48 protein-coding genes and 3 tRNA genes (1 of these 51 running past the window's edge) are annotated in these 57,446 nt (G+C 72.2%); 31 read left to right on the top strand and 20 right to left on the bottom strand.

Annotation, left to right across the window (positions count from 1 at the left end; all coding sequences use genetic code 11):
• From dnaA to ACIQIB_RS26200, 13 genes are all read left to right on the top strand, one after another.
• Window positions 1-522: the end of a chromosomal replication initiator protein DnaA gene (gene dnaA, locus ACIQIB_RS26260; protein WP_400761040.1), read on the top strand. Its footprint begins 1,362 nt before the window's first position; 522 of the gene's 1,884 nt are visible here — the last part of the coding sequence; its start codon lies off the left edge, out of view; its stop codon occupies window positions 520-522.
• A gap of 929 nt (window positions 523-1,451) precedes the next feature.
• Window positions 1,452-2,582, top strand: coding sequence for a DNA polymerase III subunit beta (gene dnaN / locus ACIQIB_RS26255; protein ID WP_363613057.1), 1,131 nt, complete (start codon window positions 1,452-1,454; stop codon window positions 2,580-2,582).
• 166 nt (window positions 2,583-2,748) lie between these two features.
• Complete coding sequence (gene gnd / locus ACIQIB_RS26250) at window positions 2,749-3,624, top strand: phosphogluconate dehydrogenase (NAD(+)-dependent, decarboxylating) (protein ID WP_363613059.1); 876 nt, start codon at window positions 2,749-2,751, stop codon at window positions 3,622-3,624.
• A gap of 41 nt (window positions 3,625-3,665) precedes the next feature.
• The gene (gene recF, locus ACIQIB_RS26245) at window positions 3,666-4,799 is read left to right on the top strand and encodes a DNA replication/repair protein RecF (protein ID WP_363613061.1); all 1,134 of its coding nucleotides are present in this window, start codon (window positions 3,666-3,668) and stop codon (window positions 4,797-4,799) included.
• Window positions 4,800-4,923: 124 nt separating this feature from the next.
• Window positions 4,924-5,436, top strand: coding sequence for a DciA family protein (locus tag ACIQIB_RS26240; protein WP_363613086.1), 513 nt, complete (start codon window positions 4,924-4,926; stop codon window positions 5,434-5,436).
• A 257-nt stretch (window positions 5,437-5,693) separates the two neighbouring features.
• The gene (gyrB, locus tag ACIQIB_RS26235; RefSeq protein WP_363613063.1) at window positions 5,694-7,718 is read left to right on the top strand and encodes a DNA topoisomerase (ATP-hydrolyzing) subunit B; all 2,025 of its coding nucleotides are present in this window, start codon (window positions 5,694-5,696) and stop codon (window positions 7,716-7,718) included.
• Window positions 7,719-7,774: 56 nt separating this feature from the next.
• A complete protein-coding gene (gene gyrA / locus ACIQIB_RS26230; RefSeq protein WP_400654097.1) occupies window positions 7,775-10,399 on the top strand; it encodes a DNA gyrase subunit A in 2,625 nt (874 codons plus the stop codon).
• A gap of 424 nt (window positions 10,400-10,823) precedes the next feature.
• Window positions 10,824-11,291 carry a DUF3566 domain-containing protein gene (locus ACIQIB_RS26225; protein WP_363613065.1) on the top strand — a complete coding sequence of 156 codons (468 nt, stop codon included), beginning with the start codon at window positions 10,824-10,826 and terminating at the stop codon, window positions 11,289-11,291.
• A gap of 267 nt (window positions 11,292-11,558) precedes the next feature.
• Entirely contained in the window at window positions 11,559-12,965 is a 1,407-nt protein-coding gene (locus ACIQIB_RS26220; RefSeq protein ID WP_400761036.1) for a class I SAM-dependent methyltransferase, read from the top strand.
• Window positions 12,966-12,981: 16 nt separating this feature from the next.
• Window positions 12,982-13,055 (top strand) — tRNA-Ile (locus ACIQIB_RS26215).
• 123 nt (window positions 13,056-13,178) lie between these two features.
• Entirely contained in the window at window positions 13,179-13,493 is a 315-nt protein-coding gene (locus ACIQIB_RS26210) for a DUF6191 domain-containing protein (protein ID WP_363613069.1), read from the top strand.
• A gap of 264 nt (window positions 13,494-13,757) precedes the next feature.
• Entirely contained in the window at window positions 13,758-13,886 is a 129-nt protein-coding gene (locus ACIQIB_RS26205; protein WP_014137031.1) for a DLW-39 family protein, read from the top strand.
• 191 nt (window positions 13,887-14,077) lie between these two features.
• Window positions 14,078-14,150 (top strand) — tRNA-Ala (locus tag ACIQIB_RS26200).
• Window positions 14,151-14,237: 87 nt separating this feature from the next.
• Here ACIQIB_RS26200 and ACIQIB_RS26195 read toward each other — a convergent pair.
• Entirely contained in the window at window positions 14,238-15,080 is an 843-nt protein-coding gene (locus tag ACIQIB_RS26195) for a DUF5324 family protein (RefSeq protein WP_363613071.1), read from the bottom strand.
• A 289-nt stretch (window positions 15,081-15,369) separates the two neighbouring features.
• On the opposite strand from ACIQIB_RS26195, the gene ACIQIB_RS26190 reads away from it, so the two are divergent.
• Window positions 15,370-16,275 carry a rhomboid family intramembrane serine protease gene (locus ACIQIB_RS26190; protein ID WP_400761034.1) on the top strand — a complete coding sequence of 302 codons (906 nt, stop codon included), beginning with the start codon at window positions 15,370-15,372 and terminating at the stop codon, window positions 16,273-16,275.
• Window positions 16,276-16,663: 388 nt separating this feature from the next.
• Here ACIQIB_RS26190 and crgA read toward each other — a convergent pair whose 3' ends face one another.
• A complete protein-coding gene (crgA, locus tag ACIQIB_RS26185) occupies window positions 16,664-16,912 on the bottom strand; it encodes a cell division protein CrgA (RefSeq protein WP_350560558.1) in 249 nt (82 codons plus the stop codon).
• A gap of 180 nt (window positions 16,913-17,092) precedes the next feature.
• Here crgA and ACIQIB_RS26180 point away from each other — a divergent pair, with 180 nt between their 5' ends.
• From ACIQIB_RS26180 to ACIQIB_RS26160, 5 genes are all read left to right on the top strand, one after another.
• A complete protein-coding gene (locus tag ACIQIB_RS26180; protein WP_363613090.1) occupies window positions 17,093-17,848 on the top strand; it encodes a DUF881 domain-containing protein in 756 nt (251 codons plus the stop codon).
• Window positions 17,849-17,971: 123 nt separating this feature from the next.
• A complete protein-coding gene (locus ACIQIB_RS26175; RefSeq protein WP_363613076.1) occupies window positions 17,972-18,148 on the top strand; it encodes a hypothetical protein in 177 nt (58 codons plus the stop codon).
• Between the two features lie 55 nt (window positions 18,149-18,203).
• Entirely contained in the window at window positions 18,204-18,866 is a 663-nt protein-coding gene (locus tag ACIQIB_RS26170) for an aminodeoxychorismate/anthranilate synthase component II (RefSeq protein WP_363613078.1), read from the top strand.
• Window positions 18,867-18,871: 5 nt separating this feature from the next.
• Window positions 18,872-20,092: a class E sortase gene (locus tag ACIQIB_RS26165; protein WP_400761031.1), complete on the top strand. Its 1,221-nt coding sequence runs from the start codon at window positions 18,872-18,874 to the stop codon at window positions 20,090-20,092.
• A 51-nt stretch (window positions 20,093-20,143) separates the two neighbouring features.
• Window positions 20,144-20,953, top strand: a complete 810-nt coding sequence (locus ACIQIB_RS26160; RefSeq protein ID WP_363613082.1) for a class E sortase — start codon at window positions 20,144-20,146, stop codon at window positions 20,951-20,953.
• A 179-nt stretch (window positions 20,954-21,132) separates the two neighbouring features.
• Here ACIQIB_RS26160 and pknB read toward each other — a convergent pair whose 3' ends face one another.
• The 6 genes from pknB to ACIQIB_RS26130 all read right to left on the bottom strand — a co-directional run bounded on the left by pknB (window position 21,133) and on the right by ACIQIB_RS26130 (window position 29,596).
• A complete protein-coding gene (gene pknB / locus ACIQIB_RS26155; protein ID WP_363613697.1) occupies window positions 21,133-23,259 on the bottom strand; it encodes a Stk1 family PASTA domain-containing Ser/Thr kinase in 2,127 nt (708 codons plus the stop codon).
• A 263-nt stretch (window positions 23,260-23,522) separates the two neighbouring features.
• Window positions 23,523-24,980, bottom strand: a complete 1,458-nt coding sequence (locus ACIQIB_RS26150; RefSeq protein ID WP_363613699.1) for a penicillin-binding protein 2 — start codon at window positions 24,978-24,980, stop codon at window positions 23,523-23,525.
• Complete coding sequence (locus tag ACIQIB_RS26145; protein WP_363613745.1) at window positions 24,977-26,353, bottom strand: FtsW/RodA/SpoVE family cell cycle protein; 1,377 nt, start codon at window positions 26,351-26,353, stop codon at window positions 24,977-24,979. The genes ACIQIB_RS26150 and ACIQIB_RS26145 overlap by 4 nt, the downstream gene beginning before the upstream one ends.
• A 172-nt stretch (window positions 26,354-26,525) precedes the next feature.
• A complete protein-coding gene (locus ACIQIB_RS26140) occupies window positions 26,526-28,121 on the bottom strand; it encodes a protein phosphatase 2C domain-containing protein (RefSeq protein ID WP_363613701.1) in 1,596 nt (531 codons plus the stop codon).
• 53 nt (window positions 28,122-28,174) lie between these two features.
• Window positions 28,175-28,711, bottom strand: coding sequence for an FHA domain-containing protein (locus tag ACIQIB_RS26135; protein WP_363613703.1), 537 nt, complete (start codon window positions 28,709-28,711; stop codon window positions 28,175-28,177).
• A gap of 12 nt (window positions 28,712-28,723) precedes the next feature.
• Complete coding sequence (locus ACIQIB_RS26130) at window positions 28,724-29,596, bottom strand: DUF3662 and FHA domain-containing protein (protein WP_363613705.1); 873 nt, start codon at window positions 29,594-29,596, stop codon at window positions 28,724-28,726.
• 415 nt (window positions 29,597-30,011) lie between these two features.
• Here ACIQIB_RS26130 and ACIQIB_RS26125 point away from each other — a divergent pair.
• A tRNA-Leu gene (locus ACIQIB_RS26125) sits at window positions 30,012-30,095 on the top strand.
• 89 nt (window positions 30,096-30,184) lie between these two features.
• Here ACIQIB_RS26125 and ACIQIB_RS26120 read toward each other — a convergent pair.
• Window positions 30,185-31,330 (bottom strand): sensor histidine kinase, encoded by a 1,146-nt coding sequence (locus ACIQIB_RS26120; RefSeq protein WP_400761029.1) that lies wholly within the window; start codon window positions 31,328-31,330, stop codon window positions 30,185-30,187.
• Window positions 31,327-31,977 carry a response regulator transcription factor gene (locus ACIQIB_RS26115; RefSeq protein WP_363613747.1) on the bottom strand — a complete coding sequence of 217 codons (651 nt, stop codon included), beginning with the start codon at window positions 31,975-31,977 and terminating at the stop codon, window positions 31,327-31,329. The genes ACIQIB_RS26120 and ACIQIB_RS26115 overlap by 4 nt, the downstream gene beginning before the upstream one ends.
• A 327-nt stretch (window positions 31,978-32,304) precedes the next feature.
• On the opposite strand from ACIQIB_RS26115, the gene ACIQIB_RS26110 reads away from it, so the two are divergent.
• Together ACIQIB_RS26110 and ACIQIB_RS26105 are read left to right on the top strand one after the other, a co-directional pair.
• A complete protein-coding gene (locus tag ACIQIB_RS26110; RefSeq protein WP_400654113.1) occupies window positions 32,305-34,134 on the top strand; it encodes a phosphatidylglycerol lysyltransferase domain-containing protein in 1,830 nt (609 codons plus the stop codon).
• A gap of 223 nt (window positions 34,135-34,357) precedes the next feature.
• Entirely contained in the window at window positions 34,358-35,119 is a 762-nt protein-coding gene (locus tag ACIQIB_RS26105; RefSeq protein ID WP_363613709.1) for a hypothetical protein, read from the top strand.
• A 59-nt stretch (window positions 35,120-35,178) separates the two neighbouring features.
• On the opposite strand, the gene ACIQIB_RS26100 is transcribed toward ACIQIB_RS26105, so the two are convergent.
• Window positions 35,179-37,977, bottom strand: coding sequence for a SpoIIE family protein phosphatase (locus ACIQIB_RS26100; RefSeq protein ID WP_363613711.1), 2,799 nt, complete (start codon window positions 37,975-37,977; stop codon window positions 35,179-35,181).
• Window positions 37,978-38,253: 276 nt separating this feature from the next.
• Between ACIQIB_RS26100 and ACIQIB_RS26095 the strand changes: the two genes are divergently transcribed.
• The 4 genes from ACIQIB_RS26095 to ACIQIB_RS26080 all read left to right on the top strand — a co-directional run bounded on the left by ACIQIB_RS26095 (window position 38,254) and on the right by ACIQIB_RS26080 (window position 43,645).
• Window positions 38,254-39,456, top strand: a complete 1,203-nt coding sequence (locus ACIQIB_RS26095) for a rhodanese-like domain-containing protein (RefSeq protein WP_363613713.1) — start codon at window positions 38,254-38,256, stop codon at window positions 39,454-39,456.
• 136 nt (window positions 39,457-39,592) lie between these two features.
• Window positions 39,593-40,252 carry a DUF5819 family protein gene (locus ACIQIB_RS26090; RefSeq protein WP_400761026.1) on the top strand — a complete coding sequence of 220 codons (660 nt, stop codon included), beginning with the start codon at window positions 39,593-39,595 and terminating at the stop codon, window positions 40,250-40,252.
• Window positions 40,249-41,508: an HTTM domain-containing protein gene (locus ACIQIB_RS26085; protein ID WP_400761024.1), complete on the top strand. Its 1,260-nt coding sequence runs from the start codon at window positions 40,249-40,251 to the stop codon at window positions 41,506-41,508. Before ACIQIB_RS26090 ends, ACIQIB_RS26085 begins: the two co-directional genes overlap by 4 nt.
• A 10-nt stretch (window positions 41,509-41,518) precedes the next feature.
• Entirely contained in the window at window positions 41,519-43,645 is a 2,127-nt protein-coding gene (locus tag ACIQIB_RS26080) for an FUSC family protein (RefSeq protein WP_400761021.1), read from the top strand.
• 21 nt (window positions 43,646-43,666) lie between these two features.
• Here the strand turns inward: ACIQIB_RS26080 and ACIQIB_RS26075 are convergent, their stop codons facing one another.
• Window positions 43,667-44,353 (bottom strand): hypothetical protein, encoded by a 687-nt coding sequence (locus ACIQIB_RS26075; RefSeq protein WP_400761019.1) that lies wholly within the window; start codon window positions 44,351-44,353, stop codon window positions 43,667-43,669.
• Between the two features lie 100 nt (window positions 44,354-44,453).
• Here ACIQIB_RS26075 and ACIQIB_RS26070 point away from each other — a divergent pair, with 100 nt between their 5' ends.
• Entirely contained in the window at window positions 44,454-45,101 is a 648-nt protein-coding gene (locus ACIQIB_RS26070) for a TetR family transcriptional regulator (protein WP_400761018.1), read from the top strand.
• Between the two features lie 5 nt (window positions 45,102-45,106).
• Window positions 45,107-45,859 carry a TrmH family RNA methyltransferase gene (locus ACIQIB_RS26065; protein WP_400654122.1) on the top strand — a complete coding sequence of 251 codons (753 nt, stop codon included), beginning with the start codon at window positions 45,107-45,109 and terminating at the stop codon, window positions 45,857-45,859.
• Window positions 45,860-45,967: 108 nt separating this feature from the next.
• Here ACIQIB_RS26065 and ACIQIB_RS26060 read toward each other — a convergent pair whose 3' ends face one another.
• From ACIQIB_RS26060 to ACIQIB_RS26035, 6 genes are all read right to left on the bottom strand, one after another.
• The gene (locus tag ACIQIB_RS26060) at window positions 45,968-47,317 is read right to left on the bottom strand and encodes a peptidoglycan-binding protein (protein ID WP_400761016.1); all 1,350 of its coding nucleotides are present in this window, start codon (window positions 47,315-47,317) and stop codon (window positions 45,968-45,970) included.
• 232 nt (window positions 47,318-47,549) lie between these two features.
• Window positions 47,550-48,299 (bottom strand): type II CAAX prenyl endopeptidase Rce1 family protein, encoded by a 750-nt coding sequence (locus tag ACIQIB_RS26055; protein WP_400761013.1) that lies wholly within the window; start codon window positions 48,297-48,299, stop codon window positions 47,550-47,552.
• Window positions 48,296-50,839, bottom strand: coding sequence for an MMPL family transporter (locus tag ACIQIB_RS26050; RefSeq protein WP_400761010.1), 2,544 nt, complete (start codon window positions 50,837-50,839; stop codon window positions 48,296-48,298). The genes ACIQIB_RS26055 and ACIQIB_RS26050 overlap by 4 nt, the downstream gene beginning before the upstream one ends.
• On the bottom strand, window positions 50,836-51,774 hold the full coding sequence (locus ACIQIB_RS26045; RefSeq protein ID WP_400761008.1) for a class I SAM-dependent methyltransferase: 939 nt from the start codon (window positions 51,772-51,774) through the stop codon (window positions 50,836-50,838). The genes ACIQIB_RS26050 and ACIQIB_RS26045 overlap by 4 nt, the downstream gene beginning before the upstream one ends.
• The gene (locus ACIQIB_RS26040; RefSeq protein WP_400761006.1) at window positions 51,771-52,310 is read right to left on the bottom strand and encodes a hypothetical protein; all 540 of its coding nucleotides are present in this window, start codon (window positions 52,308-52,310) and stop codon (window positions 51,771-51,773) included. The genes ACIQIB_RS26045 and ACIQIB_RS26040 overlap by 4 nt, the downstream gene beginning before the upstream one ends.
• Window positions 52,307-53,545, bottom strand: a complete 1,239-nt coding sequence (locus ACIQIB_RS26035; protein WP_400761004.1) for an aminotransferase class I/II-fold pyridoxal phosphate-dependent enzyme — start codon at window positions 53,543-53,545, stop codon at window positions 52,307-52,309. Before ACIQIB_RS26035 ends, ACIQIB_RS26040 begins: the two co-directional genes overlap by 4 nt.
• 604 nt (window positions 53,546-54,149) lie before the next feature.
• Here ACIQIB_RS26035 and ACIQIB_RS26030 point away from each other — a divergent pair.
• Genes ACIQIB_RS26030 through ACIQIB_RS26020 form a run of 3 tightly spaced genes read left to right on the top strand, consistent with a single transcriptional unit; the run spans window position 54,150 to window position 55,232 of the window.
• Window positions 54,150-54,680, top strand: coding sequence for a TetR/AcrR family transcriptional regulator (locus ACIQIB_RS26030; RefSeq protein WP_400761002.1), 531 nt, complete (start codon window positions 54,150-54,152; stop codon window positions 54,678-54,680).
• A gap of 30 nt (window positions 54,681-54,710) precedes the next feature.
• Complete coding sequence (locus tag ACIQIB_RS26025) at window positions 54,711-55,043, top strand: DMT family transporter (RefSeq protein ID WP_400760999.1); 333 nt, start codon at window positions 54,711-54,713, stop codon at window positions 55,041-55,043.
• 21 nt (window positions 55,044-55,064) lie between these two features.
• Window positions 55,065-55,232 carry a DUF5360 family protein gene (locus ACIQIB_RS26020; protein ID WP_400760997.1) on the top strand — a complete coding sequence of 56 codons (168 nt, stop codon included), beginning with the start codon at window positions 55,065-55,067 and terminating at the stop codon, window positions 55,230-55,232.
• A 393-nt stretch (window positions 55,233-55,625) separates the two neighbouring features.
• Here the strand turns inward: ACIQIB_RS26020 and ACIQIB_RS26015 are convergent, their stop codons facing one another.
• Together ACIQIB_RS26015 and ACIQIB_RS26010 are read right to left on the bottom strand one after the other, a co-directional pair.
• Entirely contained in the window at window positions 55,626-55,832 is a 207-nt protein-coding gene (locus ACIQIB_RS26015; RefSeq protein ID WP_400760995.1) for a DUF397 domain-containing protein, read from the bottom strand.
• Window positions 55,822-56,661, bottom strand: a complete 840-nt coding sequence (locus ACIQIB_RS26010) for a helix-turn-helix domain-containing protein (RefSeq protein ID WP_400760993.1) — start codon at window positions 56,659-56,661, stop codon at window positions 55,822-55,824. The genes ACIQIB_RS26015 and ACIQIB_RS26010 overlap by 11 nt, the downstream gene beginning before the upstream one ends.
• Between the last annotated feature and the right edge of the window lie 785 nt (window positions 56,662-57,446).

Below are 57,446 nucleotides of genomic sequence, written 5' to 3'. Positions count from 1 at the left end.
CTGGAGACCCGGATCGCGATCCTGCGCAAGAAGGCGATCCAGGAGCAACTGAACGCCCCGGCGGATGTGTTGGAGTTCATCGCGTCCCGAATCACCCGCAACATCCGGGAGTTGGAGGGCGCCCTGATCCGGGTCACCGCCTTCGCCAACCTCAACCGGGCGCCGGTGGACCTGGAGTTGGCCGGCATCGTCCTCAAGGACCTGATTCCGGGCGGGGACGAGGATGCCGGACCGGAGATCACCGCGCAGGTCATCATGCAGCAGACCGCGGCCTACTTCGGGCTGGGCGTGGACGACCTCTGCGGATCCTCGCGCAGCCGGGTGCTGGTGACGGCTCGCCAGATCGCCATGTACCTCTGCCGGGAGCTGACCGACCTCTCACTGCCGAAGATCGGCGCCCAGTTCGGCGGACGCGACCACACCACGGTGATGCACGCGGACCGCAAGATCCGCTCGCTGATGGCCGAGCGTCGCTCGATCTACAACCAGGTCACCGAACTGACCAACCGCATCAAGAGCTAGGCCGTCCACGGCCGTTGGAGGGCGTCAGGAGCGGTCCTGACGCCCTTTTCGCGTATCCACAGGTGTGTACCGCCGTCCGGCTGGGCAGGGATGCCTGCGACGGACGCTCCGCCAGCCCGCAGGCCGCGCCGAACATCTGACCGGGGATTCGAACCGCCCCGGCGCGCAGGGCCGAAATCCACAGGCTGGACCGGTTCCCCGCCGTCCACAGGGCGGGGAACCGGAAGTTATCCAGAATTCCTCCACAGGCCGAGCGCCGCTACGCTCTTCCGCGCAGGTCAGGTGCCTGTGGACTTGTGCACAACCGTTATCCACAGGGTGTGGACAGTTGGCGGCCCGTCAGTGGGCCGTCCGGGTTATCCACCGGTTGTCCCCAGGGAGGGCGGGGTTATCCCCAGGTTGTCCACAGGCGCGTCCACAGTTCGACAAGCGTGTACCCACGTTCATGCCCTGGTGTGAAAGGCGTCACGAAATGTTGACCGGCGCCCGTGGATAACCGGGGCCGGATCTGGGGACAGCGCTGGGGATAACCTGTGGATACCCAGCGTGCCCTGTGGGTAACGCTCCGCCGTCCACAGCGGGCCGTGTTCGTCCACAGCCGCCGTCCACACATCCTGTGGACAAAAAACCCGGCCTGACCTGCGCGAACGGGGTTATCCACGGTTTCCACAGGCCCTACTACTACTGCTACACCTATAGACCCATCGACTCGTTCAAAAGCGGGTGGGGCCAAAATCTGTGGACAACGGATCCCCGACATCTGTTCGGGTTGCTTCCGCCCGTCTGCCCCGTCTGTCGGTGGAGTACGTCAGACTGTCCTCGGCGACTGGAAGCGGAGCGGCAGAGCTCGGCGGCCAGCCGAACCGACGATCAAGACCAGACGAACCAGACTTGCGAGCGGGAGCGCTCGATCCAGGAGGCGGTTACCGGTGAAGTTCCGGGTGGAGCGTGACGTCCTCGCGGAGGCGGTGGCCTGGGCTGCCCGCAGCCTCCCGGCACGGCCGCCGGTGCCGGTGCTGGCCGGCCTGCTGCTGACGGCGCAGGAGGGCAGCCTGGCGCTGTCCGGCTTCGACTACGAGGTCTCGGCCCGGGTCGAGCTGGAGGCCGACATCGAGGAGGCCGGCACCGTCCTGGTCTCCGGCCGGCTGCTCAACGACATCTCGCGCAACCTTCCCAACAGGCCTGTGGAGATCTCCACCGACGGCCAGCGGGTCAGCGTGGTCTGCGGCAGCTCGCGGTTCACCCTCCCCACCCTCCCGGTGGACGAGTACCCGGCCCTGCCCCAGATGCCGACCGCGACCGGCACCGTCTCCGGAGACGTCTTCGCCTCCGCGGTCAGCCAGGCCGCGGTGGCCGCCGGCCGTGACGACACCCTGCCGGTGCTCACCGGTGTGCGGGTCGAGATCGAGGGCGACCGGATCACCCTGGCCGCCACCGACCGCTACCGCTTCGCCGTCCGCGAGCTGCTCTGGAAGCCCGAGCAGCCGGACATCTCCGCGGTCGCCCTGGTGCCCGCCAAGACCCTGCAGGACATCGCCAAGTCGCTGGGCAGCGGCGACAACGTCTCGATCGCGCTCTCCTCGGGCGGCGCGGGCGAGGGCCTGGTCGGCTTCGAGGGCGCGGGCCGCCGGACCACCACCCGGCTGCTGGAGGGCGAGTTCCCGAAGTTCCGCAGCCTCTTCCCGACCGAGTTCAACGCCATCGCGGCGATCCAGACCCAGCCCTTCCTGGAGGCGCTCAAGCGCGTCTCGCTGGTCGCGGAGCGCAACACCCCGGTCCGGCTGAACTTCGAGGAGGGCGTCCTCACCCTGGAGGCCGGTTCGGGCGACGACGCCCAGGCCACCGAGCGGATCGACGCCTCCCTGGAGGGCGACTCCATCTCGATCGCCTTCAACCCGGGCTACCTGGAGGAGGGCCTCAAGGCCATCGACTCCGCCTACGCCCAGCTGAGCTTCACCACGCCGACCAAGCCGGCCCTGCTCAGCGGCAAGGCCTCGGTGGACGCCGAGGCGGACGAGGCGTACCAGTACCTGATCATGCCGGTCCGCCTCTCCGGCTGATCCCCGCCGGCGCCGCACGCGTTACCCACAGGCTGTGCACAGCCTGTGGAAGGCCTCCCCCGGTCGGCCCGACCGCGGGGAGGCCCTGTCGCTTCAGCGCGTAGGCTCAGGACAGCGCGGCAAGGGCGCCGCCGGCAGGCACGTCACCACAGGTAAGGACTTGGTCATGGAGCTCGGCCTCATCGGTCTCGGCAAGATGGGCGGCAACATGCGCGAGCGGATCCGCCGCGCCGGCCACACCGTCATCGGCTACGACCGCAACCCGGACATCTCCGACGTCGAGAGCCTCCAGGAGCTCGTCACCAAGCTTCAGGGCCCGCGTGTGGTCTGGGTCATGGTCCCGGCCGGGGCCGCCACCCAGGCGACCGTCGACGAGCTCGCCGAGCTGCTCTCCCCCGGCGACGTGGTGGTCGACGGCGGCAACTCCCGCTGGACCGACGACATCAAGCACGCCGAGGCGCTGGCCGCCAAGGGCATCGGCTTCGTGGACTGCGGCGTCTCCGGCGGCGTCTGGGGCCTGGAGAACGGCTACGCGCTGATGTACGGCGGCGACGCCGAGCACGTCGCCAAGGTCCAGCCGGTCTTCGACGCGCTCAAGCCCGAGGGCGACTTCGGCTCCGTCCACGCGGGCGCGGTCGGTGCCGGCCACTTCGCGAAGATGGTCCACAACGGCATCGAGTACGCGATGATGCAGGCCTTCGCCGAGGGCTGGGAGCTGCTGGAGGCCGCCCCCGAGGTGACCGACGTGCGCGAGGTCTTCCGCAGCTGGCAGGAGGGCACCGTGATCCGCTCCTGGCTGCTCGACCTGGCCGTCCGCGCCCTGGACGACGACGAGCACCTGGCCAAGCTCAAGGGCTGGGCCGCCGACTCCGGCGAGGGCCGCTGGACCGTCGAGGCCGCGATCGACCACGCCGTGCCGCTGCCGGCGATCACCGCCTCGCTGTTCGCCCGGTTCGCCTCCCGCCAGGACGACTCGCCGCAGATGAAGATGATCGCCGCGCTGCGCAACCAGTTCGGCGGCCACGCGGTCGAGTCCAAGTAGTCCCACCGGTTTTCCACAGAAGGCGAGCGCAGTCCACAGCCATGCACGTCGCGCATCTGTCGCTCGCCGACTTCCGTTCCTACGCCCGGGCCGAGGTACCCCTCGACCCGGGCGTGACGGCCTTCGTCGGCCCCAACGGCCAGGGCAAGACCAACCTGGTGGAGGCGATCGGCTACATCGCCACCCTGGGCAGCCACCGGGTGGCCACCGACGCCCCGTTGATCCGGCTCGGCGCGGAGCGGGCGGTGATCCGCGCCTCGGTGCTGGCCGGCGCCCGCAGCACCCTGGTCGAGCTGGAGATCACCCCCGGCAAGGCCAACCGGGCCCGGATCAACCGCTCCGACAACGTCCGCCCGCGCGACGTGCTGGGCCTGCTGCGCACCGTGCTGTTCGCCCCCGAGGACCTCAGCCTGGTCAAGGGGGACCCGGGCGAGCGCCGGCGCTTCCTGGACGAGCTGCTGACCGCCCGGGCCCCCCGGCTGGCCGGGGTCCGGCAGGACTACGAGCGGGTGCTCAAGCAGCGCAACGCCCTGCTGAAGACCGCCGCGATGGCCCGCCGGGCCGGTGGCGGCAAGGGTGCCGACCTCTCCACCCTGGAGGTCTGGGACGGCCATCTGGCGCGCGCCGGAGCGGAGTTGACCGCCTTCCGGATCCAGCTGGTGGCTGCCCTGCAGCCGCTGGTGGCGGCCGCGTACGGGCAGCTCGCGCCGGCCGGCGGCGAGATCGGGCTGGAGTACCGGAGCTCCTTCGAGGGCGAGCTGCCGGGCAGCCGGGAGCAGGCCGAGGAACAGCTGCTGCGGGCCCTCCAGGCCGCCCGTAAGCAGGAGGTCGAGCGCGGGCTGACGCTGGTCGGGCCGCACCGCGACGAACTGGTGCTCAAGCTCGGCCCGCTGCCGGCCAAGGGCTACGCGAGCCACGGCGAGTCCTGGTCGTTCGCGCTGGCGTTGCGGCTGGCCTCGTACGAGCTGCTGCGCGCCGACGGCGGGGAGCCGGTGCTGATCCTGGACGACGTCTTCGCCGAGCTGGACGCCTCCCGCCGGGACCGGCTGGCCGAGCTGGTCGCCGGCGGCGAGCAGGTGCTGGTCACCGCGGCCGTCGCCGAGGACGTGCCGAAGGCGCTGGCCGGGGCCCGTTACACGGTGGCGGACGGCGCGGTGCGCCGGGTCGACGCCTGAGGTCCGGCCGCTCCCGTACGCTGGACGGCTCACCGGCGCGCGACCGCGACGGTTGTCCACAGGCTGGGGAAAGGAGATCGCCGTGAGCGAGCCGGCGGAGCACTTCCCGAAGCCCTCCGGCCCGGTGCCGGCCGGCGCCCGGCTGACCGGTGCCGACCTGGCCCGCTCGGCGCTGCGGGCGGCCCGGGCACAGGCCCGGGAGCGCGGCGAGCAGGTCCGGGAGAAGCGCGAGGCGAAGCGGCACGGGCTGCGCAGCGGAGCGCGCTCGGACGGCCGCGACCCGGTGCCGCTGGGCGCCGCGCTGAACCGGCTGCTGACCGAGCGCGGCTGGGAGTCCTCGGCGGCGGTCGGCGGGGTGATGGGCCGGTGGAGCCAGATCGTCGGCCCGGACATCGCGGCGCACTGTGAGCCCACCTCCTACGACGACGCGGCAGCGGTGCTCACCGTGCAGTGCGACTCCACCGCATGGGCAACTCAACTGCGCTGGCTGGCCAGGCAGTTGGTGGCCCGCCTGAACCACGAGCTGGGCCATGGCACGGTCAAGGTGATCAAGGTGCTGGGCCCCGCCGCCCCGGTACGCGGTTACGGACGGCTGCGCGCGCCGGGGAGCAAGGGGCCGGGCGACACCTGGGGCTGAGTCCGGCCGGCCGGGTCGCGAGCGGACCGGGATCCTCCGGAACCCCTGACGGCCCTTCCAGGCGGTCTGGGCCCCCGGGGCGAGTATCGGGACACGTGCAGAGGGGATTCAGGGCGGCGTATCTGCCCTCAGAGGCTGCCAAACGCCCATCTATGTCAGTCGTACCGGTAGACTGAAGGCCAAACACTGTTGCTAGTGGCAACCGAGTCGAAACGCCGTGGTCGCACGCCCGCCCACACGGGGTGGGGATGCGGCCCGTGCTGTGCCAGAGAGGGCGCTTCGTGGCCGATTCCGGCAACCCCAGCCAGACCCCAGACCAGACCGACCAGGCGACCGAGAGCACCTACACCGGTAGCAACATCCAGGTGCTGGAAGGCCTCGACGCCGTCCGCAAGCGCCCCGGCATGTACATCGGTTCGACCGGTGAGCGCGGGCTGCACCACCTGGTGCAGGAGGTCGTGGACAACTCCGTCGACGAGGCGATGGCCGGGTACGCCGACACCATCGACGTCACGCTCCTCGCCGACGGCGCGGTCCGGGTGGTCGACAACGGCCGCGGCATCCCGGTGGACATCGTCCCAGGTCAGGACAAGCCGGCCGTCGAGGTCGTGCTCACCGTCCTGCACGCCGGCGGCAAGTTCGGCGGCGGCGGCTACGCCGTCTCCGGCGGTCTGCACGGTGTCGGCGTCTCCGTGGTGAACGCGCTGTCCACCAGGCTCTCCGTGGAGATCCACAAGGACGGCAGCATCTGGACCCAGGACTACAAGATGGGTGCCCCGACCGGTCCGCTGGTCAAGGGCGAGCCGACCGACCGGACCGGCACCACGGTCACGTTCTGGGCCGACGGGGACATCTTCGAGACCACCGTCTACTCCTTCGAGACGCTCTCCCGGCGCTTCCAGGAGATGGCCTTCCTCAACAAGGGCCTGTCCATCTCGCTGATCGACGAGCGCCCCGAGCACGCGGACGAGGAGGGCAGGCCGCTCTCCGTCACGTACAAGTACGACGGCGGCATCGCCGACTTCGTCGCCCACCTCAACTCCCGCAAGGGCGAGGTCATCCACCCCTCGGTGATCGACTTCGAGGCGGAGGACAAGGACAAGGCGATCTCGGTGGAGATCGCGATGCAGTGGAACTCCTCCTACACCGAGGGGGTCTACAGCTTCGCCAACACCATCCACACGCACGGCGGCGGTACCCACGAGGAGGGCTTCCGCGCCGCGCTGACCGGCCTGGTCAACCGCTACGCGCGGGACAAGAAGCTGCTCCGCGAGAAGGACGACAACCTCTCCGGCGAGGACATCCGCGAGGGTCTGACCGCGATCATCTCGGTCAAGCTCGGCGAGCCGCAGTTCGAGGGCCAGACCAAGGACAAGCTCGGCAACACCGAGGCGAAGACCTTCGTCCAGCGGGTGGTCCACGAGCAGCTGAACGACTGGCTGGACCGCAACCCCAACGAGGCCGCGGACATCATCCGCAAGTCCATCCAGGCCGCCACCGCGCGCGTCGCCGCCCGCAAGGCCCGTGACCTGACCCGCCGCAAGGGCCTGCTGGAGAGCGCCTCGCTGCCGGGCAAGCTCAGCGACTGCCAGTCCAAGGACCCGGCCGAGTGCGAGATCTTCATCGTCGAGGGTGACTCCGCCGGCGGCTCGGCCAAGCAGGGCCGCGACCCGCGGATCCAGGCCATCCTCCCGATCCGCGGCAAGATCCTGAACGTCGAGAAGGCCCGGATCGACAAGGTGCTGCAGAACACCGAGGTCCAGGCGCTGATCTCGGCCTTCGGCTGCGGCATCCAGGAGGACTACGACGAGTCCAAGCTCCGCTATCACAAGATCGTCCTGATGGCGGACGCCGACGTCGACGGACAGCACATCCGCACCCTGCTGCTGACCCTGCTGTTCCGCTTCATGCGGCCGCTGGTCGAGTCCGGGTACGTGTACCTGGCGATGCCGCCGCTGTACAAGATCAAGTGGGGCAAGGACGACTTCGACTACGTCTACTCCGACCGCGAGCGGGACGCCACCATCGCGGCCGGCGTCGCGGCCGGCCGACGGCTGCCGAAGGACGACGCGATCCAGCGCTTCAAGGGTCTCGGCGAGATGAACGCCGAGGAGCTCCGGGTCACCACCATGGACCAGGCCCACCGGCTGCTCATGCAGGTCACCCTGGAGGACGCGGCCCGTGCCGACGACCTGTTCTCGGTCCTGATGGGCGAGGACGTCGAGGCCCGCCGCTCCTTCATCCAGCGCAACGCCAAGGACGTCCGCTTCCTGGACGTGTGACCGGGGCCCTCCCCGCCAGCACAGTCCAGTCACGCGTGAAAGGAAACTGACCACCAGTGGTCGACGACAACCGTCCCGACGGCGAGCAGCCGGACGCCAGCACCGCCACCGACACCTTCGTGTCCCGGGTCGAGCCGATCGAGCTCGAGACCGAGATGCAGCGCTCCTACCTCGACTACGCGATGAGCGTGATCGTCAGCCGGGCGCTCCCCGAGGTCCGCGACGGCCTCAAGCCGGTGCACCGGCGCGTGCTCTACGCGATGTACGACGGCGGGTACCGCCCCGAGAAGGGCTACTACAAGTGCGCCCGCGTCGTCGGCGACGTCATGGGCAACTACCACCCGCACGGCGACACCTCGATCTACGACACCGTGGTCCGGCTGGCCCAGCCGTGGTCGCTGCGGATGCCGCTGGTCGACGGCAACGGCAACTTCGGCTCCCCGGGCAACGACCCGGCCGCGGCCATGCGCTACACCGAGTGCAAGATGATGCCGCTGGCCATGGAGATGATGCGGGACATCGACGAGGAGACCGTCGACTTCGCCGCCAACTACGACGGCCGCTCGCAGGAGCCCACCGTCCTGCCCGCGCGCATCCCCAACCTGCTGATCAACGGTGCCACCGGCATCGCGGTCGGCATGGCCACCAACATCCCGCCGCACAACCTCCGCGAGGTCGCCTCCGGCGCGCTCTGGGCGCTGGAGCACCCGGACGCCTCCAACGAGGAGCTGCTGGAGGCCCTGATCGAGCGGATCAAGGGCCCGGACTTCCCGACCGGCGCCCTGATCGTCGGCCGCCGCGGGATCGAGGAGGCGTACCGCACCGGGCGCGGCTCGATCACCATGCGCGCCGTGGTCGAGGTCGAGGAGATCCAGGGCCGCCAGTGCCTGGTGATCACCGAGCTGCCGTACCAGGTCAACCCGGACAACCTCGCGCTGAAGATCGCCGACCTGGTCAAGGACGGCAAGGTCGCCGGCATCGCCGACGTCCGCGACGAGTCCTCCTCGCGCACCGGCCAGCGCCTGGTGATCGTGCTCAAGCGCGACGCCGTCGCCAAGGTCGTGCTGAACAACCTCTACAAGCACACCGACCTGCAGACCAACTTCGGCGCCAACATGCTGGCCCTGGTCGACGGCGTGCCGCGCACGCTCTCGCTGGACGCCTTCATCCGGCACTGGGTCAACCACCAGGTCGAGGTCATCGTCCGGCGCACCACCTTCCGGCTGCGCAAGGCCGAGGAGCGGGCGCACATCCTGCGCGCCCTGCTGCGCGCCCTGGACGTGATCGACGAGGTCATCGCGCTGATCCGGGCCTCGGAGAGTGCCGACGCCGCCCGCACCGGCCTGATGGGCCTGCTCTCCATCGACGAGCTCCAGGCCAACGCGATCCTCGAGATGCAGCTGCGCCGCCTGGCTGCCCTGGAGCGCCAGCGGATCACCGACGAGCACGACGAGCTGCAGCGCAAGATCGACGAGTACAACGCGATCCTGCGTTCGCCGGGCCGCCAGCGCGAGATCATCTCCGAGGAGCTCACCGCGATCGTCGAGAAGTACGGCGACGAGCGGCGCTCCACCCTGATCCCGTCCGACGGCGACCTCTCCATCGAGGACCTCATCGCCGAGGAGGACATCGTCGTCACCATCACCCGTGGTGGCTACGTCAAGCGGACCCGCTCCGACCTCTACCGCTCGCAGAAGCGCGGCGGCAAGGGCGTGCGCGGCGCCCAGCTGAAGCAGGACGACCTCGTCGACCACTTCTTCGTGACGACGACCCACAACTGGATCCTGTTCTTCACCAACAAGGGCCGGGTCTACCGCGCCAAGGGCTACGAGCTGCCGGACGCCGGGCGCGACGCCCGCGGCCAGCACGTGGCCAACCTGCTGGCCTTCCAGCCGGAGGAGCACATCACCCAGGTGATGGCGGTGCGCACCTACGAGGACAAGCCGTACCTGGTCCTCGCGACCCGGGCCGGTCTGGTGAAGAAGTCCCAGCTGAAGGACTACGACTCCCCGCGCTCCGGCGGCCTGATCGCGATCAACCTGCGCCAGGACGACCAGGGCCGGGACGACGAGCTGATCGGTGCCGAGCTGGTCTCCGCCGAGGACGACCTGCTGCTGGTCTCCAAGAAGGCCCAGTCGATCCGGTTCACCGCCACCGACGACGCGCTGCGGCCCACCGGCCGCGCGACCTCGGGCGTCAAGGGCATGTCCTTCCGCGAGGACGACGAACTGCTCTCGATGAACGTGGTGCGTCCAGGGACGTACGTCTTCACCGCCACCGACGGCGGTTACGCCAAGCGCACCGGGGTGGACGAGTACCGTGTCCAGGGACGCGGCGGCTACGGCACCAAGGCGGCGAAGATCGTCGAGGGCCGGGGCTCGCTGGTCGGCGCTCTGGTGGTGGACGACACCGACGAGATCATGGCGATCACCCTCTCGGGTGGGGTGATTCGTACAAGGGTTTCCGAGGTTCGTGAAACCGGACGTGACACCATGGGCGTCCAACTGATCAACCTCGGAAAGCGCGACGCGGTGGTGGGCATGGCCCGCAACGCGGAGGCCGAGGACGAGGAGGGCACGGAGGACGAGGCGGCGGGTACCGAGTCCGCCGAGTCCACCGGGTCGGCCGAGGGTATCGAGGGTGTGGAGACGGCGCCGGGCGGCGAGGACGCCCAGGCCTGATCCCGATCGCGTCGGCCGGTACCGCCGCGTCCGTACAGGGCGCGGCGGTACCGGCCGCCGACCAGTTCCGGGCAATCCCGCCGGGCGCTGGGGTGACGAGTGACGAAGCAGGCCGGCGCAGCCGTCCTGGCGGGAAGTGCGGGAGGACCAGGTGAGTGGAGCCACGGGTGCTGCGGGAGGAGCCACCGGCGGCCGTCCGGGCGCAGCACAGGGCGGCGGGGGGTACGGCGGGCCGCAGCCGCCGGCCGAGCACCCGGCCGCGTCCACCTCGCTGATGCCACCGGTCGGTGCGGCGGGTCAGGGCGGCGGGGGGACCTACGGCGGTCAGCCGACACCGCCGGCTTCGGGTGCGCCGGGGCAGGGCGGGTTTTCGCAGCCGACCACGTACGCCAAGGGGCAGCCGACGCCGCCCCGGGGGACCAGGGTGGGCAACACCCCGCCCGGCGGTACGCCCGTTCCCGGCGGGGCCGCCGCGCGTCGGCCGGCCGGCGCACCGGCCCCGGCCGGAGCGGGCCTGGGCCGGACCCGCAAGGCCCGGCTGAGGGTGACCAAGGCCGACCCCTGGTCGGTCATGAAGGTCAGTTTCCTGCTGTCGCTGGCGGTCGGGATCATCATCATCGTCGCGGCCGCGGTGCTGTGGATGACGCTGGACTCGCTCGGCGTCTTCGACTCGCTGACCAAGACCCTGAAGGACGTCACCGGCTCGGACACCACCGGCGGCCTCAACCTGATGGACTACGTCGGCTTCGGCAAGGTGATGACCTTCACCTCGCTGATCGCGGTGGTCGACGTGGTGCTGCTGACCGCGCTGTCCACGCTCTCCGCGTTCATCTACAACGCGGCGGCCGGCTTCACCGGCGGCATCGAGCTGACCCTGGCCGAGGAGGACTGATCCCGGCCACACCGGCCGGTTTCTGATCCCGGGTCAGATTTCCGTCCGCGGACGGAATGGGCGGGCCCCGCAGGCTGTTGCAGCCTGCGGGGCCCGCTGGCATTCGGGTGACAGCCGACTCCCGCGGCGTGCCGCCCGATTTGGGGCCGGGCGCGGTGGGATTAGCTGGGTGCGCCCGTTCCGGGCTCCGACTGCCGCAGGCCGCCCCCCGGTCCGACTGGCCGGGGCTGGTACGGCTGTGCAGGTACGGCTGGACGGAGGCGCGCGATGGCTCAGCTCGCAAGTCAACTGGTCGAGGCCCTGGAGGGGCTACTGGGGATCCCGGTGCCGCTGCGGGTGCAGGCGTGGGACGGCAGTGTCGCCGGGCCACCGGGGGCGCCCACCGTGGTGCTGCGCGGCCGCCGGGCACTGCGCCGCCTGCTCTGGCAGCCGGGCGAACTGGGCCTGGCCCGCGCCTATGTCTCGGGGGACCTGGAGCTCGCCCCCGGCGCCGACCTCTACGAGGTGCTGGCGGCCGTGGCGCTCTTCGCCGAGCGGCCCGAGATCCGCCGGCTGCGGCTCGGCCCGGCCGATGTGCTCGGCCCCAAGGGCCGCCGGGTGCTCGCGGCCCTGCTGCGGGCCGGTGCGCTGGGCCCGCGGCCCGTCCCGCCGCCGGAGGAGGCCAGGGCCGTCCAGGGGCGGCTGCACAGCCGCAGCCGGGACCGCGCGGCCATCAGCCACCACTACGACGTCGGGAACGACTTCTACGCCCTCGTACTGGGCCCGTCGATGGTGTACTCCTGCGCGTACTGGGTGCCCGCCGCCAAGAGCCTGGAGGCGGCCCAGGAGGCCAAGCTCGACCTGATCTGCCGCAAGCTCGGCCTGCGGCCCGGGATGCGGCTGCTGGACGTCGGCTGCGGCTGGGGCTCGCTGCTGCTGCACGCGGCGGAGCACTACGGGGTCACCGCGGTCGGCGTCTCCATCTCGACCGAGCAGGTCGCGCTGGCCCGGCGGCGGATCGAGGAGGCCGGTCTCTCCGGGCGGGTCGAGGTCCGCCTCCAGGACTACCGGGAGATCCAGGACGGCCCCTTCGACGCGATCTCCAGCGTCGGCATGGCCGAGCACGTCGGCGCCGAGCAGTACCGCGTCTACGCCGAGGGCCTGCACGGGCTGCTGGTGCCCGGCGGCCGGCTGCTCAACCACCAGATCGCCCGCCGCCCCGACCACCCCGGTGAGCCGCACCGCACCAGCCCGTTCATCGACCGCTACGTCTTCCCCGACGGGGAGCTCTCCCCGGTCGGCAGCACGGTGGCCCGGCTGGAGGAGGCCGGTTTCGAGGTCCGCGACGTCGAGTCGCTGCGGGAGCACTACGGCCTGACCCTGCGCGAGTGGGTGGCCAACCTGGAGGCGCGCTGGACGGAGGCGGTCGGTCTGGCCGGTCGCGGCCGGGCCAGGGTCTGGCGGCTGTACATGACGGCGTCCGCGCTGGCCTTCGAGCAGAACCGCATCGGGGTCAACCAGATCCTCGCCGTCCGTACCGGCCCCGAGGGCGAGGCCCGGTTCCCCGCCACCCGCGAGGAGTGGCTGCTGCGCCCGGCCGACACCCCCCACCTGCGGCCCTTCGCCACCGGTCCCGAACCCGCCGCCGCGACCCCCGCCGACCCGGATTTGGGAGATCGGCCATCGGTCCGCTAATCTTTCAGTGCGGCAAGGGCCTATAGCTCAGACGGTTAGAGCGCTTCCCTGATAAGGAAGAGGCCACAGGTTCAAGTCCTGTTAGGCCCACCGGCGCGAAGGGCCCGGAGTGATCTCACTCCGGGCCCTTCGACGTTTTCTTGGCCGCCGCCGGAACTGCGCGCCGTCCCCGGGTGTTGTCGGGGGTAGGGCGAGTGGAGGGATGGTGGCGGTATGGCGCTGTTCTGGGCGATGAGCATTCCGGGGCTGGTCTGTGCGCTGGTGGCCCTGGCCTTTCTCGATCAGCTGGCGCTGCGGGCGCGGAAGTCGCGCTGGGTGCCCTGGCGGGGGACGGGCCGGGAGGGGCAGGTCTCGGCGACGGGGTTCGAGCAGCTGCACGCGCAGTTCGCGGCCGGAAAGCAGCACGAGCTGGACGAGCGGCGGAGCACGCTGATGCTGCGCGACGAGGAGGGCGAGGGGGCGCCGCCCAGGACCAGGGTGGACCTGGCGGCCGGTACGGCGGTGGTGGTGCCGACGACGCGCCGGTAGCGGTTCGGGCGGCGGTCCCGGGGTGTCGTGGGCGGGCCGGCCGCAGGGCAGAAGGTGTGGCGTCAATCCTCCGGCCGGACCGGTTGGTTGGAGGCAGCGGCGGCTGGTCACGATTGGGACACCGGTGTGTATCATCGGCCGCAAGGGCAGTCCGGCACCCGACAGCCCGTTCGCACTCGAAACAACTCATGGACTCGTCGGCCCGGCCAATCCGGCCGGAGCACGGCTGTTGAGTCCGCAACGCAAGAAGGACGAGGTCCCGCGGTGAAGAAGCTTCTCCTGGTCGCCCTGGTCGCCCTCGGCGGCTTCTTTGTCTACCGTCAGGTCCAGGCGGACCGCGCCGAGCAGGACCTGTGGACCGAGGCCACCGACCCGGTCCCGGCCGGTCGCTGAGGCCCCGGACGATCTGACGATCGACGATCTTCGGAGGCGCCGGGCGGCGCCTCCCGGGCCGGCCGGCCCGGTCCTGCGACCGGGCCGGCCGGCTTCCGGACACCGTCCCGGCGGAAGGTGCGGGGAGAGGGCGTGGGATTCGCGCCAGGACCCGGTACGCTAGTGCCCGTCGGTACGAGTGGTGCCGTCGAGGGGCTTTAGCTCAGTTGGTAGAGCGCTGCCTTTGCAAGGCAGATGTCAGGAGTTCGAGTCTCCTAAGCTCCACAGTTCACAGCTGTGGAAACAGCCGATCGGCCGCTGACCTGAATCCGGGTCAGCGGCCGATCGGCGTTCTCGCGCCCGTGCGGCCGGTCAGTGCGGCTTGCGCGGGTCGTGCGGCTTGGGGTGGTCGTCCTCCTCGCCGGGTGGCGGACCGGGCCTGGTGGCGTCGGTGGCCGCCTCGCTCCCGGTCTCCGGGTCCGATTCGTCCACCGGTGATCCGGCCGGAGCGCCGCCGCCCACGGCGTGGGCGCCGGTGTGCGGGGCCGTCGCGGCGGGGCCGCCCTCCCCGCTGGTCGTCGCGGACTGCCCGGCCGGCGGCTCGACCAGCCACTCGGGGTTGCTGCGGTGCCGCCACCACTGCCAGATCACGATGCCGCTGCCGATCGCGACGGCGCCGGCCACCGCCAGGCCGGTGGCCCAGGCGTTGCACTGCTTCTTCCTGAGGTTGCGGGCGGCGAGGTGGCTGATCTCGGCGGAGGTGACATTGCCCTGGAGCGCGGTCAGCGCGGCGGCGCCGCGGGTCTGGGCCTCCTGGGCGACCGGGGTGACGGCCGCGCGGGCCTCCTCGACCACCTGCACCACCTTGGGGCCGACGTTGCTCCTGGCCTGGTCGGCGGCGCGGGCCGCGGAGAGCCGGGCGGCCAGAGCGGCCTCCTGGGTGCGGTGCAGGGCCTTGAGGGCGTGCTGCTGGGCCTCGGGGGGCAGGCTGGCGAAGGCGTGACCGAACTGCGGGGCGACATGTCTGTCGTACTGGACGCGGACGCTGTGGGCGGCCTGGGCGGCCTTCGGGCCGAGTGCGTCCAGGGCGGGCCCCAGGCGTTGCTTCGCGTCGTCCGCCAGCTGTGCCGCGGTGTCCTTGGCGGTGGCGGCATAGGGCACGAGGGCGTCCCGGGTCTTGCCGGCCGTCTCACGGGCTGAGTCCAAACGGGTCACGAGTCTCTCCTCCTGGTGGCGTCCTTTATGCACATATCCACCTGAATGCTGATCATGCATGCTGATTTGTCCACCAGCACTCCGGAGTGGGCCGTACGCGGGGCGCGGGCGGCGCGGTGGCGGCGGTGGCGGCGCCGGGCGGGACGGGTGTGAACGGCCCGGGACGGGGTCACGATCGAGTCGACGGGGATCACCCCGTCGTTGATCCGGCCGCAGTACGCTGACGGTTCCGGTGGTACCCCGTTCGGCGGGTGGCGCCGGGTCCGCGCAGGAGAAGGGACGACCGCTGATGCTCCCGGACGAGCCAAGGCCGCCGGCCGATCCGACGCCGCGGCCCACGGGCGGGTCCGGGCTGCACCGGTGCTACCTGCACCCCGAGCAGGAGACCGGGATCGGCTGCGGCCGGTGCGGTCGGCCGATCTGCCCGCTGTGCATGGTGAGCGCCTCGGTGGGCTTCCACTGCCCGGAGTGCGTCAGCGGCGGCCACCGCGAGGTGCGGCGGGCGACCACCCGGTTCGGCGGGCAGCTGACCGCGGACGGCGCGCTGGTCACCAAGGTCCTGGTCGGGCTCAATCTGGCGGTCTTCGTGCTGGCCGCGTACGTGCTCAAGCCGTGGCTCGCCAATGACCTGTCGCTGTTCAGCGTCGGGCCGCAGATCACCGGCTTCCCGTCCGGCGTCGCGGCCGGGCCCGATCAGTGGTACCGGCTGCTGACCGCGACCTTCCTGCACACCGCGCCCTGGCACATCGCCACCAACATGGTGGTGCTCTGGGTGATGGGGCCGCCGCTGGAGATGGCGCTCGGCCGGCTCCGCTATCTCGGCCTGTACCTGGTCTCGGGCCTGGCCGGCAGCGCGTTCGCCTTCCTGGTGGCCGGTGGCTTCATGAACTCGCTGGGCGCCTCCGGCGCCGTCTACGGCCTGTTCGGCGCCACCGCGGTGATGTACCGCAGGACCAGGACGCCGCTCGCCCCGGTGATCGCGCTGCTGGTCTTCAATCTGATCGTCACCTTCTCGGTGCACTCGATCGACTGGCGGGCGCACATCGGCGGGCTGGTCGCGGGGACGCTGACCGCGATCGGGCTGATGTACGCCCCGCGCGAGCGCCGGACGGCCGTTCAGGGGCTCACGGTGGCGGTGATGGCGGGCGTGGTGCTGCTGCTGGTCCTGATCGGGACGGCCCGCTACGGCGGGTGACGCATCCGGACGTTTGTCCACAACGGGTGCGGGGTTGTGCACAGCCGGTGGGAGAAGTGCGCGGTGGACGGCTGTTCTACGCGTGTCCTGCTGTGTGGATTTGCTATTCGGGGGAGGGTGCGCAGGGGTGCGGAAGGCGCGCCGGGCGCGAGTTATCCACAGCCTGGGGGGACTTTTCCCCAGTGTGGATAACCATGTGGATAAGCCGGATAGCACGATAGTCGCGTTAGCGCGATTGTCGCGTCGGGGCAGGGCAGGGCACGGCGAGGGGCCGCCGACCGGGCCGGTCGGCGGAGTGCGGGCGCACCACCGAGCCGTCCCGGGACGTGACGTCCGGGACGGCGGGTGTGCTCGGGGCCGGAAGACGCTCAGGGGCGGGGCCCCGGCGTCACTTCCACTGGGTGGAGACGCCGAATCCCGCGGCGATGAAGCCGAAGCCCACCAGGATGTTCCAGTTCCGCCAGCTCTCCACCGGCCAGCTGCCGCTGGTCACGTAGTAGGTGACGATCCACACCAGGCCGACCAGGAACAGCGCCAGCATCAGGGGGGCGACCCAGCCGCGGCCCGAACTGATCTTCACCGTGGCCGTCGTCGGCGGGGTGTAGTCGGACTTCTTGCGGAGTCGAGACTTCGGCACGAGGAGCTCTCCTGTCGATGCGCTGTGAGACCGCGCAGGGGGTGCAGCGGAGGTGAGGCGGCTGGTGCTGACGGCTGTGCGGAATGCCATGGGGACCGGCCCCGCACATGCCACCGGCGTCCGTTAGCGTAGTGGCTCTGCGGGTCTGAAGGAGATAAGGGTACGGTGCCTAATTTGTCGATTCCCCCTCGGCCGGCCCGCACCCGGGCTTCCGGCACCCGAATTGTCGGCCGTGCCCTGACCTGCGCCGTCTTCGCGCTCGCCGGACTGCTCTTCTACATCAGCGCGCAGACCGCCCGCGGCACCGATCTGCGCACCGACAACTCCCTGCTGAGCCTCGGCGACGTGATACGCCAGCGGAGCTCGCAGAACCAGCAGGCCCAGGCCCAGCTCGCCGACCTCCAGGCCCGGTCCCAGCAGCTGACCCAGCAGCAGGGCCGCAGCCCGGCCGACGCCGCCCGGCTGGACACCCTGCACCAGGCCGCCGCGCTGGACCCGCTCCAGGGGCCCGGCCTGACCGTCACCCTCAACGACGCCCCGCCGAACGCGACCGCGCGCATCCCCGGGGTGCCCGCGCCCGGCGTCAACGACCTGGTCATCCACCAGCAGGACATCCAGGCGGTGGTCAACGCGCTCTGGCGGGGCGGCGCCGAAGGCGTCCAGGTGATGGACCAGCGGCTCGTCTCCACCAGCGCCGTCCGCTGCGTGGGCAACACCCTGCTGCTCCAGGGCCGGGTCTACTCGCCGCCGTACGTGGTCAAGGCGGTCGGGAAGACGGACGTGCTGCGGGCGGCGGTGGACGCGGACCCGGCGATCCGCAACTACCTGCAGTACGTCCAGGCGTACGGGCTGGGCTGGAAGGTCCAGGAGAGCGGCGACCTCACGGTGCCCGGCTACTCGGGCACCACCGACCTGCGCTCGGCGGGCGGTCAGTAGCGGCCGACCGGCCCGGCGTCCCCCGGATCCGGCACCGCCCGGTGGGCCGTCTCGGCGGGCCGCCCCCCGGGCTCAGATCACGGGTCTACTCTTGACCCCAGTCTGTTACGTCGAGGGAGCACCATGTACGGCTGGATCTGGCGTCACCTTCCGGGGAATTCCCTGGTCCGGGCCATCATCTCGCTGCTCCTCGTCCTGGGGGTGGTCTACCTCCTGTTCACGTACGTCTTCCCGTGGGCGGAACCGCTGCTGCCCTTCGGCGACGTCACAGTGGACGGCGGCGACGGCGCCGTCGGCTGATCCGGCGGCCCTGCTCTTCCTCCCAGCCCCCGCATCCCACGGAGATAGCGCGCGAATGACCTCCCAGCCGGCCTCCCCCCGCATCCTGGTTGTCGACAACTACGACAGCTTCGTCTTCAACCTGGTCCAGTACCTCTACCAGCTCGGCGCCACCTGCGAGGTGGTGCGCAACGACGAGGTGACGGTCGAGCACGCGGTGCGCCGCGACGGCGAGGCGGGCTTCGACGGGGTGCTGCTCTCGCCCGGCCCCGGCGCGCCGGAGGAGGCCGGGGTCTGCATCGAGATGGTGCACCACTGCGCCAGGATCGGGCTGCCGGTCTTCGGCGTCTGCCTCGGCCTGCAGTCGATCGCGGTGGCGTACGGCGCGGTGGTCGGCCGGGCGCCGGAGCTGCTGCACGGCAAGACCTCGCTGGTCGAGCACGAGGACGGCGGGGTGTTCGAGGGCCTGCCCTCGCCGCTCACCGCGACCCGGTACCACTCGCTGGCGGTCGAGCCGGCCACCGTGCCCGACGAGCTGGTGGTCACCGCCCGGACCGAGAGCGGCGTGATCATGGGCCTGCGCCACCGGGAGCTGCTGGTGGAGGGCGTGCAGTTCCACCCGGAGTCGGTGCTCACCGAGGGCGGCCACCGGATGCTCGCCAACTGGCTGGCCGAGTGCGGCGATCCGCGGGCGGTGGGTCGTTCGGCCGGGCTCGCCCCGGTGATCGGCCGGGGCTGAGCGGGATGACCGCGGTGCGTCCGGAGGGGCGTTACCAGTCGGGGGCGGACGGGCCCGGGGCCGGCGACCAGTACAGCCGCACCGATCCGTACGGTGCCCACCAGGGCGGGCCCGGCGACCGGACGTACCAGGAGCGGCAGCTCCGGCTCGGCGGCCACATCCCGGTCCAGCAGTCCCACCCCTCGCAGCAGTCCGGTCCGCCGCAGGGCGGGGCCGACGACGGCTGGGGCGTGTACGAGCAGGCCGAGCAGCCCGTTCCGGGCGGCCAGGGCGGTGCGGACGGCCAGGGCGGTGCGGACGGCCAGGGCGGTGCGGACGGCCGGGACGGCGCAGGCCTGCCCGAGTACCCCTGGCTGGCCGACCAGACCCTCCAGCTGCGCCTTCCGCAGGCGCGCGAGGAGGAACCGCCCACCGGTGGCCGGGCCGAGCGCCGGCGTGCCGCCCAGGGCCGGATGTCGGTACGCGCGGGCGGCGGGCGCCGCCGGGCGGGCGGCCGGGCCGGCGGAGCGGCGCGGGTGCGGCCCAAGGAGTCGCCGGTCGTGGTGGCCGCCCGGCTGGTCGGTGAGCTGTGCATAACGCTCGGCGTGGTGATGCTGCTGTTCGTCTCGTACCAGCTCTGGTGGACCAATGTGCAGGCCGACGCGGCCGCCGACGGTGCCCGCAACCAGCTGGAGCAGCAGTTCGACGCCGCCCCGGCCCCCGGCGCGCCGGGGCAGCCGGCGCCGGACCCGGCCAAGCCGGAGGTGTTCGAGCCCGGCAAGGGCTTCGCGATCATCCACCTGCCCAAGCTCGGCCTGAAGTTCCCGATCGCGGAGGGCACCGCCAAGTCGTCGGTGCTCGACAAGGGCCTGGTGGGCCACTACTCCGGCACCGGGATGCCGGCCGACAAGGCCGGGAACTTCGCGCTGGCCGCGCACCGCAACACCCACGGTGAGCCGTTCCGGCACATCAACCAGCTCGGCAAGGGCGACAAGATCGTGGTGGAGACCGCGACCGCGTACTACACCTACGAGGTCACCGGCGGCATTCCGGAGACCCCGCCGTCGAACGTCAGTGTGATCAAGCCCGTCCCCAACGGCGCCGGATACAACCAGGCGGGCCGGTACATCACACTGACCACCTGCACGCCGGAGTTCAGTTCCAAGGCAAGGCTGATCGTCTTTGGCAAGATGATCGAGGAACGGCCGCGGAGCCAGGGCAAGCCGGCCGGCCTCACGGTCAACTAGCACCATGGCGGGCGGCCCGTCGCACGGCGCTCAGGCAGAGGGGGAGATCACGTGACCCAGGACGAGACGGCGGAGTGGGCGGAACCGGCGGCAGAGGCCTTTCCGCCGCCCGCACCCGCCCGTCGGCGGCGGGGCCGCGCGCTGGCCGCGGTCGGTGTCTTCGGCGAACTGCTGATCACCCTGGGCCTGGTGCTCGGCCTGTTCGTCGTGTACTCGCTCTGGTGGACGGACGTGCTGGCGGACCGCTCCGCCTCCGAGGCCTCCGACAAGCTGCGCAGCGCCTGGGCGGCCGGGGCCGGTCCGGGCACCCCTCAGGCCGCCCCGGGCGCCCCCTCGGGGGCGCCCACAGGGCCCGGCACGGCCTACGCGGCGGGCGACGGGGTCGGCTTCCTGCACGTTCCCGCGATGGGCCGGAACTACCAGGTGCTGATCCGGATGGGTACCGACACCGACACCCTGGCCGAGGGCGTCGCCGGGGTGTACGAGCAGCCCTACCGCGCCGCGATGCCCTGGGACGAGACCGGGAACTTCGCGCTCGCCGCGCACCGGGACGGCCACGGCGCCAAGTTCCACGACCTGGACGCGGTCCACAAGGGCGACGCGATCGTGGTCGAGACCAAGGACAAGTGGTACGTCTACAAGGCGGACAGCACCCTGCCGGAGACGTCCAAGTACGACACCGGCATCGTCGCCCCCGTCCCCAAGGGCTCCGGCTACCAGGCTCCGGGCCGCTACATCACCCTGACGACCTGTACGCCGGTCTACACCTCGCGCTACCGGATGGCGGTCTGGGGCAGCCTGGTCCGGGTGGACGACATGGACGCCAAGCGCACCCCGCCGCCCGAGCTGCGTCACTCCTGACCGGTCGGCGCCGGCCGGTCAGGAGGGTCCGACCGACGGACGGCCGGGGGTCGCGGCGGGCCGCTGCCCGGCGTCGCGAGTGAGGCTGCCAGCAGGAACGCCCACGGGCCCGCCGAAGCCGTTCGTAGCGGCTGCCGGCGGGCCCGTGGGCGTTCCCTCAGAAGAAGGGGAACCAGGGGCTAGGGGTTCCCCCCTTTGGTGGGCGGTGGGTTGGGGGTGTCCCCTTTGGCCGGATCAGCCGGCCTGGTCATCAGGGTCACCTGGGTGTTCGGGTCCAGCTTGGTGCCCGCGGGCGGGTTGACGCCCGTCACCACGGCGTTCGGGTCCTGCGGGCCGGACACACTGAAGCCGAGGCCGGCGTCCTGCAACTGCTTGATGGCGTCCTTGAGCGGGACGTTCTGCAACGCCGGAACGGTGGCCTTGTCCGGCGCCTTGTAGATGGTCAGAACGATCTTCGAGTTGGCCGGGACCTTGCTGTTCGCCTGGAGCGACTGCGAGGCGACGGTGTTGACCTTGGTCGGGTCGTTGGTCAGCGTGGTCTTCGACGCGTCGACCTGGAAGCCGGCGCTCTCCAGGGCGGCCTGCGCGGCCTCCTTCTGCTGGCCGAGCACGCTCGGGACCACCGTCTTGGCCTTGCCCTGCGAGACGGTCAGCTTGACCTGGGCGGTCGGGTCACCGGCCGCGTTGGCCGCCGGGTCCTGGGCGATGACCTGCTCCTGCGGGGCCGTGTCGTCGTCCTTGTACTCGGGGAGGACGTTGGTGAAACCGGCGTCGGCGAGCGCCTTGATCGCCGCGTCCTTGGTCTTGCCGACCACCGACGGAACGTTCGACTTGGCCGGGCCGGAGGAGAGCTGCACCGTGATGGTGGCGGTCTCGGCGACCTGGGTGGGGGCCGCCGGGTTCTGGGTGCAGACCTGGTCCTTCTTGATGTTGGTGTCCGGGCAGGCGATCTTCTCGCCCTCGGTCACCACCAGCTTGGGACCGGCCTGAACGGCGGCCGCCTTGGCGTCGGCCAGGCTCTTGCCCACCAGGTTCGGCGCCGCGATCTTGGGCGGCTCCTTGGTGGTGTCGTCCTTCTTGCCGCCGAACATCGCCTGGGCCACGAAGAAGGTGCCGACCAGGACCAGCACGGCGGCCACCGCCAGCACGATCCAGGAGGTGTTGCTCTTCTTCGGCGGCTCCTCGCCGCGCCGTCCGCCGCCGCGGCCGTAGCCGTCGTCGCTGCCACCGCCGGGGGCACCGGCGTAGGTCTGGCCGTAGCCGTCGTCCGGGTAGCCGGCCTGCTGGCCGTAGCCGGGCTGCCCGCCGGCGTGCGGGAGCACCGTGGTCGGACCGGCGCCGGGCTGCTGCGGCAGCACGTTGGTCTGGCCGTACGGGTCCTGCTGCTGCGGGTAGCCGTTCTGGTCGTAGCCGTAGCCGGCGGCGCCCATGCCGTAGGCGGCGGCCTGCTGGGCGGCGGCCACCGGCAGGCCGTCGAGGAAGCGCTCGATGTCGTCGCGCATCTCGTCGGCGCTCTGGTACCGGTAGTCGCGGTCCTTGGCGAGCGCCTTCAGCACGATCGCGTCGATCTCGGGGCGTACCTCGGGGTCGAAGACGGACGGCGGCTGTGCCTCTTCCCGGACGTGCTGGTACGCCACCGCGACCGGCGAGTCGCCGACGAACGGCGGGCGGACGGTCAGCAGCTCGTACAGCAGGCAGCCGGTGGAGTAGAGGTCGGAGCGGGCGTCCACCTGCTCGCCCTTGGCCTGCTCGGGGGAGAGGTACTGGGCGGTGCCGATGACGGCGGAGGTCTGCGTCATCGTCATGCCGGCGTCGCCCATCGCCCGGGCGATGCCGAAGTCCATGACCTTGACGTTGCCCTGCCGGGTCAGCATGACGTTGGCCGGCTTGATGTCGCGGTGCACGATGCCGGCCCGGTGCGAGTACTCCAGCGCCTGCAGGATGCCGATGGTCATCTCCAGCGCCCGTTCCGGCAGCAGCCGGCGGCCGGAGTGCAGCAGTTCGCGCAGGGTGGAGCCCTCGACGTACTCCATCACGATGTACGGGATGGAGATGCCGTCGATGTAGTCCTCGCCGGTGTCGTACACGGCGACGATCGCTGGGTGGTTGAGGGACGCCGCGGACTGGGCTTCACGGCGGAAGCGGGCCTGGAACGACGGATCCCTGGCCATGTCGGCCCGGAGCGTCTTCACTGCGACGGAACGGCCGAGCCGGGTGTCATGGCCGAGGTACACCTCGGCCATGCCGCCGCGCCCGAGGACGCCGCCGAGCTCGTACCTGCCGCCTAGGCGACGAGGCTCTTCCATAGTTCCGACCCTCTCCCTCACCCGCCGGTGAGGTTGTGACGTAGGTGTCCCCGCACGCTCTGAGTGACGCCGTCCGGGCCGCGGGTGGTTCTACGGCCGGACCTCGCTGCGCCCCGCGGGCGGGCAACGGGCACACCCGCTGCTTGCGGATACGCTACCGGTCGCACCGTCCGTGGCCGGAGTCGGCCGTCGGCCGATATCAGACCGGTATCCGGACAGAGGTGCCGATCGTGACATTCCACTCACTCGTGACGGCGGCCTCCCTACTTGCCGAGGGCCGCCTGCATCACCGCCTTGGCGATCGGCGCGGCCAGCCGGCCGCCGCTGATGCCGTCGCGGTTGTCCGAGCCGTCCTCGACCACGACCGCCACCGCGACCGACTGGCCGTCGGCGGTCTTGGCGAAGGAGGTGAACCAGGCGAACGGCAGGCCGGCGTTGTCCTCGCCGTGCTGCGCGGTACCGGTCTTGCCGCCGACGGTCAGGCCGGGGATCTTGGCGTTCTTGCCGGTGCCGTTCTCCACCACCGAGACCATCAGGTCCTGCATCTTCTGCGAGGTGGCCGGGCTCATCGGCTGGGAGAACTGCTTCTCGGTGTGCTTGGAGATGGTGGTCAGCGAGGCCGAGCGCTCCTGCTCCACCAGGTAGGGCTGCATCAGGCTGCCGTTGTTGGCGATGGCCGCGGAGACCATGGCCATCTGGAGCGGGGTGGCCCGGGTGTCGTGCTGGCCGATCGCGTCCTGCGCGGTGCCGTCCGGGGTGGAGTTGCTCGGGTAGACGCTCTTCTCGGAGCGGACCGGGGTGTCCACCGTGCTGTTGAAGCCGAACTTCTCGGCCTGCGCCCGCATCTTGTCCTTGCCCAGGTCGGCGCCGATCTTGCCGTAGACCGTGTTGCAGGACTGGTCCATGCCGGACTTCAGCGTGGCGTTCTCACACTGCTCGTACTGGCTCTCGTTCTTCAGCTCGGTCTTGGTGCCCGGCAGGACGTACGGGTTCGGGGTGTCGGTGGCGTCGTCGATGTTCTGGTACAGGCCGTTCTCGAACGCGGCGGTCGCGGTGACCAGCTTGAACGTCGAGCCGGGCGGGTACGTCTCGCGCAGCGCGCGGTTGAGCATCGGCTTGTTCGGATCCGCGTTGAGGTCCGTCCAGGCCTTGGTGTCGGCGGCGTCGCCGCCGGCGAAGGTGCCGGGGTCGTAGGACGGGGTGGAGACCATCGCCAGGATCGCTCCGGTGCGCGGGTCGAGCGCGACCACCGCGCCCTTCTTGTTGCCGAGGCCGTCGAAGGCGGCCTTCTGGGCCTTGGCGTTGATCGTGGTGAGGACGTCGCCGCCCTTCTTCGGCTCGCCGGTCAGCATGTCCAGGGTGTTGCGGAAGAACAGCCGGTCGTCGCTGCCGGAGAGGATGCCGTCCTCCAGCTGCTCCAGCTGGCTGGCGCCGAAGGACTGCGAGGAGTACCCGGTGACGGGTGCGTACATCGGGCCCTCGAGCCAGGAGCGCTTGTACTTGTAGCGCAGGCCGTTGACGAAGTCCGACTGGGTGACCGGCTGGCCGCCGACGATGATGTTGCCGCGCGGGTGGGCGTAGCGGTCGTACACCTGGCGCTTGTTGTTCTTGTTGGTGGCCCAGGCCTCGGCCTGGACGCCCTGCACCCAGTTGGTGCGCACCATCAGGGCCAGGATCAGGACGAGGCAGAAGATCGAGACCCGACGGATCGGCTTGTTCATGAGGCGGACCCTCCCTGGATCTCGGTGGCGGGGGCCGGTTCGACCCCGGGGCGGCGGGCGCTGTCGCTGATCTTCAGCAGGATCGCGACCAGGGCCCAGTTGGCGACCACCGAGGACCCGCCCTGGGCGAGGAACGGCATGGTCATACCGGTCAGCGGAATGAGCCCGGTGACACCGCCGGCCACCACGAAGACCTGCAGGGCCATGGCCGAGGAGAGGCCGACGGCGAACAGCTTGCCGAACGGGTCGCGGGCGGCGATGGCGGTGCGCAGGCCGCGCTGGATCAGCAGGGCGTAGAGCATGAAGATCGCCATCAGGCCGGTGAGGCCGAGCTCCTCGCCGAAGGAGCCGAGGATGAAGTCGCTCTTGGCGGCGAAGTCGATCAGCCATGAGCGGCCCTGGCCGAGGCCCGAGCCGGTCACCCCGCCGGAGCCCAGCGCCATCAGCGACTGGCCGATCTGTTCGGTGGCGCCCTGTGGCGGTTTGGGCGCGAAGGCGGCCATCGGGTCGAGCCAGGCGTCGATCCGGGTCTTGACGTGGCTGGTGGTCGAGGCGACCGCGACGGCGCCGCCGATGGACATCAGCAGGCCGAAGATGATCCAGCTGGTCCGCTCGGTGGCGACGTAGAGCATCACCACGAAGAGGCCGAAGAAGAGGAAGGACGTGCCGAGGTCGTTCTCGAAGATCAGGATCAGCAGGCTGACCAGCCAGATCGCGATGATCGGACCGAGGTCGCGCCCGCGCGGCAGGTAGAGGCCCATGAACCGGCGGCTGGCCAGGGCCAGCGCGTCCCGCTTGACCATCAGGTAGCCGGCGAAGAACACGGTCAGGATGATCTTGGCGAACTCGCCCGGCTGGATGGAGAAGCTGCCCATCCGGATCCAGATCTTGGCGCCGAAGTCCTCTTTGCGGGACGGGAAGAAGGCCGGCGCCGCGAGCAGGACCAGGGCCAGCGCCATCGAGATGTAGGTGTAGCGCTGGAGGACCCGGTGGTCCTTCAGGAAGATCATGACGAAGATGAACAGCGCCACCCCGAGGCCCGACCACATCAGCTGGTTGGCGGCGGCGGGGTAGTTGTTGTGCAGGAGCTTGCCGGCCTTGTCGAGCCGCCAGATCATCACCACGCCGAGCCCGTTGAGCAGGGTGGCGATCGGCAGCATCAGCGGGTCCGCGTACGGCGCGAAGCGGCGCATCAGCAGATGCGCGATCAGGGCCAGCGCCCCCATGCCGAGCCCGTAGCCGAGCATGCCGGCCGGCAGCGAGTCGTCCATCGCGAGACCCACGTTGGCGTACGCGAGGACCGGCAGCAGCACGGCGAAGGCCAGCAGCGCCAGCTCGGTGTTGCGCCGGTTCGGCGTGCCCTGGGGGGAGATCGTGGTGTTGCCCCGGCGCCGCGAGGCGGCCCGGCCGGTCGGCCCGCCGGGGGTCCGGCGGTCGTCGGACCGGTTGCCCGGGCCACTGCTCAGGTCGAAGGTGCTCACGTGGAGGCCGCTCCCTGACGGCCGGCCGGCCCGCTGCGGGCGGGCCTATGTCGGGTCACGGGCGTCACTGCTTCGGGCAGGAGTCGGCCTTCAGCCGCTCCTCCTCGGTCAGGCCCGGCAGGTCGCTCTGCGGCCCGGCGGCCGGGGCGGCGGCGCTCTGGCTGGGTGCTGCGGCGCTCGGGGCGGCCGCGCTCGGGGCGGCCGTGGCCGTCGCGGGTGCGCGGGTCGCGGACGGGCTCGGGGTGACGGCCGTCGTGAACGCCGCCTGGGTGACCGGCGCGGCCGGGTTGGTCGCGGTCGCCCTGGCGTCGGAGACCTTACGGCAGAGTGCCGCCTGCTCGCCGAGCTTCTTCACCTTGTCGTCGGCGTCGCCCAGGCTGCTGGCGGAGATGGTGTTGGTGACGTGGGTGCGCTGGTCCTGCGGCAGGTACTTGAGCTCGATGTCCCGGTACGCGGTGTGCACCGAGGAGAGGTTCAGGCCGGCCAGGCTCTGGTTGACGCCCTGGTAGACCGCGACGTGGTCGCCGTCTACGCCGACGTAGTACTGGCCCTGCGTCCACCGGTAGCCGAAGAAGCCGGCGCCGCCGAGCAGGCCCAGGGTGATCAGGCTCACCAGTGAGACCTTGAGCGCCCTGCCCTTGCGCTTCGGTCGCTCCTCGTCGTCGTAGTCCTCGGTGCCGTACACCGGGGGCTCGTCGGAGCCGTACCCGTCGTAGCCCTCGGCCGGGCCGAAGCCGGCCTGGCCGGGGTTGCCGTACCCGTCGTAGCCCTCGGCGGGGCCGAAGGCGCCCTGCGGGGCGCGCCCGAGGCCGGCCGCCCGGCCGGCCGGGGTGTCGAGGATCGACTGGTCGGCGGCGGCCGAGGACGGCGGGGTCTCGGCGACCGCGCCGACCACCACCGGGATGTCGTTGAACTGGCCGCTCAGGGTGTCCGTGGCGCCGACGTCGATGACGTCCGCCACGATGCAGGTGATGTTGTCCGGACCGCCGCCGCGCAGCGCGAGCTGGATCAGCTCCTGCACGGTCTGCTCGGGCGAGTAGAAGCTTCCGAGGGTGTCCTCGAGGGTCTGGTGGCTGACCGGGCCGGAGAGGCCGTCGGAACAGATCAGATAGCGGTCGCCGGCCCGTACCTCGCGGATCGACAGGTCGGGCTCGACCTGGCCGCGGCCGTCCAGCGCCCGCATCAGCAGGGAGCGCTGCGGGTGGGTCTCGGCCTCCTCCGCGGTGATCCGGCCCTCGTCGACCAGGCGCTGCACCCAGGTGTGGTCCTGGGTGATCTGCACCAGCGAACCGTCGCGCAGCAGATAGGCGCGGGAGTCGCCGACGTGCACCATGCCCATCCGCTGACCGGTCCAGAGCATGGCGGTGAGGGTGCAGCCCATGCCCTCCAGCTGCGGGTCCTCCTCGACCATCTGCCGGAGCCGGTCGTTGGCGCCCTGGACGGCGTCGCCGAGCAGGGTCAGCAGGTCGGCGCCCGGCACGTCCTCGTCCAGCCGGACGATCGAGCCGAGCACCTCCGAGGACGCGACCTCGCCGGCCGCGGCACCGCCCATGCCGTCGGCCACGGCAAGCAGCCGCGGCCCGGCGTAGCCGGAGTCCTCGTTCCCCTCCCGGATCAGTCCCTTGTGGGAGCCGGCGGCGAAGCGCAGCACCAGGGTCATGCGACCTGAGCCCCCCTCTGGGTCATGGACGGGATGCTGTCCCTCATGCGCTACTACTTCCGCAGTTCGATGACGGTCCTGCCGATACGGATCGGCATGCCCGGCTGGAGCGGGGTCGGCGCGGTCAGGCGCTGCCGGTCCAGATAGGTGCCGTTGGTGGAGCCTAGATCCTCGACCGTCCACTGCCCAGTCTGATCCGGATAGATCCTGGCATGCCGGGAGGACGCGTAGTCGTCGTCCAGCACGATGGTGGAGTCGTGCGCGCGGCCCAGCGTGATGGTCTGGCCCTGCAGCGCGACGGTGGTCCCGGCGAGCGAGCCCTGCACCACGACCAGCTGGGTCGGGGCGCCGCGGCGCCGGCCGCCGCCCTGGGTCTGCTGGGGGGGCGGGCCGGCGGCCTGGCCCTGCGGGGCGCGCCCGGGCCCGGGGGCCGGAGCCGAGGCGGTCGCGGCACCGCCCCGGCGGGAGGAACGGGGGTTCACCCTGGTCCCGAACAGGTCGCTGCGGATCACCTGGATCGCGACGATGACGAACAGCCACAGCACGGCGAGGAAACCCAGCCGCATGACCGTCAGGGTCAGTTCTGACATAACCGGCCCGCTCTACCCTTCGACCTGTCGGTAGACGATGGTGGTGGAGCCCACGACGATTCGCGAGCCGTCGCGGAGCGTAGCGCGCTGGGTGTGCTGTCCGTCCACCACGATGCCGTTGGTGGACCCGAGGTCGAGCACCATCGACGGGGTCCCGGGCCTGATCTCGGCGTGCTTGCGGGAGACCCCGGGGTCGTCGATCCGCACGTCCGCCTCGGTGGAGCGGCCGAGCACGCAGGCGTTCCCGGTGATCTGGTGACGGGCGCCGTTGACCTCGATCCAGCGGCGGACCGAGGTGCCGTGGCCGGCGCCCGGGAACGGGCGCACGTTGCCGCCGCCCGGGGCGGGCTGGCCCGGCGGCATGGCGGGGGGCGCGGCCGGCGGCGGGGGCGCGCCGTACGGGGCGGCGCTCTGCTGCTGCTGCCACGGTGCGCCGGGGGCCGGCGCGGCCGGCGGGCGGCCGTAGCCGGCCTGGGTCGGGTGCTGCTGCGGGGCCTGCTGCTGCGGCTCCTCGGCGGCCAGCGTGCGGCTGCGCACCCGGTACAGACCGGTGTCCAGGTCGTCGGCCTTCTCCAGGTTCACCTGGAGCGGGCCCATGAAGCTGTACCGCTGGGCCTCGGCGTACTCGCGGACCATGCCGGCCAGCTCGGTGCCCAGCTGGCCCGAGTAGGGGCTCAGGCGCTCGTGGTCGTGCGGGCTCAGCTCGACGATGAAGTCGTTGGGCACGACGGTGCGGTCGCGGTTCCAGATGCTCGCGTTGTTGTCGCACTCACGCTGCAGCGCGCCGGCGATCTCCACGGGCTGGACCTCGGACTTGAACACCTTGGCGAAGGTGCCGTTGACGAGACCCTCAAGTCGCTGCTCGAACTTCTTCAGCACTCCCATGGGGCACCCCCTTCCAGGGTTCGTTCGCCTGCCTTCCGACCGGATCCCGGGGAGCCGGTCGCGCCTACTTGCGGTACTTCCGTACTGATCGTATCCACGCCGGGGCCATCCGTACGGTTCCCGGACCGCGTGGTGCCCGGGGGTGGGCTCGGACACACAGGGTGACGCATCCCTGCGGCAGCATGCCAGGAGTACCCGTCCGACCGGGCCCTCATCCCTCGCCCGCCAGTTCGCCGGACATCCGTTCGGATGCGCTCGGCCCCCAGGGAAACGGATTCGGAGGTGACCCGCAGGTCGTGCTAATGTTTTCCACGTCGGAAGGGGCACCCGAAAGGGAGCCGGATCGAAGAACCGCGAAGGCCACATGGTATCGAGCGGATCGGTTGATCGGTTGGCAACCACGACAGGCACCCATGCGCGGGTGGCGGAATAGGCAGACGCGCTGGATTCAGGTTCCAGTGCCCGAAAGGGCGTGGGGGTTCAACTCCCCCCTCGCGCACAGCGAAGCCCCGCAGATCTTCGGATCTGCGGGGCTTTCTCGTTCTCCCGGTCGGGTGCCCGGGGCGGGTCCGGGTGCCCGCGGGCCGCTCACTCGTGGGTGGCGGGCAGCTCGGCCCGGACCTCGAAGCCGCCGTCCGGGGTCGGCCCGGCGGCGAGGGTGCCGCCGAGCAACTGGGCCCGCTCGCGCAGGCCGACCAGCCCGTGGCCGCCGCCCGGCAGGGTCTCGGCGGGCCGGACCGGCGGGATCCTGTTGCGGATCTCGACCCGCAGCCGGCGGCCCTTGGCCCGGACCCTGACGTGCACGGTGGCGTCCGGGGCGTGCTTGGTGATGTTGGTGAGCGCCTCCTGGACCGTACGGTAGGCGGCCCGCTCGACCGCCTCCGGCCAGGGCCGGTCGCCGGGGGACAGATCCGTGTCGGCGGCCAGGCCGCTCTCCTCGATCAGCCGGGGCAGGTCCGCCAGCCGGGGCTGCGGGGCCAGCGGCATGTCCCCGCGCGGTCCGGCGGCGCGCAGCACCCCGACCATCTGCCGCAGCTCGTCGAGGGTGCGGACGGAGAGCTCCCGGATGGTCCGGGCGGTGGCCGCGGCGGCCGGGTCGGCGGTGCTCACCTGGAGCGCGCCGGCCTGGATGCTGATCAGGCTGACCTGGTGTGAGACCACGTCGTGCATCTCCCGGGCGAGCCGGCCCCGCTCGCTGATCAGCACCCGCTCGGCCAGCAGCCGGCTCTCCCGCTCCTGGCCGCGGGTCAGCTCGTCCAGCCTGGCCGCCAGCTCCCGGCGGGTGCGGGAGAGCAGGCCGGTGGCGGCCGGCCCGGCCGCCAGCATCACGGACTGGATGGCGTAGAGCGCCGTCTCCCGGGTCAGGGCGAAGGACTGTTCGGAGAGCGGCCAGTGGAAGAACTCGACCAGCGCGAACAGGGTCGCGCAGGGCACCATCACCCGGGGGCGGGGGCGCTCGGCGGCCACCGTGTAGACGGCGGTGATCGGGGAGAGCCAGATGTCGGCGAAGTAGCTGCCGGGCATGGTCAGCAGCAGGACGGCCACCGGGAAGCGCCGGCGCCAGGGCAGCACCACGGCGGCCAGGACCGAGAACACGACCTGCCACCAGGTGGCGTCCCGGGCCACCAGGGTGGCGTCCACCAGGGAGTAGAGGGCGGGCAGCAGCAGCATCAGCCAGGGCGCGGTGAGCCGGGCCGGCAGGTGTCTGGAGGGGAACGGGTCGGTGCCGGTCATGCCCCGTCGCCGGGTTTCGGCCGGACCAGACCGGCCCGGTGGGCGATCACGGCGGCCTGCACCCGGTTGGCGGCGCCGAGCTTGCCGAGGATCGCGCTGATGTGGTCCTTGACCGTGCCGGTGCCGAGGAAGAGCCGGTCGGCGATCTCGGCGTTGGACAGGCCCTCGCCGAGCAGGGCCAGGACGTCGAGCTCGCGGCCGGTGAGGGTGCGGGCCAGTGCGCCGGCCTCGGCGTCCGGGCCGCCGCCGTCGACGTAGCCGCCGATCACGGTGCGGGTGACGGTCGGGGAGAGGATGCTGCCGCCGGCCGCGAGCACCCGGACGGCGTGCACCAGCTGGTCCGGGGCGGTGTCCTTGAGCAGGAAGCCGGCGGCGCCGGCCCGCAGCGCGGTGCCGATGTACTCGTCGGTGTCGAAGGTGGTGAGCATCGCCACGGCCGGCGGGTCGGGCAGGGCGCGCAGCCGGCGCAGCACCGAGATGCCGTCGAGGTCCGGCATCCGGATGTCGAGCAGCACGACGTGCGGGCGCAGGCGCTGGACGCATCCCTCGGCCTGGCCGCCGGAGCAGTCGCCGACCACCTCCAGATCGGGGGCGGAGCCGACGATGAGGCCGAGGCCGGAGCGGACCAGGATCTCGTCGTCCACGATCAGCACGCGGGTGGTGGTGATGGTCCCTCCTCGGTTCGGGCGGCCGGGTCCGGCCGGTCCGCAGCAGTGGTTTCGAGCCTAGGGGGTGTCTGACAATTCCCGCGGAACGCGTGGCTGCGGCGGAACCCCCGCCGTTCGGCGGGGGTCGGAATCGGCTACCGGGTTCACGCGATTCTCACGCTGAGTGGGGAACCATGGAGTTGGCTGCCCGTTCGCCGGTTTCCGGCCGTGGCGAGGGCCGCCGGTCAGTCCGTCGGGCCCGTGCGGGCGCCCGGCGCCGGGCCGTGTGCGGATGCGCCCCACCATCTGATCGTTTGGAATTGAGCTGTGTCGTCCACCGTGAAGTCGGAGCCGTCCGCCGCGTCCGCCGGGCCCCGGCCCGTCGGCCTGCTCGAGCGCTGGAGGCCCAGGGCGGCGACCGCGACCGTCTGGTACATGCGGCTGCTGGCCCTGCTGAACCTGGCGACGGTGCTGCTGGCACCGTTCCGGCACCAGGTGACCGAGCACAACGAGGGTGAGTACTTCACCCCGTACCTGATGACGGCCGGCCTGGCGAGCGCGGTGCTGTCGGTGTTCCTGGCGGTCGCCATGCGGCGGCGCAAGCGGGCCGCGTGGATCTTCAACACCGCGCTGGCCGGGGTGTTCGCCCTGCTCTACCTGGTCGTCATGGTGTTGCCCGGCGAGCGGTTCAGCCGGCACCCGCTGAACTACTTCTCCACCGTGCTGACCTGCCTGTTCGTGCTGGCCCTGCTGATCGGGCGGAAGGAGTTCACCTCCAAGGGCGACCGCTCCAACCCGAAGACCGCGGCGGCCGCGTTCGTCGGCGGCCTGCTGTTCGGCGGCGGCGTCGGCGCGCTGCTGGTCTGGATGAACAACAGCCTGCCCGGCGCCGGCTTCTGGGACCTCTTCCGCTACTCGGTCGGCCGGATGATCACCATCACCCCGACCGAGCACCTGCGCTCGGTGATCTCCGCCCCGACCTGGGTGAACGCCGTCATCAACGCGATGGGCGCGGTGCTCTTCCTGCTGGTGCTCTATGTGGCGTTCCGCAGCCCGCGGGACAAGGAACTGCTCACCCCGGAGGACGAGGTCCGGCTGCGCGCGCTGCTGGACAAGCAGGGCGAGCGGGACTCGCTGGGCTATTTCGCGCTGCGCCGGGACAAGGCGGTGGTCTTCTCCCCCAGCGGCAAGGCGGCGGTGACCTACCGGGTGGTCGGCGGGGTCTCGCTGGCCTCGGGCGACCCGATCGGCGACCCGGAGGCCTGGCCGGGGGCGATCGACGCCTGGCTGTCCGAGGCCCGCGAGCACGCCTGGGCGCCGGCCGTGATGGGGGCCTCCGAGGAGGCCGGGGTGATCTACGCCCGGCACGGGCTGGACGCGCTGGAGCTGGGTGACGAGGCGATCGTCGAGCTGGACGAGTTCTCGCTGGACGGCCGGGCGATGCGGGTGGTCCGGCAGGCCTACAACCGGGTCAAGCGGGCCGGGTACACCGTGCGGATCCGGCGGCACGAGGAGATTCCCGAGTGCGAGATGGCGGAGCTGGTGGCCAAGGCCGACCAGTGGCGCGACGGCGCGACCGAGCGCGGCTTCTCGATGGCGCTCGGCCGGCTCGGCGACCCGGGCGACGGGCGCTGCGTGATGCTGGAGTGCCACGACGGGGACGGTGAGCTGAAGGCGCTGCTGAGCTTCGTGCCGTGGGGTGCGGACGGGCTCTCGCTGGACCTGATGCGCCGGGCCCGGGACACCGAGAACGGCCTGATGGAGTTCATGGTGATCGAACTTCTGCAGCGCGCGCGGGAGGTCGATCTGGCCCGGGTGTCGTTGAACTTCGCGATGTTCCGTTCCGTTTTCGAGCGCGGTTCGCGGCTCGGCGCCGGTCCGGTGCTGCGGCTCTGGCGCTCGGTGCTGGGTTTCTTCTCGCGCTGGTGGCAGATCGAGTCGCTGTACCGGGCCAACGCGAAGTACCGGCCGATCTGGGAACCGCGGTATCTGCTGTTCGAGAAGAGCAGCGAGATTCCGCGGATCGGTATCGCGAGCGCGCGGGCCGAGGGCTTCATCACCGCACCGAGCCTGCCCGCCCTGTTCCGTCGACGGCACGCGGGTCCCGCCGTGGTGGCGCCCCGGGTGCCGATGGCGGCACAGGACGGGAAGGGGTAGTCCCTCCGCCGGGGGGCGGAGGGGACCGGCCGTCCGGACGGGGGGTGTTTTCGGGGTGGTTTCTCCCCCCAGAGGATGACGGGGATCCCCTCTTAATGTCGATGTGGATTCTTTAACCGGCTTCTAATGTTGGGGTAGTTGGGGAAGGCGTTCGCGGCTTCGGGGATTTGGAGAGACGGCTGTGATTCACAGGACCCACGCGGGGGGCGTGCGAAAGGGGCCGGTGGCTACTGCCGCCGAGGCCGCTGTCGCCGAGTGGGGAACGTTGTTCGGGACGGTCCGGGAGCGGGTGGCGAGCAGGAAGTTCGCCGCTGTACCGCTGGCCACCACGGCGACGTTTCTGATCCTGCTGTTCAGCATCGTGCAGCACCTGCCGGGCGGGGAGCGGTTCGTCACCCATATCGGGGTGGTGAAGGCCGCGCTGCCGCTGGAGGTCTCGCTGCTGCGTACGCCGCTGTCGCTGTACGTGCCGGCGCTGGACCTGCCGGTCTGGGGGGCGCTGGCCCAGGTGTTCGTGGTCTTCGGGATCGCCGAGATCGTGCTCGGCCGACGGCTGACCCTGGTGGTGGCCTACGCCTGCACCCTGGCCGGGACGCTGTTCGCCCGGGTGGGTGTGGCGATCGGCCCGAGCCACGTGTTCGGCTTCCCGAAGTGGGTCGCGTACGTCCGGGACACCGGCCCCTCGGCCGCGGTGGTGGCGCTGGCGATCTGCATCGCGTTCCGCTGCCGGGCCTGGCTCACCGCCGGGCTGGTGGTGGCGCTGATGGTCGGCGAGGCGGTCGTCCTGCCGAATCTGGCGGGTCTGGAGCACGTCGTCGCGGTGATCACCGCGCTGCTGATCGCGGTCTCGGTGGAGGTGTTCGGGGACTTCTGGCCGCGGGTGCTGGCCGGGGTCGGTGCCGCGACCTCGGTGGCGGCGGCCGCCTCGCTGGAGGTCGCGGCGGAGGCCCGGCGTCGTACCTCGGCGGGCGCGGCGATCCCCTGAAGGCGCACTCCGCCGGCCTGTCGGCCGGGGCGGTGGGCCGGGCCCGTCCGCCCCGGCCGTCAGGCGGTGGGCGGCCGGGGCGGCAGGGGCAGCTCGAACCAGACCACCTTGCCGACCGCCTTGCGGGCGGTGCCCCAGCTTTCGGCGAGCTTGGTGACCAGGGTGAGGCCGCGGCCGGTCTCGCCGAGCTGCTCGGCGGGCTCCAGCGACGGCAGGTTGTGGTTGTCGTCGCTCACCTCGACCAGCAGCTTGTCCACCCGGATCAGCTGGAGCTGGACGCGGTCCCGGGCGACCCGGACGGCGTTCGTCACCAGTTCGCTGACCAGCAGCTCGGTGGTGTCCGAGAGCGCCTCCAGGTGCCAGGCGGCCAGCCGGGCACGGACCAGTGCCCGGGCCCGGCCGACCTCGCGGTGGTCCACGGTGAGGTCCCAGGTGGCGACCTCGGTCGGGGCGACCCCGTCGAAGCGGGCCACGAGAAGGGCGACGTCGTCCTTGCGGTCGTCCGAGTGCAGGCGCTTCAGCACCACGTCGCAGGCCTGCTCGGGGCTCTGCCGCGGGTCGATCAGGTTGCCGCAGAGCGCCGCCAGGCCCGCTCCTATGTCACCGCCCCTGACCTCGACCAGGCCGTCGGTGCAGAGCACCAGCATCGAGCCGTCGCTGACGTCGATGGTCTTGGCGACGAACGGCACTCCGCCGACGCCGATCGGCGCGCCGGCCGGGATCTCCAGCAGCTCGCCGCTGCCGTCCGGGTGCACCAGTACCGGCGGGACGTGGCCGGCGCTGGCCAGCTCACAGGTCCGGTTGATCGGGTCGTAGACCGCGTACAGGCAGGTGGCGAGGTGGTCGTCGCCGAGCTTGTGGGCCAGGTTGTCGAGATGGCGCAGCAGCTGGCCGGGCGGGAGGTCGAGGGCGGCGAGGGTCTGCATCGCGGTGCGGAAGCGGCCCATCGCGGCGGCCGAGTGCAGACCGTGGCCCATCACGTCGCCGACCACCAGGGCGACCCGGCTGCCGGGCAGCTGGATCGCGTCGAACCAGTCACCGCCGACCTCGGCCTTGGGATCGCCCGGCAGGTAGCGGTGGGCGATCTGCACGCCGGGGATCTTCGGCGGGCGGGTCGGGATCATCGAGCGCTGCAGGGTGGTGGCGACCTTGGACTCGGCGCGGTGCAGCCGGGCGTTGTCCAGCGAGAGCGCGGCGCGGACGGCCAGTTCCTTGAGGGTGGCGGCGTCGCTCTCGTCGAAGGGGGCGCGGTCGGGCAGCCGGAGCAGCTTGAGGATGCCGAGCACGGTGCCCCGGGCGGAGAGCGGCACCACCAGCATCGAGCGGCCGGAGACCACCGAGGCCAGCCGGACGCCGCCGAGCGCGGCGGCGTAGTCGACCGCGACGTCCCGGGTGATCACCGGCACCAGGACGGGCTGGTTCAGCTGGAGGGCCATGCCGGGCGGGGTGTGGCGGGGCATCCGGACCAGCGCGCCCTCGGCGAGGACGTGGTCCCACTCGCCGGCGGACTCGTTGCGGACCAGGGCGACCCGGCGGAGCATGGTGTCGTCGTCCGGGCGGGCCTCGGGCAGCTCGGAGTCGGAGATCAGGCCGTCCACCAGGTCCACGCAGGCGAAGTCGGCGACCCGGGGGACGAGCACCTGGCAGAGCTCGTGCGCGGTGAAGCCGAGGTCCAGGGTGGTGCCGACCTTGCCGCCGACCTCGTTGAGCAGGGCCAGCTGCTCGCCGGCCTGCCCGTTGGTGAGGAACGGGCTCAGCCGGCCGGGCGGGGGCGTGCCGCCGCCGACGGCGGGTGCGGGCAGGACGGGGTCGGGTCGCCGGGCCTGGTGGCCGTTGGCGGCGGACTCGACGGCGGCCTGCTCGGCGATGACCTGCTCGGCGGTGATCTGTTCGACGCTGGTCTGCTCGATGGCGGGGCCTCCTCTGCCGGGGGCCGGGACGGGCGTACCGCCGGCCGGTGGACCGCTCGCGGCACCGGCGGGCCGGGCGGCGGTCTCGCGCTGGCCGGGCAGCGGGCCCGCCGGGCGGCGCCCGGCGGCGGACGGCTCGGGCTGGGCCGGGTGGCCGAGCCGGGCGGCGCGCTGCTGGGCGGTGGGGTAGCGGCGGCCGATCCCGGCGGCCGCGTGCGCGGTGCCGGACGGTGGATCGGCCGGCAGCACGGGGAGCACGGTGGCCGCGTCCAGCCGCAGGGCGGGCAGCCCGGCCAGGGCCAGCGCGTCGAGCAGCGCCGCCCGGGGGCCGGAGGCGGCCGCGCCGGGCAGCAGCCGGGCGAGCGGCTCGGGTACCGGGCGCCCGGGCGGGGCCAGAGCGGCGGAGAGCCGGTGGAAGCCGCCCCGGGCGGCGGGGGTGGGGGCGAAGGGCAGCAGGCGTTCGCCGAGGGCCAGCCGGGGGCCGGCCGAGCGCAGCGGCTGGGCGTCGGCGGCCAGGGCCAGCAGGGCGGCGGCCGGGCCGCGCAGCGGGTAGGCCCACCAGAGCACGTCGCGCAGGTGTTCCTCGCGGTCGATCACGGGCATCCGCCCGGCCCAGGGGTGGCCGCCGGCGGTCAGCTCGGCCAGGGTGTCCAGCGCGTCGCGGCGGCGGCGGACGGCGGGGGAGGCGGCCGGACCGGGGACGCTGCGCGGCTCGGCGGCGGGCAGCAGGCCGGTGGCGGGGCGGCCGTGGGTGACCTCGGCCCGGTGGCCGAACAGCTCCTCGGCGCCCCTGCTCCACTGGGCGATCCGGCCCTCCCGGTCGACCAGGACGAGGGCGAGCCGGACCAGGGCGGCCACGCCTGACGGCTGGTCACCCGGTGCGGCTCCGGCGTTCGGCGCTGCCTCGGCGCCCGTCGTGAGCGGTGTGGAGTTGGGCTCGTCCACCATGGATTCGGTCTGCTCCCGCCTGGCCGTGACGCCTGGCGTCGGCCGTCTTTCTGGAGGAGGCACGCTGTGCGGATACCAGCGAAGCACGGACAGGGCTGGGCTCGATAGCGAAACGGGGAGATTCATCAGTATCGGTTGCGTGTCGCATGGTGCGCGCCGGTACGCGCTCCCCGGGCACCCGGCCGATGCGTCGCGCGCGGGGGTAGGCTGGCAGGCCGGGCCGCCTCGCGGCGCGGGTACGCAGGACCAGACGGCCGGACGAGACAGAGGCGAGAAGTGACCGCGCAGAGCCCCGCCCGCTGGACGGACCCGGAGCAGCAGGAACTGGAGGAGCGGGTCGCCGCCGCCGAACTCGCCTGGCTCAGCATGGACGTCGACATGCAGACGCTGCGGGTCGAGATCGACAACTTCGCACTGATCCACCATCAGCTCCTCGGCCCGCTCTACGCCCGGCTGGACGAGCTGGACGCGCTGGTCGCCGAGGCGGTGGCCGCCCGTACCGGACAGCCCGAGGACCTGCGACGGGCCGCCGAGGCCCGTCAGCGGGTGGACGAACTGCCGGACCTGGACGCGCTGTTCGACAGCGTCCAGGAGCAGGAGGCGGCCCCGCCGCCGGCCGCGCCGGCCAAGGTCAGGCCCGGCCGCGACGCCCAGCGGATCTACCGCGAGCTGGTCCGCCGCGCGCACCCGGACCTGACCACCGACCCGGCCGAGCAGCAGCGCCGGGCCGCCTTCCTGGTACGGGTCAACGAGGCCTACGCGTACGGCGACACCGCCGTGCTGGAGGGGCTCGCCGCCGAGTGGTCCACCGCTCCCGAGGCCGCGCCCGCCCTGGACTCCCCCGACCGGCTCGGCTGGCTGCGCCGCCGGCTGGAGTGGCTCAACGCCAAGATCGCCGAGACGGCCACCGAGCAGGTCCGGCTGGAGCACACCGCGATGGGCCAGCTGCTCGCGCTGGCCCCGCAGGACCCGGACCGGCTGCTGGAGGAGCTCGCCGAGCAACTGCTCGCCAAGGCCGCCGCCCAGCAGGCCGAACTGGAACGGCTGCTCGGCGGCCGGGACCCCGCCACCGGGGCCGCCCCGCAGGGCGGTGGCGTGCCGCCGGTGGGCGACAATGGCACGGACCGGACCGACCCCCAGGAGAACCAGACGATGTTCGCGCAGATCCCCACCACCGACGCCGCCTCCGTGCCCGCCGACGCCGCCCTGCTGGACGTCCGCGAGCAGGACGAGTGGGACGCGGGCCACGTGGACGGCGCGCTGCACATCCCGATGGGCCAGGTGATCGCCCGGCTCGGCGAGCTGCCGGACGGGAAGCTGTACGTGCTCTGCCGGGTCGGCGGCCGCTCCGCGCAGGTCGTGCAGTACCTGGTGCAGCAGGGCCGGGACGCGGTCAACGTGGACGGCGGCATGTACGCCTGGGAGGGTGCGGGCCGTCCGATGGTCGGCAGCGACGGCCGGGACGCCTTCGTCCTCTAGGCCGCGCCCGGCAGACGCGGCGCGGAAGCGCCCGCGGCCCGTGCGGGACCCGCTCCGCCGGGCCGGCCGGTAGGGCAGGATGGGCGCGCGACCGAGCCGGAACGGGACCGGCGGCGCACGTCCACGGGGGGAGCCCATGGCGGACAGCACGGACCCGCAGCCCGTTCGCCGGGTCTGGTCGGTGCCCGCCCGCGCCGTCCTCGGCCTGGGCGCCGTGGTGCTGCTCACGGGTACCGGACTCTTCCTCGGGGCGGTGTTCCTGCACGTCGCGCCCTCCAACTCGCTCTCCCGGGAGTACCGGGACGAGGTGGACGGCGTGGTGTACCCGGAGTTCGAGCAGAACTGGAAGCTCTTCGCGCCCAACCCGCTCCAGCAGAACGTCAGCCTGGACGCCCGGGTGCGCACCGTCGTGGCCGACGGCGCCACCCGCACCCACGACTGGACCGGGCTGACCGCCCGGGACATCGACGCGATCCGCCACAACCCGGCCCCCAGCCACGCCGACCAGAACCTGCTGCGCCGGGCCTGGGACTTCTACGAGGGTTCGCACAGCTCCCAGGACGACTCGCTGACCAACCCGCGGGGCAAGCTCGCCGAGCAGTACCTCAAGCGGATCGCGCTGCAGCGGATCGGCCGGACCGTCGACGGCGAGCGGATCCTGGCGATCGAGTTCAGGGTGACGACGGCCACCGTGCCGCCGCCCGGCTGGAGCGGGGAGAGCCCGCCGCCCGCGCCGAAGGTCCGGGAGCTGCCGTGGTGGCCGGTGAACGACGAGGACTACCGGGGGCTCGGGTGAACGAGGTGTCGCCGGAGCGGGACCAGGCGCAGACACAGGACCAGCGGCTGCTCTACGGGATCCCGCGCCAGCCCGGGCCGGAGCCCGGTCGGGAGCGGGCCCCCGCACCCGCGCTCCCCGGCGTCGGGGAGGCGGTCGCCCGGGCCTGGGCGGCGTTCACCGGGCGGGTGCTGGGCCCCTACCAGGCGGCGGTGGTGCGGATCGGCTTCAGTCTGGTCTGGCTGGCGTACCTGCTGCGGGAGTGGCCCAACCGGCGGCTGCTGTACGGCGACCTGTCGCCCTGGTCGCTGGACCTGGCCGGGCGGCTGATCGCCGACAACGGTGCGATGACGGTGCTGCCCTGGTTCGGCGGGCGGCTCTGGTTCGAGCTGGTGTACCACCTGGCGGTGCTGGCCGCCGTCGCGGTGCTGGTCGGCTGGCGGACCAGGGCGAGCACCGTGCTCTTCATGGTCACCGTGCTGTCGCTGCAGAACCGCAACGTGTTCCTCGGTGACGGCGGCGACAACGTCGTCCATCTGATGGCGGTCTACCTGGTCTTCACCCGCTGCGCCGAGGTCTGGTCGCTGGACGCCCGGCGGTCGGCGCCCGGCCGGACGGGGGTGCTGCTCTGGGCGGTGCTCGGCGCGGTGCTGCTGGTCTGCTGCCTCGGGGACTTCTCCGGCACGAGCCTGACCTGGACGGACGCCACCTTCCCGTACCTGGGCTGGACACCGGTGTTCTGGGGCCTCTGGGCGGTGGCCGGGATCTGGTGGCTGCTCGGACGGCTGCGGCCGGACGGCGAGGCGCGGGCCGTGCTGGACGCGCTGGCGACCATGGTGCACAACTGCGCGATGCTGGTGATCGCCGCCGAGGTGGTGCTGATCTACGCCACGGCCGGCTGGTACAAGGTGCAGGGCTCGCGCTGGCAGGACGGCACCGCGCTCTACTACCCGCTGCACCTGGACTACTTCACGCCCTGGCCGTGGCTCTCCACACTGGTCGGCTCGGCGCTGCTGCCGGTCTTCCTGATCTCGTACGGGACGGTGATCACGCAGGTGGCGTTCCCGTTCACGCTGGTCAGCCGACGGGTCAAGAACACGCTGCTGGCGGTGATGATGGCCGAGCACCTGGGGATCGCGGTGCTGCTCGGGCTGCCGGTGTTCTCGCTGGCGATGATCGCGGCGGACGCGGTCTTCCTGCCGACGACGGCGCTGCGCTGGACCGGGAACCGGCTCGGGGCTCTGCGCATCCCCGCCCGGAGGGCGCCACTCCCCTAAGCTGACCGTTATGTCCTGGTTCGCCGCCCTGCGAGACACCGCGCGGACCGGACTGACCCTGGACCGGGCGCTCACCGACCCCAAACGGGCGGTACGCGGGGCCGTCGCCGTCGCGCTGGTGCTCTTCCCGACCCTGGCGCTGGGTGGGCCGCAGCTCGCCACCTCGGCCGCGATGGGCGCCTTCATCGCCGGGACGGCCACCTTCCAGCGCAGCTTCCGCCCCCGGCCCACGCTCGCCGTCGCGGCCGGGATCGGGCTCGGCACCAGCACCTTCCTCGGCTACCTGGCCGCCGGCGTCCCCGGCCTCTTCCCGGTGCTGCTCGCCGTCTGGGCCTTCGGGGCGGGCCTGGCCTGGTCGATCGGGCCGACCGCCGGGGTGGTCGCCGCCAACACCCTCTCGGTGATGCTGATCGTGGTCCAGCTTCCGGTCAGCGCGCCGGCCGCGCTCGGCCACGGGCTCGTCTGCGCGCTCGGCGGTGCCGCCCAGGCGATCGTCATCACGCTCTGGCCGATCGGCAGCTGGACCGCCCAGCGCGCGGCGCTCGCCGACACCTACGCCGAACTCGCCGACTACGCCCGCCGGCTGCGCCATGACCCGACCGCGAACGTCGACCCGGCACCGTTCATGACGGCCCGCCGCGCCGCCGCGCTGACGCCCTGGCAGGAACGCCACCGGCCGGCCGAGCTGCGCGGCCTGCGCGGCATCGCCGAACGCATCCGGCCCACCCTGGCCGCGATCGCCGACCCCAAGGTCGGCGCCCCCGAGGAGGGGCCGGAACGCGACCGGGCCCGGGCCGTGCTGGCCGCCGCCGCCGAGACGATGGACGCCCTCGCCCGGGCCGTCCGCACCGGCGATCCACTGCGACTGCCCCGCTCGGCGCCCGCGCTCACCCTGGCCACCCCGGTCGAGGGCCCGCAACTGCAGGGCGCCGCCCGGCGGGCCGCCCGCCGGCTGGCCGGGCTGCTGCGCAAGGCCGCCGACGCCCTGGAGCGCGGCGACGAGGACACCATCAGCACCCCCGTGGTCGGGGCCGGCGGGGCGCTGCACAAGCCGCCGCTCTCCCGGATGCTGCCGGTCGCCGCCCGGGCGGTGCGCCGTCAGCTCCAGCCGCGTTCGGCGGTCTTCCAGCACGCCGTACGGCTCACCGGGGTGGTCACCGCCGCCTATCTGCTCGCCCGGCTGGCCGGCTTCGGGCACGGCTACTGGGCGCCGATGACCGCCGCCATGGTGATGCGGCCGGACTTCGCGCAGACCTACAGCCGGGGCGTGGCCCGGCTGGCCGGGACGATGGCCGGGGTCGCGGTCTCCACACTGGTGGTGCAGTTCGCCCACCCCGGGCCATGGGCGCTGGCCGCGCTGGCGGTGGTCTGCATCGGCGGCGCGTACCTCACGCTGCGCACCGGCTACGCGCTGATGACGGCCTGCGTCTCCTCGTACGTGGTCTTCCTGCTCGGCCTCCAGGCCGGGAACCCGCTGACCACCGCCGTCGAACGGGTCGGGCTCACCCTGCTCGGCGGCTCGGTCGCGCTGTTCACCTACGCGCTCTTCCCCACCTGGCAGACCGCCCGGCTCGGCGAGCGGCTGGCCGAGTGGCTGGCCGCCGCCGGGCGGTACACGGCGGCCGTCCTCGCCGCCTACGAGAACCCGGGCGCGCCGCGCGGACGGGAGGTCCGCTCGGCGCTGCTGGACTCCAGGGAGGCCCGCTCCGAGCTGCTCCAGGCGATGCAGCGGGCCGACGCCGAGCCGGGGCGGCACGCCTCCGGGCTGCCCGGGGTGAGCCGCCGCCAGCTCGACCGGGCCCGGGCCGCGGTCGGCCACCTCGGGCGGGTCGCCGTCCTGCTGGAGGCCCATCTGCCCGCCGCCGACGCCGACCCGGTGCCCGGCACCGCCGCGTTCGCCGAGGAGCTGCGGCTGGCCACCGCGCTGGCGGCGGCCGCGCTGCTCACCGGCCGGCCGGTGGACTTCGGCGCGGTGCGCGGGGCGCAGGCGGCACTGGAGGAACGGCTGGCGGACGCGCCGCCCAGCGTGCAGCGGGACGTCGTCCGGGCCAGCACCCGGCTGCTGCTCCAGGCGCTGAAGGACCTGGAACGCGCGCTGCGCGGGGGCGGCACGGCCACCGCACAGCGCGCGCGGTAGGACGCGCGGTAGGACGAAGCCTCAGGAGGCCGCCGCCGCTTCCAGCCAGTTGGCGAACTCGCAGGCGAAGTGCCACTGGTGGCCCACCGCGACGCTCTCCGGGGCGGCCTCCGGGAACTCGATGGTGAGCCGGATCCGCAGGCCGTCCGGGGAGTCGGCGAACTCGTGCATGACGCGCAGCACCTCGGAGCCGTCGGCCAGGGTGCCGGTGCCGCCGATCCGTACGGGGTAGTCCTGGTGGCCCGGGCCGGCGATCGGGACGCCGTCGTGGAAGCGGAGGAAGAAGCGGAGCGGTCCGGCGCCGATGGTCTCGATGATCTCCACCCGCTCGCCGGTGGAGTCGGCCAGGTAGTGCTCGGGGTTGGCGGCGAGCAGCGCGGCCCGGTCGGGGGCGTGCAGCCGGCCCTGCCACCAGGTGAGGAAGCGCCGGGCGTCGATGCCGGTGGCGGTCAGCTCGGTGACGGCGGTGCGCCACCGGCCGTCGGAGGCGTGCAGCCAGCCGGTCATCGCGGTGTCGGCGGACGCCAGGTCGGGGGCGAGGAGTTCACGGGTCCGGTCGTCGCCGAGCCGCTGCTTGAGCAGCCGCAGGGCGGCGCGGGCCCGGTCCAGCTCCCAGGCGAGGACGGCGTCCCGGGTGTGCCGGGTGCCGTCGATGTCGGTGCGGAGGGTGAGGGGGGTGGTGGTCGTGCCGGTGGCCGTGGTCGTCATGGCGTCGCTCCTCGATGGCTGCCCGACTAGGCGGAGAGTTTTTCTCCGGTTCCCTGACGGTAGCATAGGGGGAGAGATTTTCTCCGCTTAGGGAGTGGTGATGAGGGCGGACGCGGAACGAAGCCGGCGCAGGATCCTGGACGCCGCCTGCGAGGTCTTCCTGGAACGCGGCCCGGACGCCCCGCTGGACGCGGTCGTCCGTCGGGCCGGGGTCGGACCCGGCACCCTCTACCGGCGCTTCCCCGACCGCGAGGCGCTGGTCCGGGCGCTGGTCACCGACCTGCTGGCCCGGCTCGCCGGGGCCGCCGAGGAGGCCCGGCGGGCGGAGCCCGACCCGTACCTCGCGCTGCGCCGCTTCGCGCACGCCGCCGCCGACCTGCGGATGGGCGCGGCGATCGTGGTCCTGCTGGAGCGGCTGGTGGTGGACGAGGAGCTGGTCGCCGTGCGCGGCGCGGCCGTCGAGGCGGTGGAGGGCCTGCTGCGGGCCGCCCAGGACGCCGGGCAGCTGCGTGCGGACGTCGGGATGGGCGACCTGGTGCTGCTCTGCGTCCGGGCCTCCCGCCCGCTGCCGGGCGGTCTGGCCGTGCTGGACGCCGACGGCACGCTGGTCCACCGGCACCTGGACCTCGCCCTGGCCGGGCTGTGCGCGGACGGCGCCGGTCCGCTCGGCGCGCCGCTCGGCTTCGACCAGGTGATCGCGGCCGCCGGACGGCCCGGTGAGCCCGGCGCGGCCGGGGTGGCAGAGTGAGCGCCATGAACGACGAGCTGGTGCGGGCCTGGCGGGCGGGCGCGCAGGCGCCGGAGACGGTGCTGCTGGACGGATTCCACGCGCTGAAGCACGCGTTGCGCTTCGGCGGGGACGTCCGGCAGGTGCTGACCGCCGACCGCGCCGGGCTGCTGGCGCTCGCGGCGGAGCTGGCCGGGGACGTGGTGCCCGCGCTGGACGCGCTGGCGGTGGAGCTGCCGGAGCCGGCGCTGCGGACGCTGGTGCCCCGGCCGCACCCGACCGGGGTGATCTCGCTGGCCACCCGGCCGACCGCCGGGGCCAACCGGGCGGCGCTCGCCCGGCACCCCCGGCAGGCGCCCGTCGTGCTGCTGGAGAACCCGCGCAACCTGGGCAACGTCGGCGCGGTGATCCGGCTGGCGGCCGGCTTCGGGGCCGCCGGCGTGGTGACCACCGGCGACCTGGACCCCTGGCACCCCACCGTCGTCCGGGGCAGCGCGGGCCTGCACTTCGCCACCGCCGTCGAGCGGCTGACGCTGCCTGAGCTGCCCGCCGGGCCGCTGTACGTGCTGGACCCGGAGGGCGATGACATCCGGGCGGTGACGTTCCCGGACGACGCGCTGCTGGCCTTCGGCACCGAGCGGCACGGGGTCTCGGAGGAGCTGAAGGCGCGGGCGGACCGGCTGGTCGCGGTGCCGATGCGGCCCGGGGTGTCCAGCTTCAACCTGGCGACCAGTGTGGCGATGGGGCTCTTCCACTGGATGTCCCGCCGGCCTGCCTGAGCGCGACCGCCTGAGCGCGACCGCCCCCCGCCGCGCGGACGGGCGGCGGGGGGGCGGTCCTGGGGTGGGGGCGAACGGGGTCGGCGGTCAGTGATCAGTGATCAGTGGTCAGGAGAAGAGGCGGCGCCAGGTGTCCGGGCCCGGGTAGCCGTCGGCCTCGCTGCCGCGCCAGCCCTGGGCCTCCTGGAAGGCCTGGACGTTGCGCCGGTCGCTCTCCGTCCAGCGCGGGCCGGGCCCCTGGGTGTAGTAGCGGCCGAACCCCTTGCGCACCAGCTGCTCGCCGAGCTGCCGGACGTAGTCGTTGCTGGCGCCGGGGGTGAACTTGTCCCGGCCGGGGAAGGCGGTCGCCCCCGTCCCGGGGTTGACCGGCGGCGGTGGCGGGATCGGGGAACCGCCGTCGATGTCGCGGCCCTTCTGGTTGACCAGGTAGTCCCAGGTGTCCTTGCCCGGGATGCCGTCCGCCTCGCTGCCCCGCCAGCCCTGGGCGAGCTGGAACGCCTCGGTGGCCTTCCGGTCGGCCTCGCCCCAGCGCGGGCCGGGGCCCTCGCTGTAGAACTTCCCGCCGCCGCGCTGCACCAGCAGCTGCCCGAGCCTGGTGACGGACGCGTTGTTGGCGCCCGGGCCGAACGCGCCGGCGCCGGGGAAGGCGGTCGAGGAGGAGCCGTCGTTGCCGTTGCCGCCGGTGGCGAGCCCCTTGTAGCGGTAGGGGACGTACGAGGCGGAGTTGTTCCAGTACGCGTACGGGGTGTCCCGCTTGAGGGTGCTGGGGGAGGTCTGCTCGTAGGCCAGGTAACGGGTCCGGGAGGAGTCCGTCCAGCCGCCGAAGATGGTGACGTGCGAACCGGCCTGCGGGTTGGCCGGGTTGTTGTAGACGAGGATGTCGCCGGGCTGGAGGTCCGCCTTGGTGATCCGCTCGGCGACGTTGGGCAGGGTCCAGGTGGTCTGGCTGCTGCCCAGGCCCCAGGCCATCGAGACGAAGCCGGAGCAGTCCTGGCGGTAGCCGTCCGACCAGTAGCGGCTCATGCTGTACGGGACCTTCTGGTTGACCCAGCTCTGTGCCCGCTCGATGATCTGCGCCCGGGTGACCGGCTGCGTGGTGGCCCGCGGGGCGGCGAAGGCGCGGGCGCCGGGGGCCTGCCCGTACAGGCCGCTGACCTCGCCCTGCGGGGTCTGCGGCGGCTGGGCGGTGCTGCTGCCGCCCGGGGTGGGGGTGGGGGCCGGTGCGGCGGCCGCGCCGGTGGCTCCGGCCGCGCCGCCGCCGAGGGCGGTGCCGACCGCGGCCATCAGTACGGCGGCGCGACGACGGACGCTGCGGGCCGCGGCGTGCCCGCCCTCGTGCACCGGGGCGGCGTGCAGCCGGGCGCGACGGCGGGCGCTGCAGCCCCCGCATATGCAGTCCTCGTCGGGTTCGACGTCGTCGAACTCCAGCAACGGGGTCAGTTGGTCGGTACGGGTCATTCTCCGCCTCTTTCCTGGTCAGGCCCTGACGGCGTGACAGGACTGACCTTCCCAGGCTGATACCGCGTGTTATCGGGACTAAAGTCCCAAAGCGGACGAGTGTTCGGCGAGGTGGGTTGAGCCGGGCGGGTGACGGCCGTTCGGCGGGGCGGCTCTGGCGCGGGTGGACGGGAGGTGTTAGGGCGTGTCGGGTCCGGGCGCCCGGAGGGGAGGCCGGGGTCGTGACCCGCCCTCAGAGGGCCCAGAGGACCCAGCCGAGCAGCAGGAGGTTGGCGGTGCCCTGGGCGACGGCGCCGGCCAGGGCCGAACCCGTCCAGGCCCGGCAGATGCCGAGGGCGAGGCCCATGGTGAAGACCGACGGCAGCACCCCGCAGATCACCCGGGTGTCGAACGGGTGGAGGCCGTAGTCGCCGAGGTGCACCAGGGCCCAGGCGGCCGAGGTGGCGGCGATCGCCGCGGCCGGACCGCGGGCGCGCTCCACCGCGTGGTAGAGCACACCCCGGTAGCAGACCTCCTCGACCAGCGGGACCAGGACGCCCATGCAGACCACCATGGCGACGCCCGCGACCACCGGCGCGCCCGGTGCCATCTGCCGGAACAGCCCGGGCACCAGGGCCGTCCAGTTGCCGTCGCCCCGGCCGAAGGCGGCCCGGGTGGCGAACACCGTGTCGGCGTAGGCGAGGACCACCAGGCCGGTCCCGGCCGCGGCGGGCCGGAACCGGAACCGGCGCAGGCCCGCCGCCACCCGGTCCGCGCGGTCGAGGACGGCCGGCACCAGGGCGCTCAGGCCCACCGAGAGCACCATCAGCGGGAGCGCGAACGCCCCGGCGATCCGCGCCCCGGCCAGCACCGCGAACAGCAGGGCGGCGGAGGCCGGCGGCGCGGCGCGGTGGTGGGCGCGCAGGCGGTGGACGGTGCGGGCCCGCCCGGTGACGGCGGGCACGGGGGAGCCGGACGCCGTCACCGGACGGTCCGCGGTCATCGCGGGCTCACCTCCGCACGGGCCCGGCGCAGGGTCGGCAGCCACCAGTTGAAGCGGCGGAACAGCAGCAGGGTGGCCGGGACGAAGAGCATCCGGATCAGCGTGGCGTCCAGCAGGACGGCGAGGCCGAGCCCGGCACCGTACTCCTGGAGCATCACCGTGGAGGAGAGCGCCATGGTGCCGAGGCTGCCGGCCATCACCAGGCCGGCCGCGTTGATCACCCGGCCGGTGTCGACCACCGCGCCGATGGTGGCGCTCTCCTGGTCCGCACCGCCGCGGACCAGGTCGCGGACGCGGGTGACCAGGAAGATCTCGTAGTCCATCCCGAGACCCATCATCAGCACGGTGAGGAAGATCGGCAGGTCGTCGATGATCGCCTTGTCGAGCCAGAAGTGGAAGATCAGCACGGTGATGCCGATCGCCCAGACGTTGCTCATCATGATCGTGAGGATCAGCCGGACCGGGATCAGCAGCGACCGCAGGGCGATCACCAGCATCACGAAGACGCCGACCGAGACCAGCCCGATCATCTGCCAGAAACTGGAGTCGAGCGCGTTGCCGTACTGGCGGTCGACCTGGGTGGCGCCGCCGACCTCCAGTGTTCCGACGTCCTTCGCCGCGGCGGTGACGTCCTGGACGCGGTCCACGGCCCGCGCCGCGGCCCCGGAGTACGGCGGGTCGGCGAGCTCGACCACGATCCGCAGGGCGCCGTCGTCGGCCAGGTAGTCCCGCCGCAGCTCCGCGCCCAGGGCGTCGACCTGGTCGGCGGCCAGCGGGGTGCCGAACGGCCTGGTCACCGCGGAGACCCTGGCCACGCCGGGGACGGCGGCGAGCCTGTCGGTGAGCGCCGTGACGGCGGTGCGGCCGGTGTCGGTGAGCCGGTGCTCCGCCGGGTCGACCACCCCCGGGGCCGGCCGGGCCACCACCAGTGTGGGCAGCACGGTCGCGTCGCCCCACGTCCGGGCGACCAGTTCGAAGCCGGTCCGGGAGTCGGTGGCCGGGCTGAGTGCCACCGGGTCGGCGGTCGACCGGTGCTGGGCGGTGACCACCGCGAACGGCACCGTGACGGCGGCGAAGACCAGCACGATCGCCACCTTGCGGCGGCGGGCCAGGTCGGCGGCCCTGGCCAGGTGCCGGCCGAGGGCGCTGCCGTGCTCCAGGTCGCTCAGCGGCCGTAGGCCCAGCGCGAAGAAGCGGTCGCCGAGCAGCGTCAGCAGCGCCGGGGTCAGGGTGAGCGCGGCCAGCAGCACGATCGGGATGCCGATCAGCCCGCCGTAGCCGAGCGGCGGGATCCAGTCCACCGGCGAGAGCAGGGTGGCGCCGAAGGCGAGGACCACCGCGGCGGCGGCGAGCAGCATCGACTCGCCCGCGTGCGCGGTGGCGTGCACCGCGGCCTCCTTGGGCGGCCGCCCGGCCAGCCGCTCCTGCCGGTAGCGCGAGGAGAGCAGCATGCTGTAGTCGACGCCCGCGCCCAGCATCACGAAGTTCATGATGGTGATGGTGAACTGAGTGAGCGTCACCTGATGGCCGAGGGCGAACAGCGCGGCCTGGCTGACGGTCGTCGCCAGCCCGATCGCGGCGACCGTCAGGACGGCGGGCACCACGGCGCGGAAGAACAGCAGCAGCACCACGAAGATGATCGCGTAGGCGACCGTCTCCATCAGCGCGTTGTCGTCCTCCGCCTTCTTGTAGGTGTCCTTGATCAGGGCGAGTTCGCCGGTGACATGGGCGTTGACGTCCGGGCCCGCGCCGGCGGTGCGCAGCGCGTCGGCGACGGCGGCGCGCAGCCAGTCCACATCGGGGTCGTGGCCGGCCTGCTTGGCGAAGCTGACCGAGACCAGCGCCGCGGTGCCGTCCTTGGCGAGGAGGCGGTCGACGGCGTCGGCGGGCACCGGCACCGGAAAGGCGTGCCAGTCGGCGGTGGCCGCGAAGCCGGCCGCGAGACCGGGCAGCGCGGAGTCGTCGGCGGTCACCGCCTGGCGGGCCGGCCCGACCAGGGCGGCCGGTACCTGACCCACCGACACCAGGGCGTCCACCGCCTGACGGCGGGCCTCGGGGGAGGTGTCGGCACGGGCGGCGGCGAGCTGCTGGTCCACCTGGGTGCGCAGCTGCCGCAGGTACGCGGTGGTGGAGTCCCGGTACAGGGTGTACGCCGAGCTGGACTGGCGCACCTCGCCGGTGCGCACCTTCTCGGCGATCCGGCCGTCCAGTCCGGCCAGCAGGGCGCGGAGTTGGGCGCCGCGGACGTCCGGGGCCCCGATCGCGACGATCGACTCGCGCTGCGAGCGGTCCGGGAAGGACCGCTCGACCAGTTGGTCGGCGCGGGCGCTGCTGGTGCCGGGCACCACCTTGGAGGCGCCCTGTTTGGTCAGGACGTCGTTCAGCTGCGAGGCGAACGGGAAGCAGACCGCGATGAGTACGGCCCAGGCGATGAGCACGGTCTTCGGGCGGGCGGTGAGCACCCGGGCGAGACGCAGCAGACGGTTGCGCATCGCGCCCGGGGTGGTCTCCGGTGCGGCGGGTGTGACGGTCGCGGTCATGCGGTGCCGACTCCCTCGCGGTGTCGCCCGCCCGGGCCGGTGCCGGTGGTGGCGGCGGCCGGGCTGCTGCCGGTGACCACCACGAAGGTGTGCCGCAGCTCCAACGAGCCGTGCCTGGCGACGTGTTCGGCCAGTCCGGCCCGGATGAGGTCCAGCGCGTGCTGCTCGCGGTGGTGGTCGACGGCGTCCTTGAAACCGGCCGCGGCGCCGGAGCGCTGCACCCACTCCAGGGCCGCCTCGGGGGTGTCGGCGGGCAGCACCTGGTGGCCGTCGCGCCGCACGTCGACGGTGAGTCCGGCCTTGGCGAACCAGCGGGCGACGGTGGCGGCGTCCTTGGGCAGGTTGACCCGGACCAGGCCGGTGAGCAGGGACGGGTCGGCGGCGAACACCTTCTCCAGCTGGTCGATCAGGGTCTTGAGCGCGTCGCCGCGGGTCTCGATCACCACCACCCGGCCGCCGGGCCGCAGCACCCGCCTGATCTGTTCCAGCAGCTTCACCGGCTTGCTGTAGCAGATCGCCCAGCCGACCACGACGAGGTCCGCGCCGGAGGTCGGCCGGTTCCGCAGAAACTCCTCCATGTCCCCCTCCTCCAGGGAGACTTCGAGGCCGGGCGAGCGCAGCGCCGCGGGCAGCACCTTGGCCCGGGCGACCGAGAGCATGCCCGGGGACTTGTCCACCGCGTGCACCGAGCCGCGCCCCTCCAGCCGGCGGACGATCTCGTGGGTCAGATGGCCGGTGCCGCAGGCGAGTTCGATGATGTCGTCGCCCGGGCGGATGGTCACGTGGTCGAGTGCGGCGATCGAGTGCACGCCCATCACCGGGCTGAAGTAGGTGTCGTAGCTGGGACTCGCGGCATCGTAGTCGGGGGTCGGGTCCGCGTGGGTGCGGCTCAGGGTCAGACGCAGGGCACGGGCGGCGAGTCCGAGGCGACTCATGGCTGGCTCCTTGGTGGATGGTCGGGTTCGGTCGCCGCGGCCGGTGCCGCGGCGGCGACGAGCAGCAGGCCGGCCACGCCGGCCAGGGTGCCGAGGACGGCCGCGGACGCCGAGGGGGCCGCCGCTGCCGCGGCGGTTCCGGTGACCAGGGCGGCGGCCGTCCCGGCGAGGGCGGGTGCCCGGGGAGCGGTGGTGCGGTGCGGGCCGAGCGCCGTCGCGGCGGTGAGTGCCGCGACGGTGGTGACCACGGCGGCGAGGACGGTGCTGCCCGCGGTGACTGAGGCCGGGAGAGCGCCGCCGAGCAGCAGCAGCCCGGCGGCGGAGGGCCGGTGGGGCGGCCCTCCGAGGAGACCGGTGGCGGAGCGGCCGCGCAGCAGGACGGCCGCCAGGGCGAGCGCGGCCCCGGCCGCCGCGGCCGCGCACCACGGCCAGTCGGGCGGGCGGCCGCCGGCCGGGGACAGCCCCGCGCCGAGGACGGCGCCCGCCGACCCGGCGGCCAGCACCGCGACCGTCGCGGGGCCGGGGGCGGGTTTCACGGCCGGCCGGCGGCCGACTGGGCGAGTTCGGCCAGACCGGCCAACTCGTCGGTGGCGTCGGGCTCGTCGTCGCGCAGGAACATGGCGGACTCGGCGCTCAGCGCGTCCAGCACCTTGTCCAGGTGTTCGGTGGTGTGGGTGGCCATCAGGCTCAGCCGCAGCCGGGGCGAGGCGGCGGGCGGCACCACCGGGTTGGTGTAGACGCCGTTGTCGATCAGCCGCCGCCACAGCAGCAGGGTCTCGATGATGCCTCTGGTCCGTAGCGGGATCACCGGGGTGCTGCTCTCACCCGGGCTGATGCCGAGCGCGGCCAGACCGGCCCGGATGTAGTCGGCGTTCTGCTGGGCGCGTTCGGCCCGCCAGGGTTCGTCGCGCAGGATGCGCAGCGCGGTCAGCGCGGCCGCCGCGCTGGCCGGGGTGGCGGAGGCGCTGAAGATCAGGCTGCGGGCGTGGTGCTTGAGGTAGTGGATGACGTCCTCGTCGCCGAGGACGGCGCCGCCGAGCGAGGCCAGTGACTTGCTGAAGGTCACCGTGATCAGGTCGACCTGGTCGGTGAGGCCGAAGTACGAGCAGGTGCCCCGGCCCTGGTCGAGGACGCCGAGGCCGTGCGCGTCGTCGACGATCAGGCGGGCGCCGCGGCGCCGGCAGACCTCGACGATCTCGGGCAGGGCGCAGAGGTCGCCCTCCATGGAGTAGACGCCGTCGACCACGACCAGCTTTCCGGCCGGCTCGGGGACGGCCGCCAGGGCACGGTCCAGGGAGCGGGCGTCGTTGTGCCGGAAGCGGCGGTGCTTGGCGCCGCTGAGCACGCAGCCGTCGACGATGGAGGCGTGCGCGTCGCGGTCGGCGAACACCACGTCGCCCCGGCCGGCCAGGGCGCTGATCGTGCCGAGGTTGGCCTGGTAGCCGGTGGAGAGGACGGCGGCGGCCGGCTTGCCGTAGAACTCGGCCAGCTCGCCCTCCAGTTGATCGTGCAGTGCGAGGTTCCCGTTGAGGAAGCGGGAGCCGGTGCAGGAGGGGCCGTACCGGTCGAGCGCGTCGACGGCGGCCTTCCGGACCCGGGGGTCCGCGGTCAGGCCGAGGTAGTTGTTGGAGCCGCACATCACCAGCTCGCGGTCACCCAGGGTGACCGTGGTGCCCTCGTGGCCGGTGAGCGGAAGGAAGTAGGGGTAGATGCCGGCGGCCATGGCGTCGCGGGCCGCGGTGTAGCCGGATACCTTGGAGAAAATGTCCACCAGATTCCCTCAAATTCAATGATCGGTGAATTCGGCGCATCGGGCCGCGCGATTTTGTTCGCGCATTGCACGAAATGGCCGCCCGCTTGACCGTGAACGGACCGACCGGGCGGGGTGGGTCGTGCGGGACGTCGGCCGGGGGTGCGGCAGCGCGCCGTTGCGCGGCTCGCCCGGCCCGGGACGAAGGCGCGGCCGGATCTGGTCGATGGGCCGGCATGGTGGTTGACGCGGCGTGAACGCCAAGCTCTGGTGCGTTCTTGACGGCGTGTCAGTGAGTGCGCGGGGCCGGTTCCGGCCTGCGCGGACATCGTCCGATCCTCATGTCCTGCATGATCCCCCGTGGATGTCGAACAGCGTTCCCCCTGGCGCGGTAGGAATTACCCGGCGCCGCTTCTTCGATCATCGTGCATATGCATCCTGAGGTGGCCGGCCCGCTGGCTCGCAATATCCCGTCGGTTTGGCCGAGGAAACGTAAGCATGTCCCATTCCGGACTGTCAACACCCTTGCCGGGAGGTGGTGTTGCTTTTCCGGCCGGGTTGTGGGGCTCTGCTAGGCTGAGGCCGACCGTCTGGACGGTCTGTAACACGGAGAGAGGTACGACCGGTGCGTGATCAACTGCTCGACGCCGTCGAGCGGCTGCTGGTGCGGGGAGGCGTCGACGCGGTGCGCCTGGACGCGGTGGCCGTCGAGGCCGGCGTCAGCAAGGGCGGGCTGCTCCATCACTTCCCCAGCAAGCGGGCCCTCGTCCGAGGGGTGGTCGAGCGGCTGGCCGACCGGTTCGAGGCCGTTCTGCCGGGGCCCGGCGCGGCTCCCGGCGCGTACGCGCTCGCCTGGCTGGACGCGACCATCCCCGCGGAGTCCCCGGCCGGGGACACCAGCGGTGCCGACCAGGTGCCGGTGGCCCTGCTGGCGGCGGCCGGCGGCCCCGAGGTGCTCGACCTTCTGCGCGCCCGGTACGAGCGCTGGCAGCGGCGGCTCACCGAGGACGGGCTGGACCCGGCGGTGGCCACGCTCGTCCGGATGGCGGTCGACGGCTGGTGGTCGGCCCGCCTGCTCGACCTCAGCCCACCGCACGACGGCCTGCACCGGAAGTTGCGCGCTCTGCTGGTCGAACTCATCAATGACAGAACCTAGTTGACCTGAATCGACGACGGGGGACTGGACATGACCGCCTATCTGCTGGTCGGCGCGGCCATCGTGGCCGAGGTGACTGCGACACTGGCCCTGCGGGCCTCGCACGGACTGACCAAGGTGCTGCCCAGTGTGGTCGTGGGGATCGGCTATGTGATCGCCTTCGTCCTGCTCGCCCAGGCGCTCAAGTCGCTGAACGTGGGCCCGGTCTACGCCGTCTGGTCGGGGCTCGGCACGGTCGGGGCGCTGGTCGGCGGGGTGGTGGCGTTCGGCGAGCCGGTCAAACCGGCCTCGGTGGCCGGGGCCGTGCTGGTCGTCGCGGGGGTCGCCGTGCTGTACCTCGGCGGAGGGATGAGCCACGAGTGACCGGATGACCGAGGAGACAGCATGAGCGACCTGCCCGTCCGCAGCCGGGTCCTGCGGTTCACCAAGGCGTCGATGATGGTCACCGACGTCGGCTTCCTGGTGTACTGGGCGGCCACGCTGCTGGCGCTGATCCCGGCCGAGTACGCGTACAAGGACTACGACAATCCGGTGCTCGGCTACTTGTCCTAAACATAGTCTTCCGCAAACCCGGTAGGTCTAAACCTCTTGACGGACGTTTTTCGAGGTCAGCCGCATACTGAGCCTGTCGGGCCAAGGCCTGAGGGGCGGCGGAAGACGCTTCGGCCGGCTGGTCGCTGAGGTGGCGGGAGATTTTGGGCGGGGTCCTGCCCGGGGTGGGGTCGGGCATGGCCGGGGGGCCGTAAGCTGCTGCGGCTCGGTCAGGGCTTCTGGGCCTGACCGCAATTTGGCCGAGTGGCCCCCCGGTCTTGCTCGACTCGGGTCCCGCCGCTGGTGGGTGCGTAAAATCCCCCGCCACCGGCCTGAACCACGGCGCGGCAGCAGAAGACCCCACCACATCCGGGGGTGGTGGGGTCTCTCGGGGGCCAGGCTCAGGGAGCGCTGTCACACGTTGCCAAACTCGCCATCGGCAACCGCGCGAGCGAACGCCTGCCACGCGTCGGCTGGGAAGATCAGGGCGGGGCCATCGGGGTCCTTGGAGTCACGGACGGGAACGATGTTCGCATGGCCGTCGGAGACCTCTACACATCCGCCCTGGCCGTTGCTGTAACTGCTCTTGCGCCACTGGGCGCCTGTCAGGTCAGCGGGCATGTTCCTCGAAGTCCTTCCGTACTTTTCGGATGAAGGCCAGGGACGCGCTTCGTGGAAGCGACTCGACCTGCAAGCGATCGTAGCTGCTCACCCAGCTTGCTACCGTCTCGACGTTACGCTCAAGATACCCACGCTGGATTGTCTCGGTGTACCCGACAACCCGGCGGTCCCGAAGTGTCAGCAGTACTACGGGATGGTTAAGGGGTCGGTCCTCTCCCAGCTCCAACGGAGCAACCTGGATGACGTTACTGGGCTGCTCCCCAAGCGCCTCCAAGTGGCGTAGCTGCTCAACCATGACAGCGCTACCGCCAACAGGCCGGAGAAGGCAGGTTGCGTCAAGGACTACTTGGACGGTTGGCGGTCGCATCTCACTGAGTCGGCCTTGGCGTGTCCGGAGGAAGTCGAGCCGTTCGTTAGCTTGCGACAACGTTGAACCACCCCTCCGCACAGCAGCCATCTCGTAGGCCTCCGCGTAGGACGGCGACTGAATGAGGCCCGGGATTACCCCAATCTCGAATAGCCGTATGGCGGTTGCGCGCGACTCGTGCTCTGCGAACTCGGGGAAGCCCTCGATGAGCACGCTGTGCTCAAGCTGATCAAGCATCAGTTCTAGCGTCCCGCCGGTCCCAAGAACCTTGTCGGCCTCCTGGGCCAGACGGCGGCTCGGTGGCTCTGCTCCTCGTTCAATTCGAGAGATGTACGACGCCGAAAATCGGATCATCTCGCCGAGCCCCCCTTGAGTCAGCCCCTTGGACTCGCGTGACCTGCGAAGTTGGACACCCAGTGCGGCGCTTGGAGATGACGATGGATCAAGCTTGCGGCGGTTCATGTTGCTCCTCAAATGAACCTAGGGAAACTCGACAGTTCCGTGACTTCCGATCGTAGCCCTGGCTGTCGATCCTAGTAACAGGTCCACTACGGAACGGAGGCGGCAGCATGAGTGCGGACTCGTCCGGACGACCCCAATCGGCGCTCACGCGCATCGTCCGCAAGGCGCGAAGACAGGCGACCGAGGCATACGCCGAGCTTCAGGAGGCGGTGGATGGTGCCGGAGTTCTGCTGCCTTCACTCGGAGTTGACTCTGCATCTGCCATCACTGGCGAGGTGCTGGTTCAGCTCGGCTCGGCTTCCCCGGACGCGATCGCGCGACTTGCACAGGTCATCCGGGCGGGCACGGTTGCGTTGGCCATGCAGCCGGAGAGTTCTCCCCGGTGGATCCCGGTAGTCGGTGATCTGGTGGCGGACACTGGCACCGATCGAGTGGCGATCTACTGTGGGCCTTCCCCCGAGGGCAGTTGGTTCCTGTGCAGCCCGGCGGACCGTTGTCAAAGGTGGCTGGCGCAGCCGGCCATAGTGCGGCCGTCGAAATCGGCGGACCGTGCCCGAGCACGGGCACTGATCGCAACTGCGCGCGCTCACCGAAGAATCGGCTGACCGTACAGGCGGATCCAGCCCTGATCGCCTTGCCGTGGGTGGGGCGGTCGGGGCCCTTACGACCGTGATGCCACGCGCCCCACTGAGAGAGCGGTTTGTGAGTGTTTGACTGGTTCTGGTGTCACCTGATGGTGTGAGTGTGGACTGGAGTTCGCTCGCTCGGCGCCGCTGCTCTGCTGG

The organism is Kitasatospora sp. NPDC092286 (assembly GCF_044755565.1).
Lineage (GTDB): Bacteria > Actinomycetota > Actinomycetes > Streptomycetales > Streptomycetaceae > Kitasatospora.
Note: the sequence above shows the minus strand (reverse complement) of the source record. Positions and strands in the feature narration are given on the sequence as shown.

Bases quoted from the DNA above. Each gene is read 5' to 3' on its own strand.
- gnd (WP_363613059.1), top strand. From the start codon at position 2,749: ATGGAGCTCGGCCTCATCGGTCTCGGCAAGATGGGCGGCAACATGCGC.
- recF (WP_363613061.1), top strand. From the start codon at position 3,666: ATGCACGTCGCGCATCTGTCGCTCGCCGACTTCCGTTCCTACGCCCGG.
- ACIQIB_RS26220 (WP_400761036.1), top strand. From the start codon at position 11,559: ATGGCTCAGCTCGCAAGTCAACTGGTCGAGGCCCTGGAGGGGCTACTG.
- ACIQIB_RS26210 (WP_363613069.1), top strand. From the start codon at position 13,179: ATGGCGCTGTTCTGGGCGATGAGCATTCCGGGGCTGGTCTGTGCGCTG.
- ACIQIB_RS26190 (WP_400761034.1), top strand. From the start codon at position 15,370: ATGCTCCCGGACGAGCCAAGGCCGCCGGCCGATCCGACGCCGCGGCCC.
- ACIQIB_RS26175 (WP_363613076.1), top strand. From the start codon at position 17,972: ATGTACGGCTGGATCTGGCGTCACCTTCCGGGGAATTCCCTGGTCCGG.
- ACIQIB_RS26170 (WP_363613078.1), top strand. From the start codon at position 18,204: ATGACCTCCCAGCCGGCCTCCCCCCGCATCCTGGTTGTCGACAACTAC.
- ACIQIB_RS26165 (WP_400761031.1), top strand. From the start codon at position 18,872: ATGACCGCGGTGCGTCCGGAGGGGCGTTACCAGTCGGGGGCGGACGGG.
- pknB (WP_363613697.1), bottom strand. From the start codon at position 23,259: ATGGAAGAGCCTCGTCGCCTAGGCGGCAGGTACGAGCTCGGCGGCGTC.
- ACIQIB_RS26150 (WP_363613699.1), bottom strand. From the start codon at position 24,980: ATGAACAAGCCGATCCGTCGGGTCTCGATCTTCTGCCTCGTCCTGATC.
- ACIQIB_RS26140 (WP_363613701.1), bottom strand. From the start codon at position 28,121: ATGACCCTGGTGCTGCGCTTCGCCGCCGGCTCCCACAAGGGACTGATC.
- ACIQIB_RS26135 (WP_363613703.1), bottom strand. From the start codon at position 28,711: ATGTCAGAACTGACCCTGACGGTCATGCGGCTGGGTTTCCTCGCCGTG.
- ACIQIB_RS26130 (WP_363613705.1), bottom strand. From the start codon at position 29,596: ATGGGAGTGCTGAAGAAGTTCGAGCAGCGACTTGAGGGTCTCGTCAAC.
- ACIQIB_RS26120 (WP_400761029.1), bottom strand. From the start codon at position 31,330: ATGACCGGCACCGACCCGTTCCCCTCCAGACACCTGCCGGCCCGGCTC.
- ACIQIB_RS26100 (WP_363613711.1), bottom strand. From the start codon at position 37,977: ATGGTGGACGAGCCCAACTCCACACCGCTCACGACGGGCGCCGAGGCA.
- ACIQIB_RS26090 (WP_400761026.1), top strand. From the start codon at position 39,593: ATGGCGGACAGCACGGACCCGCAGCCCGTTCGCCGGGTCTGGTCGGTG.
- ACIQIB_RS26080 (WP_400761021.1), top strand. From the start codon at position 41,519: ATGTCCTGGTTCGCCGCCCTGCGAGACACCGCGCGGACCGGACTGACC.
- ACIQIB_RS26075 (WP_400761019.1), bottom strand. From the start codon at position 44,353: ATGACGACCACGGCCACCGGCACGACCACCACCCCCCTCACCCTCCGC.
- ACIQIB_RS26070 (WP_400761018.1), top strand. From the start codon at position 44,454: ATGAGGGCGGACGCGGAACGAAGCCGGCGCAGGATCCTGGACGCCGCC.
- ACIQIB_RS26065 (WP_400654122.1), top strand. From the start codon at position 45,107: ATGAACGACGAGCTGGTGCGGGCCTGGCGGGCGGGCGCGCAGGCGCCG.
- ACIQIB_RS26060 (WP_400761016.1), bottom strand. From the start codon at position 47,317: ATGACCCGTACCGACCAACTGACCCCGTTGCTGGAGTTCGACGACGTC.
- ACIQIB_RS26055 (WP_400761013.1), bottom strand. From the start codon at position 48,299: ATGACCGCGGACCGTCCGGTGACGGCGTCCGGCTCCCCCGTGCCCGCC.
- ACIQIB_RS26050 (WP_400761010.1), bottom strand. From the start codon at position 50,839: ATGACCGCGACCGTCACACCCGCCGCACCGGAGACCACCCCGGGCGCG.
- ACIQIB_RS26045 (WP_400761008.1), bottom strand. From the start codon at position 51,774: ATGAGTCGCCTCGGACTCGCCGCCCGTGCCCTGCGTCTGACCCTGAGC.
- ACIQIB_RS26025 (WP_400760999.1), top strand. From the start codon at position 54,711: ATGACCGCCTATCTGCTGGTCGGCGCGGCCATCGTGGCCGAGGTGACT.
- ACIQIB_RS26020 (WP_400760997.1), top strand. From the start codon at position 55,065: ATGAGCGACCTGCCCGTCCGCAGCCGGGTCCTGCGGTTCACCAAGGCG.
- ACIQIB_RS26015 (WP_400760995.1), bottom strand. From the start codon at position 55,832: ATGCCCGCTGACCTGACAGGCGCCCAGTGGCGCAAGAGCAGTTACAGC.
- ACIQIB_RS26010 (WP_400760993.1), bottom strand. From the start codon at position 56,661: ATGAACCGCCGCAAGCTTGATCCATCGTCATCTCCAAGCGCCGCACTG.